This window comes from Halanaeroarchaeum sp. HSR-CO, assembly GCF_024972755.1.
Classification (GTDB): domain Archaea; phylum Halobacteriota; class Halobacteria; order Halobacteriales; family Halobacteriaceae; genus Halanaeroarchaeum.
This window is the reverse complement of the sequence record NZ_CP087724.1, coordinates 2,678,074-2,732,604: the sequence shown is the minus strand read 5'-3', so window position 1 is coordinate 2,732,604 and position 54,531 is coordinate 2,678,074. Positions and strand designations below refer to the sequence as shown.

The following is a 54,531-nucleotide window of genomic DNA, read 5'->3' as shown; positions in this document are numbered from 1 at the left end:
GAGGTCACCGAGGCGGTCTTCGAAGCCGCCGAGAACCTGATCATCGTCGGTCGGGCCGGTATCGGCGTGGACAACATCGACATCGACGCTGCCACCGACCACGGCGTCATCGTGGCCAACGCCCCCGAGGGCAACGTCCGCGCGGCCGCAGAACACACCGTCGCGATGGCCTTCGCGACGGCCCGCTCCATCCCGCAGGCACACGCCCGCCTCCGGGCCGGCGAGTGGGCGAAGGGCGACTACCTCGGCACCGAGGTCAACGGCAAGACGCTGGGCGTGGTCGGTCTCGGTCGGGTCGGCCAGCAGGTCGCCAAACGACTCGGGCCGCTCGGGATGGACATCGTGGCCTTCGACCCGTACATCGGCGAGGACCGGGCCGAGCAACTCGGCGCGGAACTCGTCGACCTGGACACCTGTCTCGACCGCGCGGACTTCCTGACCGTCCACGTCCCCCTCACCGACGAGACGGAGGGACTCATCGGCGAGGCGGAACTCGCCCAGCTAGAGGGCGGCTACGTCGTCAACACCTCCCGTGGGGGCGTCGTCGACGAGGCGGCGCTGGCCGAAGCCGTCAAGGACGGTGTCCTCGCTGGCGCGGCACTCGACGTCTTCACCCAGGAACCCGTCTCACCGGACAACCCGGTCCTCGACGTCGACGACATCATCGTGACCCCCCACCTCGGGGCGGCCACGGAGGCGGCCCAGGAGAACGTCGCCACCTCGACGGCCGACCAGGTCGTCGCCGCGTTCAACGACGAACCGGTTATCAACGCGCTCAATGCGCCGTCGGTCGACGAGAGCGCCTTTCCCCGTATCCGGCCGTACATCGGCCTGGCGGAGACCGCTGGCAAGGTCGCCGCGAACCTCTTCGAGGGTCGCATCGGCACCATCGAGGTCACATACGGGGGCGACATCGCCGAAGAGGACGTCGAACTGATTACCGCCTCGGCCCAGAAGGGCGTCTTCGAACCGCTCGAGTGGCAGGTCAACGCGGTCAACGCGCCGCAGGTTGCCAAAGAGCGCGGTATCGAGGTCTCCGAGACCAAGTCTCGCCAGGCACAGGACTTCCAGAGTTTCGTCTCGGTCACCGTGACCGACGGCGAGGAGTCGCTTACGGTCAGCGGCACCCTCTTCGCCGGCGAGGACCCACGTCTCATCTCCATCGACGGCTACCGGGTCGACGCGGTCCCGCACGGCCACATGCTCGTGGCCCGGAACCGGGACGAACCGGGCGTCATCGGCTTCATCGGGTCGACGCTGGGCGAATACGACGTCAACATCGCGGGGATGTTCAACGGTCGCGAGACCATCGGCGGGGAGGCGCTGACGGTCTACAACCTCGACGACCCCGTTCCCGACGACCTGGTCGCCGACCTTCTGGCCGACGACCGTATCACCGACGTCTCCTACATCGAGCTCAACGGCACCGAGTGACGCGGTAGTTTTGTAACTCGCCGGACCGATCTCCGGGGTGATGTCGCCCCGCGCCGCTCGCTGGATCCGGTTTCTCGTGGTCTACGTCGCCATCTTCTTGCTCCTCGGCGGGGCGGCGACGTTCGTGGGGTTCGCCGATCACGATCACCACTACGTCTATCAGGAGAGTACCGACGAGCCACCGGACCGGTGCTGTGTCACGACCGACGACGACCTCACGCCCGCCCAGCAATCAATGGTCGACCGGGCCATCGCGGGCGAACAGACCCGGTTCGTCTTCGAGCGTGCCGACCCCGTCCCCGCCGAGATCGTGAGAAAAGATGGCACCTACCACGTCTTCGCCTACTACACGACCTTCGACTGGTCGGACCGCCGAACCCACGGCCCCGTCCTCGTCTCGTTCGTCGGGGTACTCGCCATCTACGGGGCGTTCCGCTGGGAACACCGCTACCATCCGTATCGGTGAGCGGTGCTACAGGACGTCCAGGACGCCCTCGACGTCGTTCGGCACCGGCGTCGGTTCGCCACCGGCGGCCGCGGCGGCGTCGGGGTCCTTCAGGAGGTGGCCGGTGGTGAGACAGACGACCCGCTCGTCGTCTTCGATGACGCCGTTCTCGCGGAGTTTCCGCAGGCCAGCCACGGAGGCGGCGCTCGCGGGTTCGACACCGATGCCGTCCTCGGCGAGGGCGCGCTGGGCGTCGGTGATCTCGTCGTCGGAGACCGCGACTGCTGTACCGCCGGTCTGCCGGATGGCCGGGAGCGCCTTCGGGGCGTTGACGGGCTTGCCGATGCGAATGGCGGTCGCGCGGGTTTCGACGTCGTCCCAGCCCCGCACCTCGTCGTAGTCGTTCTCGATGGCCTCGACCATGGGTGCGGCACCCTCGGCCTGGACGCCGGTGAGCATCGGGACCTCGTCTTCGTCCATCGCACCGGCCGCTACCAGTTCGCGGAATGCCTTGTGCAGGGCCGCCGTATTGCCGGCGTTGCCGACCGGGAGGACGATGCGGTCGGGCCACTCGCCCGTCGCCGCCGTCGATTGCTCCAGCATCTCCAGGCCGATGGTCTTCTGGCCCTCGAGGCGGAACGGGTTGAGGGAGTTGAGGAGGTACGCCTCGCCCATCTCGGCCAGTTCGGAGACGATGTCGAGACAGTCGTCGAAGTTACCGTCGACCTCCAGGATCGTCGCCCCGTGGAGGCCCGCCTGGGCGAGTTTGCCCGCGGCGACCTTGCCGGCCGGGAGGAGGACCAGCGTCTCCATATTCGCCCGGGCGCCGTAGGCGGCGAGGGCCGCGCTCGTGTTCCCCGTGCTCGCACAGACGAGCCGACCGACGCCGAGGCGCTCGGCGACCCGCACGCCGACGGTCATGCCGCGGTCCTTGAAACTCCCCGTCGGGTTCATCCCCTCGTGTTTCACGCGGAGGTCCGCGACGCCGACCTCCTCGGCGATACCGGGCACCTCGTACAGCGGCGTGTTGCCCTCGTCGATGCTCACGCTCCCCGAGACGGGGAGGGCGTCGGCGTAGCGCCAGACCCCCTCGCCCGCGAAGTCGTCGAAGGTGGCATAGTCGGCGTAGCGCGCCTCGAGAAGCCCGCCGCAGGCGTCGCACTCGTAGATGACGTCGTCGAAGGGAGCGTAGGTCTCGTTGCACTCGATACAGGAGAGCCAGACGCCGTCCTCGGCGACGTCGGGCACGTGGTCGGTGTCCAGGGTGAGGTCTACCATTGCGTTCACCTCGGAGCGGGTAATGCAAAAAGGGGTCGGACCTGGCCACCGGGAGGGCGAGGGAGGCGGCGGCGCTACTCGGCCAGCGCCGCGGTGGCGTGGGTCAACACCGCGACCGACCGGTCGAATTCGGCCAGTTCGAGGCGCTCGTCCGGCGCGTGATCGAGCGAGGAGTCGCCCGGTCCATAGGTGGCCATCGGGACGTCCCAGGCCTCGGCGAAGAGGTTCATGTCGCTCGTCCCGGTCTTGCGGAGGTGGGTCGGTTCGCCGTCTGCCGCCCGGATGCCCGCCCTGAGTGCCCGTGCGACCGCGTTCCTCGGGCTGCGCATGACCGGTGGGATGGGTTCGTCCCACGCGACGGCACCGGATTCCGTCACGGCGTCGACCGTCGATTCAACGTCCGTTCCGGTCGTTCCCGGGGGCAGCCGAAACTGGGCGTCCACCAGCGCTTCGGTCGCGAGACCGTCTTCGGTCACGCCGCCCTCGATGCCGACGGGTTTCGCGGTCGCGCGCTCGAACGCCGTTGCGTCCCGGGCCGTTTCGTCGCCGACGGCCGCCTCGACCCGGTCCCACCAGTCCATCGCGCGCTCGATGGCGTTCTGGTCGTCGACCGCGGTATGGGCGGATGGCACCTCCACGCGATAGCTGCCGGCGTGATACCCGCGATAGCCGAGGACGATGCCGGCCCACCCACTCGGCTCGCCGTTGACGACGGCGTCGGGGGCGTCCCGGGTCTCGACGAGGTGGCGCGCCCCCCGCGAGGTGGTCTCTTCCTCGACGACCCCGACGAAGCTCACCCCGGTTTCGACTGCGGCGACGGCCATGGCGGCCAGCGGCCCGGTCGCGTCGACCGACCCGCGTCCCCAGAGAAAGCCGTCCTCCTCGCGCACGGGCACTTCGCCGGGAACGGTGTCGATATGGGACGTTAGCAGGACGCTATCGTCGGCTGGCGCGCGGACGTTCCCGACCTCGTCAATCCAGACCTCCCGACCAGCGCGTTCGAAGGCCTCGACGAGGATTCTTGCTGCTTCGCTCTCTCCACCCGAAACAGAGGGGGTCGAGACGAGGTCCGTGAGGAGTGTCCGCGCGTCGTCCATCAGGCCAGCACCTCGGCCAGCGCATCGACCGTCTCGTCGGCGTGTGACTCGTCCACCACGAGTGGTGGGAGGAGGCGGACGACCGTCCGGCCGGCGGGCAGCGCCAGGATCTGGTGGTCCAGCGCGAGGTGTTTGAGGTGCCGGTTCGCCCCCCGCTTCACCTCGATACCGACGAGCAGCCCCTCGCCCCGGACGTCGCGGGGTTCGTCGAGGGCCGCCAGTCTCGACTGCAGGTAGCCACCGACCGAGGCGGCGTTTTCGACGAGCGATTCGGCCTCGATGACGTCGAGTGTCGCCCCAGCGGCGGCGGCGACGATTGGACTCCCGCTGAACGTCGACCCGTGATTGCCGGGGTCGTCGGCGATCCAGTCGGCGACGACGGTGGCGCTGACGGGCAGACCGCTTCCGAGCCCCTTGGCGACGGTGAGCGCATCGGGGACGACGCCGGCCGTCTCGTGGGCCCACATCGTCCCCGTGCGGCCGAGTCCCGTCTGGATCTCGTCGAAGACCAGCGCTGCGCCCGTCTCCGCGGTCACTTCGCGGGCGGTCTGCAGGTACTCGGTCGAGGCCGGGCGGATCCCGCCCTCGCCCTGGATGGGTTCGAGGATGACGGCCGCCGTCTCCTCGTCGACTGCCGCTGCCAGCGCCTCGGGGTCGTCGTAGGGGACGTGGACGAAATCGCCGGCGAGGGGTTCGAAGCCCTGTTTGTACTTCCCCTTCCACGTGGCGGCCAGCGATCCCATGGTCCGTCCGTGGAACGCCCGGTTGGCGGCGACGATCTTCGATCGGCCGGTCGCGTGGCGGGCGAACTTGAGGGCGGCTTCGTTCGCCTCGGTGCCCGAGTTCGCGAGCCAGACGTCCTCGAGGTCGCCCGGCGCGATGGCGGCCAGTTTCTCGCGGAGCGCCTGGCGCACCGCCACGGGGTACGACCCCTGGACGAACAGTAACTCCTCGGCCTGCTGCTGGACGGCCGCGACGACGTCGGGATGGCTGTGGCCGACGCTCGCGACCGCGTAGCTCGCGCCCATGTCGAGGTACTCGGTCCCGTCGGTGCTGGTCAGGTACGGGCCGGACCCCGATTCGATCTCGATGGGTTTCTGGGAGAAGACGAAGCCGTTCATGCTATCGCGTCCGGGGTGAATCGGGTGCCGTCACCGTCGAGCGCCGAGACGATCGGTGTCGCCGTCGTGGCGTCGGCGACAACCACTTCGCTCGCACCGCCCGAGAGCGCCTCGGTCGCCGCGAGGACCTTCTTCGTCATGAACCCCTCCGCGGCCGCCTTCGTGGCGTCGAGGGCGGCCGGGGAGTCGACCGCCTCGATGCGCGTCGACGGGTCCGCGGGGTCCTCGTAGACGCCGGCCACGTCGGTCAGGACCACGAGCGAGGCGTCCATCGCGGCGGCGACGGCGGCAGCGGCGCGGTCCGCGTCGGTGTTGACCGCGACCCCGTCCTCGGCGAGCATCGGGACGCTCACCACGGGGGTGTAGCCCGCATCGAGCAGCGTCTCGAGCAGGTGGTCGTTCACGTCGGTGATGGTCCCCGAGTGATCGCCCCGCTTGATCTTCGTCTTCCCGTTCTCGCGGACCTTGACGGCCGATTTGCGCGTGCCGGTGAGGAGGCCGCCGTCGACGCCGTTACACCCGACGGCCGCGACGTTGGCGTTCTGGAGGTCGGTGACGAGGTCGGTGTTGACCCTGCCCATCGCCATCGAGAAGACGTCCATCGTCTCCGCGTCGGTGAACCGTCCGACGACGCCCCCGGGCGTCTCGACGTACTCCGGATCGGTTCCCATGGCCTCCAGGGCGTCGTCGACGGCGGTCGACCCGCCGTGGACCACGATCACGTCCTCACCGGCCTCGGTCAGGGTGGCGACGTCGTCGATGGCGCCCTGGGGATCCACCGCCCGGGCACCCCCGATCTTCACGACGATCATGGCGCACCCACCGGGTGGAGGCCCTGAAAGTCGAGGCCGGCGGTCTCTTCGAAGCCGAGCGCGACGTTGGCCGCGTGGACCGCCTGGCCGGCAGAGCCCTTCATCATGTTGTCGATGGCACTGAAGACGACGAGCCGACCGTTGGTCTCGTCGACCTCGAAGCCGACCTCGGCGTAGTTCGTCCCCGCGACGGCCTTGGGTTCGGGGTAGCGATAGACGCCACCACCGCCCGCGACGAGACGGACGAACGGTTCGTCCTCGTAGGCTTCGCGGAACGCGCCCCAGAGCTCCGCTTTCGATGGAACCTCGTCGAGGAGGACGTGACTCGTCGCTGCGGCGCCCCGCACCATGTCCACGGCGTGGGCGGTGAAGGAGACCGACAGGTCGAGTTCCTGTTCGATCTCTGCCTCGTGGCGGTGGCCGGTCGGGGCGTACGGGCGGACGACCCCTGACCGCTCCGGGTGGGAGGCCGCTGCGCCGCCACCGGCCCCGCCCTCCGAGGAGCCGACCTTGACGTCGACGACCACGTCAGCGTCGGCGAGCAGGCCCGCGTCGGCCAGTGGACCGAGTCCGAGGATGGTCGCAGTGGCGTTACAGCCGCCACTCGCGATGAGTTCGGCGTCCGGCAACTCCTCGCGGTGGCGCTCGGGGAGCGCGTAAACCGCGTCCTCGAGGTGTTCTGGTGCCGCGTGGCCGTCGTACCAGTCGTCGTACTGCCCGGCCGTGTCGAGGCGGAAATCCGCGCTCAGATCGACGACGGTGTCGGCGAGGGCACGGAACTCGTCGATCTGTTCCATCGAGACGCCGTGGGGTGTCGCCGCGAACAGCACGTCGACGCGCTCCAGATCGTCGGGGTGGGAAAAGCGGACGTCGAGACCGCGGAGGTTCGGGTGGACGCTACCGACGGTGCGATTTGCGTACTCGCGACTGGTCGCCTGGGCCACCGCGAACTGCGGGTGCCCGGCCAGCAGACGGAGCAACTCGCCCCCGGTGAATCCACTCCCACCGACGACCGAGGCAGTGACCGTCTCGGCGGTGTCCGCGTTGGACGTGGTGGTCTCGCCCGTCGCCATCAGGCGGTCACCTCGCCGGCGTGTGGGTCGGCCGCCTGGGCGGCCTCCCCCTCGAGCCAGTCGACGACCGTTGCGGGAACGTCGACGGAGACGGCGTCGGTCAGCGCCTTGAACTCGACGGTGTGGTTGACCTCGTGGACGGTGTAGCCGTCGTCGGTCTCCATGATGTCGACGCCGAGCATGCCGCCGCCGACGGCCGCGCTCGCCTGCGAGACGAGGTCTGCAATCTCCGGGGTGATCTCGAGTTCGGCGGTCTCGGCCCCCTTGGCGGCGTTCGTGAGCCAGTGGTCCGAGGAGCGTACCATCCCCGCGATTGGCTGGCCGTCGAGGGCGAGTACGCGGAAATCCCGGCCCGGCTTGTCCACGAACTCCTGGACGTAGAACACCTTGTGCTCGTAGTGGCCGAGTGTCGCCTTGTGCTCGAGGATGGCCTCGGCGGCGTGTTCGTCCTCGATGCGGGCCATCAGGCGACCCCACGAGCCGACGACGGGCTTGAGCACGACGGGGTAGCCGAAGGACTCGATGGCTTCCATCGCACTGTCGACGGTGTAGGCGACCGTGGTCTCGGGGGTGGAAACGTCTGCGTTCGCGAGCGCGAGCGTGGTCTGGACCTTGTCGGCACAGACGCGGGCCGTCTCCGCGTCGTTCACCACGGGGACGTCGTAGGCGTCCAGGAAGCTCGTGGTGTACAGCGAGCGGCTGGTCGCGAGGGTGCGGTCCAGGACGACGTCCATCGCGTCGAAGTCGACGCTCGCCTCCTGCAGGCCGAACTGCTGTTTGCGGACGTCCACCTTGTGCACCTCGTGGCCGCGCTCGCGTAGCTCGTTGAGGAGGAGCTTTTCGTCCTGGCGGATCCGGGAGTAGAGGAGGCCGACGTCCACGGTCACTCCCCCCAGTCCTCGTCGAGCTCCGGGGCTCGCTCGAGGACCGGCGGGCTCACGTCGGTGACCTCCAGTTCGGTACCGCAGGTCGCACAGTCGACGATCTCTCCGACTTCCAGGTCGTCGTGCAGGGCCACGTCGGCCCCACACTCGGGACACGTTGTCATTGCAATCGTGTGTTCCGGACGTATCTACTTAAGGATATCGATACTACCAGAATAATTACAACTAGCAGACTACCGTCTAACGACGTTTCAACCTTCAAAGACCCAGTTTCGTAATCCGCCGGCCAATGGCGGTATTATGATATGTGCCCCGGGACGGGGCGGTTCTCGTCGCGGTCGTCGAGGGGCCACGGCGATTCGTCGCGGTCGTCGAGGTCGGTCCACGACGGGTCCGCGCGGTCGTCGCTCACTCATGGCTCGCCACGACCTCCTGGAGCCGTTTCGCCGCGTCGTCGAGGTTCGTCTGGCGCGTCTGGACCGCGTCGCGATGGGCCGCGACGGCCGACGTCAGGTCGTCGAGGGTCTCGTCGGCCGCACCCGGGGCGGGGCCACCCCGCGAATCGCGAGACGACACGCTCTCTGTCGGGTCGAGCGCCGATTCGACGGCCTCGGCAGCGGCGAACTCGGCGAGGGCCGAGCCGGTGACCTCGCGGGTGGCGGCCTCGACGTCGGCGAGGCCCGGTTCGTCGTCGCGTGCCGCGCCGGCCTCGGCGGCGTGCGCGACGATCTCGTGGGCCGTCCTGAACGGCAGGCCACCCATCGCCAGCAGGTCGGCGACGCCGGTCGCCGTCGAGAAGCCCTCGCCGGCGGCGGTTTCGAGCGGCTCTTCGGGCCACGTGGCCGTGCCGACCGCCCCACCCGCCACCTCGGTCGCCGCGGTCACGGCGTCGACGGCGTTCCAGGCGTAGCCGGTCGCGTTCTGCAGATCGCGGTTGTACGAGCGGGGGAGCCCCTTCAGCGTGGTCAGTAAGCCGTCGAGCGCCGCGCTCGCGTCGCCCGCGGTCGACCGAACGAGTTCGAGCGTATCCGGGTTCTTCTTCTGGGGCATGATCGAGGACGTCGAGGCGTAGTCGTCGTCCAGTTCGACGAGTCCCTTGTTCGCGAGGACGATCAGATCTTCTGCCAGGCCGGAGAGCGTGGTCGACAGGCCGGCCAGCGCGGCGACAGACTCCACGAGGAAATCGCGGGCCGAGACCGCGTCCATCGAGTTCTCCACGAGGCCCTCGAAGCCCAGCAGATCGGCCGTGCGCTCGCGGTCGACGTCGAACGGCGTCCCCGCGAAGGCCGCCGCCCCGAGTGGCGACTGGTTGGTCCGATCGTAGGCGTCCAGCAGGCGGGCAGTGTCGCGCTCGGCCGCCTGCGCGTACGACGAGAGCCAGTGGGCGACCGTCGTTGGCTGTGCGGGCTGGAGGTGCGTGTAGCCCGGCATCACGGTGTCGGTATGCGCGGTCGCTACCTCGGTCAGTTGCTCGCGGAATCCGACTGTGACTGCGATGGCCTCGAGCAGGTCGTCGCGGAGGCGATACCGGATGCACGTCGCGACCTCGTCGTTGCGCGAACGCGCGGTGTGCATCTTGCCGCCGACTCCACCGACCGCGTCGATGACGGCGGTCTCGATGGCTTCGTGGACGTCCTCGCCCTCGGGGAGCGCCTCGAAGCCCGCTTGCTCGACGTCGTCGAGGGCGCCGAAGATTGCCCCAGCCTCGTCGTCCGCGACGACGTCCTGTTCGGCGAGCATGGCGACGTGGGCGCGGTCGACCGCGAGGTCGGCGGTGAAGATGCGCTCGTCCGCGTCCATCGAGGAGAGGAACTCGCGCGCGGGGCCGCCGCTGAAGCGGTCGCGGCGCACCACCGAGTCGGGTCCGTCGTCGCCCTCGTGCATCCGTTATTCCTCGTCAGCGCCGCCGTCGGCGGTCAGTTCGTGGGTTGGCTTCGTGGTCTCGGTCTCCGATTTCGCGGCGTTGGCGAGGCGGCCCTGGAAGCCGTGGTATTTCGCGACGCCGGTTGCGTCGTCCTGCGTGATGTCGCCCAGGACGCCCGCGGTGTCGAAGGAAGCGGCCGATTCGGAGTAGACCGAGTAGTCGCTCTCGCGGGCGACGGGGCGAGCCTGGCCGCCCTCGAACTTCACGGTCACCGTGCCGGTTACGGCGGTCTGGGTCTCGGCGATGAAGCCGTCGAGGGCGCTCACGAGCGGGACGGAGAGCAGCCCCTCGTAGGCCTTCTCGGCCCACTCCTGGTCGACGGAGTTCTTGAACTGGCGCTCGTCTTTGGTCAATACCAGCCCTTCGAGGGCTTCGTGGGCGGCGAGGAGCGTGGTGGCCGCCGGGTGCTCGTAGTTCTCGCGCACCTTCAGCCCGAGCATGCGGTCTTCCATGAGGTCCGTGCGACCGACGCCGTACTGGCCGGCGAGGTCGTTGAGGTACTCGATGAGGGATACTGGGGCCATCTCGTCGCCGTCGACGGCGACCGGCACGCCGGCCTCGAAGGTTATCTCGACTGTCTCCGTCTCGGCCGTGGGCGCGACGGTCCAGTCGTAGATGTCTTCGGTCGGGACGTGTGCCGGATCCTCGAGGTCGCCGCCCTCGACGGAGCGACTCCAGAGGTTCGAGTCGATGGACCACTCGCCGTCGTTGCCGGCGTCGACTGGCAGGCCCTTCTCCTCGGCGTACTCTATCTCCCACTCGCGCGTGAGGCCGAGTTCGCGGATGGGGGCGATGACGTCGAGGTCGGACTGGCGCCAGACCGCCTCGAAGCGGAGCTGGTCGTTGCCCTTCCCGGTGGCGCCGTGGGCGACGGCGGTCGCGCCGTGTTCCTCGGCGACGTCCAGGATCTTCTGGGCGATGACCGGGCGTGCGAGGGCGGTACCGAGTGGGTAGCCCTGGTAGGTGGCGTTCGCCTGGACCGCGTCGAAGCAGACGTCGGCGAACTCCTCGGTGGCGTCGACGACGTAGTGTTCGAGGTCGAGTGCCTCGGCGGTCTCGGTCGCCTCGTCGAACTCGGCCTGGGGTTGGCCGACGTCGACGGTGACGCCGATAACGTCGTCGTAGCCGTATTCTTCTTTGAGCAGCGGTACGCTGACCGTGGTGTCGAGCCCGCCCGAGAAGGCGAGTGCGACGGTTTCCTGTGACATTGTGGTGTGGTTGGTGGGGGTGTAATCGAGAGACGGTGCCGCGACGAGTTGCAACGAGCGACGAGTCCGGTCGATGGAGGAATGGTAGGGGGTCTAGAAGGACCCCGGTCGTCGTCGGACCGCGAGAATGGAGACGGACTCCTGGCTAGCGGCGGGCGAACCCACGGCGCTGGCCGGAGCGTGCATCGGTATTGGGTCGTTACTGGGGGCAGTATATTAACGCTTCGTTCGCGCGCAACGCTCGCCGTTCCACAGGCTTATTGTCACGGTAGGCCTACGCATGCCCGATGAACCGCCCATCCCTCGACGGATCGACCCTCTTGCGGGTCGCCCTCCTCCTGCTCGTCGTCATTCTCGTACTGTGGGCCGTGCAACTCGTCCTCCAGTTGACGTTCTGGTTCGTCTTCGAGGTTCTCCCCATCCTCCTCGCGGTCGCCGTCGTGGGGCTGGTCGTCCTCTGGCTGTTGGACCGGTTCTGAGTCGCCCGTCGCCGACCGATTCGAGCGTCAACCACAAATCGCCCCACGCCGAACACCGACCGTGTACAGTCTGAACGTCCCGTTGCCGTCCGCGGTCCACGAGGCCGTCGATGCGCTGCGACCGGCGCTCGTGGGCTTCGACCGGATTCGGGACGGTCGCACGCGGACGCTGGTCGTCAAACGACTCGACGCCGACGACCGCCGGGAGTACCTGGGTGCCGAACGACGGGCCAGAGCGGCGCTCAGCGGCGCTCCCGCCTTCGAAGCCCGCATCGGTTCGGTCGGCGTCTTCGAGGACCCGCCGCACGGTCGCGGTCCGGTCGCCTATCTCGGTGTGGAGAGCCCGGGTCTCCGCTCGCTCCACGAGCGACTGGCCGACGCGCTCGGGGCGCTCCCCGACCTCGAGGGTGACGAGTATACCCCCCACGTCACCCTCGCACGCGGTGGCGACGACAGGGCATTCGAGCGACTCCGGAACGCGCCGCTGGAGACGGTCTCCTGGACGGTCGACGAACTCGAATTCTACGACGCCCGCCACGGCGAACGCATCGAATCGGTCTCGCTACCGGCGTGAGACGCCGGTTCAGGGGGAACGCTCATCAGCGAGCAGTGCCCATCTCGAACTGTGCCCACCGACGAGCGGTCTCCTGGATCGGCGTCCGACGAACCGGTCGTCCGACCGGTCGGCTACGTCGAGGACCGCCCGGTCATCCGCCGGATCGGCGATCGACCGCTGTTCATCGGTAACTGGCGGTCGGCGGATTCGGCCCAGCACGACCGGCGGTTCGAGTACGTGGTCTCGGCGACCCAGACGTCCTATCCACTGACCACACACCATCACCCACTGATCGATGGCCCGGAGAACGAGTGGCCGGATTTCGAGGCAGCGGTCGACACGACCCGCCGTCTCTATCGGGCGGACGGGTCGCTGCTCGTCCACTGCAAGGCGGGGGTCTCGCGGAGCACGACCCTCCTGGCGACGACCATCGCCATGGAGGAGGACCGATCGCTTGACGACGCGATAGCGGAGATACGAGCCGTCCGGCCCGTGGCGACCCCGAACCCGGCCCTGGTCGAGCAGGCGGTCACCTATCTGGCCGCCCACGGATAGCTCAGGGCGTCGGGGGGTCGCCATCGTACGCGTCCAGACCCTGGAAGAAATTGAGCATCGCGAACTTGAGTTTCTGGGGCTGGACGTCGACGAGTTCGGCGCGCTCCTCTGGAGGGAACGTCTCGTTGACGCTGTACTCGCCCATCTCGGTCCGACTGCGGGCGGTGTAGCGCCGGTCGAGCAGTGCGCGGACTCCGAAGTCGTCGGGCGAGCGCAACACCCGTCCGAGTGCCTGGCGGGTCTTCCTGACGGTCGGAATCTCGACCGCGTAGCGCCAGCCAGCGTCGTCGGCGCGGTCGCCGAAGGCCTCCGCGTAGGCGGTCTGGACGGCATCGGCCCGTTCGTCCAGATGCGGGTACGGGACGCCGACGACGGCGACAGTGCGAGCGTCGTCCCCGTCGAAACTGACGCCCTCCGCCAGGGTCCCCCACAGCGAGGTGAACATGACGGCGTCGTCCTCCGCGACGAACTCCGACCGTCGCTCCTCCACGGAGACCCCTGGCCGGTCGAGATACCGTCTCGAATCGGTCCGGTCGGCCAGCAGGTCGTGGTAGCGCTCGGCCTCGCTGTAACTCGGGAAGAAGAGCAGGGTGTTCCCGGGGGTGAACCGGATGGCGTCGGCCAGCGCGTCGGTGATGGTCCGCTGGACGGACTGGTCCTCTCGCTTGCTCGCGAACAGTGGGGGGACGTCGACGGCGAAGGTCCGTCGGCGGGACTCCGGGAAGCTCAACCCGTAGGCCATGGTCTCGGGGTCCTCGAGGCCGAGGACGTCCGCGAGCACGTCGAAGGGGCGCAACGTCGCGCTCATCAGGACCGACGCGTGCACCTGGTCGAACAGGGGCTCGGTGACGCGCCGCGGGATGCAGGTGTAGAGCTCCGCTCGACCGTAGACCTCGTCGCGCCCCTCGTCGCGGCGGACCGCGAGGGTGGGATACTGGCCGAGTTCGTCGCCCTCGGTCAGGTAGGCCTCGATGAAGACGCTCGCGGCGAGCGTCTGGCTCTCCGCGCGGGTGTTCGCCTCGCCGCGCTTGTACGCCTCCTCGTACTGTTTGTCGAGGTCGACGCCGATCTGCTGGGCGAGACGCAGGTCGTCCTCGATGTCCGGCCCCTCGTACCGCTGGAGGAAGGCGAGGGTGAGGTCGTCCCGCCCCTCGTCGTTCGCCACGGGGACGTCCTCCCAGTTCGGCCCGATGGCTTCGCGACCACCGAAGCCGAACGACTCGTCGTAGGTCTCGACGAGGCCGGCCCGAAATGGGCGGAACACGCGAAGGGCCGCCTCGGCCCGGGGGTCGTCCCGGTCGACCATCTCGTCGAGGGCGCCGTCGAGCGTTCGTTCGCTGAGCGTCCGCGTCGCGTGGTCGCGGGCCGCGTCCTCGACGTTGTGCGCCTCGTCGAAGACGGCCACTACCTCGGCGGGGTCCCGGCCGAGCCACCGGAAGAACTGCGTTCTAATCGACGGGTCGAGGAGGTGGTGGTAGTTCGCGACGGCGAGGTCGACGCCGTCCATCCCCTCCTTGAGCAACTCGTAGCCGCAGTAGCCCCGGTCGTCGGCGTAGTCGTAGATGTCCTCGGGGGTGCGGACGTCGTCGTAGAGCCACCCGAAGAAGGCGTCGCCCTCCCGGGTGACGTTGTTGTAGTAGTGCTCGCAGGTGTTCGCGGACTGGAGTTCTTCGATCTGGGCCTCGAGTTGATCGATCTCCTCGAGGACCGTCTGTCGGCTCTCTGCCGCCTCGCCGCTGCCCGCCTGGGAGCGTTCGAGCAACTCGCGCTCGCGCTCCCGGAGCTCTTCGAGTTCGGCCTGGGCGTCGACGAGGTCGTGAGTGTTGTCCCGGAGGACCTGACACTCCTCGTAGTCGACGTCGATGTGGCACATCGAGGACTTTCCCTTGAAGACGACCGCGTTGATGGGTCGCTGACCGTTGATCTCGCGGGCCTCGTGAATGAACTGGCGCATCTGCTGGTGGACGTTCGTCGTGATGACGACCGTCTTGTCGTTGGCCTGAGCATACGCCAGGGCTGGCGCGAGTGCCGCGAGCGTCTTCCCGGTCCCGCAGGCTCCCTCGAAGAGCACGTCGCGGCCCTCCTCGAGGGACTCGGCGATACGCTCCATCGCGGGCCCCTGGTTCTCGTAGGGCTCCGGCTTCGGGAAGAAACGGGGATAGTCGTCGGTTGCCACGTCGGTCCGTGATTGGACGGCTTGGGGTATAAACTGCGGGACTCGGGACCGCTCTCGGGACACGGCGTCGGAGCGCTCTCGATACTCGACTCCGGATCCCTCAGAATTCCGGTTCGATGTAGACCTTCGAGACGGCTTCGTCGTACTCGACGAGTGCGTCCTCGATGTCGGTGATGACGTCGTCCATCGATTCGGTGTCGAGATCCGATTCGAACTCGATGTCCGCGGTGACGAGGACGTCGTTGGGGCCGAAGTAGACGGTCCGGAAGTCGACGACGTCGGTGACTCCTTCCCACTCGGCGACGATCCGGCGGAGCGCGGTCTCGTCGGTCTTCGGGAGGCTCTCGCCCAGGAGGAGGCGCTTGTTCTCCCAGGCGAGCGCCACAGCGAAGCCCATCAACAGGAGACCGATGAGGAACGCGGCGGTCGCGTCGAACAGGGGATTGCCGGTCACTTGCGTACCGAGGATGCCGAAAAAGGCCAGACCCAGCCCCAGCAACGCGATGGTGTCCTCGGTGAACGCTGTCAGGGTCGTGACGTTGCTCGTCTTGCGGAACGCCTCGCGAAAGCCCGACCAGTCGTGGCGGCGGATGTCGACGACCATCGCCCGGTAGGCCTTCTTGAACGCGTACCCCTCGAAGACCATGGCTGCGAGGAGGACGGTGTAGTTGACCCAGACGGCGGGGAACGTACTCCCCAACACCGTGACGGTCCCGGTGAGCGCGGCGGACTGCCCCTCGAGGATGGCGTGGTAACCGTGTTTTGCGGACTCCCAGCCCGCGATGCCGAACAGCAACACGCTCACCAGGAAGCTGTAGAAGAACTGCGCCTTGCCGTAGCCGAAGGGGTGGGCTCGCGTCGCGTCCTGGGCGCCATACCGGATGCCCACGAGCAAGAACACCTGGTTGCCGGTGTCGGAGATGGAGTGGTAGGTCTCCGAGAGCATCGCCGGACTGCCGGTCAACAGGAAGCCGCCGAACTTCAGCACGGCGATGGCGGCGTTCGCGAACAGCGCGGCGATCACGACCGACGTGCTACTTGCCATCCATCCGGGCATTCGCGGGACCCCCACAAAACCGTTCGCCCGGGCGCAACGCATTCACGGCTCCGCCGCTGACCGTCTGCCATGATCGCGGTCGTCTCCGACACGCACGCGGATGGGGAGTACATCCTCGACGGGGCCGTCGCCCGGTCGGTTCGGCGGGCCGAGACCGTCGTCCACGCCGGCGACTTCACCAGCGAAGCTGCCCTGGAGGCCGTCCAGCGCGAATCCGACCGGCTGTACGCCGTCCACGGCAACGCCGACGATGCAACGGTCACCGAGCGCCTGCCGCCAGCCCGCGTCTTCGAGGAAGGCGGCGTTCGGTTCGCGGTGACGCATACCCAGCGGGGCGGGGAGATGGGACTCGTCTACTTCGGTCGGGAACGGGGGGCGGACGTCGTTATCTCGGGGCACACCCACCGACCGCTCGCGAAACGGGTGGAGGGCCTCCTCCTCGTCAATCCAGGGAGCCACGAGCAACCGCGGGGTGGGCATCGGACGTACGCCGAGCTGTCGGTCGAAAAGGGCAGTGTAGAAGGGGCGATCCGGACGACCGACGGGACTGCGGTGTCCCGGATCGCGGTGGAGGGCCGGTCGGCCAGTGGGGACGGCCAGTAGTGGGGCGTGGGACACGGGCGTCGCGGGTGTGGGCGGACCCGCGATGCCCTACCGAGACAATCGGGGCGCACTATCAAATACTCGACGTATGCTCAAACGCGCGTTGTAGTTACCCGGCGACCACCACTTCTCACCGCCGGGCGTACCACCAGAGGGCCGCCAGCCCGAGCACGAGCGCCCCGCCGACGAAGAACAGGAGTCCCGGTGGGAGGCTCGCGGCTCCCGACGCCGCCTCCGCCTGGTAGGTCGTGGTCTCTGCGACGGTCGTCGCGGCCTCCTCCTGGACTACCATCGCGCCGGCGTCCCCGCCCGAGGTGGTCTGTGGCGCGGTCGCACCGTCCCCGCCGCTCCCGGACGGGAGGAGTGCCCCGATACCGCCACCGAACAACTCCTGGACGGCGAGGCTGGCGACGGCGAGGATGCCGACGCCTCCGAGGAGACTCGAGAGCGCCGCGCGGACGTCGCTCCCCGCAGTATCCCCGCCGGCGAAGAGGACGACCGGGGCCCCGCTCGGGCCGAAGACGTTCATCTCCCGGCCCTTCGCGGAGTAGCGGGTGTCGACGACTTCGATCAGGTCGGCGTCGTCGAGTTTCTCGAGGTGGTACTGGGCGTTCTGCAGGGACGTCTCGGTACGGTCGGCGAGTTCGGAGGGCGTCGATGGCTGGTCGTGGATGGCCGCGAACAGCGAGCGGGCCGTCTCCGAGGAGAGCGCGGCGAGGACGTCCTCGGCGTCGTCCTCGTCCACGCCGATGACGCGGGGTTCGCCGTCGGGCGGCTCCGGCTCCGAACTGGAGGGCAAGAGGCCGGACATTACGTTCGAATCACGACGGCCCACTGTTTAATTGTTTTTCAAGCAAAACCGCGCGTGGCAGGCGTTCGACCCGAAACGGACGAAACGCCTTTGTCCCGCGACGGCCACCGATGGAGTATGGTACCCCTGGACCCGGCGTTTCTCTTCATCCTCGGCGCGCTGTTGCTGTTCGTCTTCTTTCTGTTTCTCATGATCCGGCGGACCCTCGTCGGCTTCCGCGAGGGGATGGACCGCGGGCGGGACTAGCGCGAGGCCAGCACGTCGTCGATGCGTTCGACGGCCGCGTCGATGTCGTCCGCGTCGACGTTCCAGTTCGTGGTGAACCGAAGGACGGTCCCGTCGCGGGGGACGCCGTAGACGTCGACCTCCTCGATCAGGTCGCGGAACTCGCTTGCATTCATCCCGGTGCCCTCGGTGTCCACCATCAGGATGTTCGTCTCCGGCTCCTGGACGGTGAGGCCGTCGATTTCGGCGAGTCCGTCGGCGAGGCGTTTCGCGTTCGTGTGATCCTCGGCGAGGTGGTCGCGGTTCTCGAGGGCGACGAGCCCGGGCCCCGCGATCATCCCGACCTGGCGCATCCCGCCTCCCATGAGCTTCCGGACCCGGCGAGCCTCCTCGATGAAGGCCTCGTCACCCGCGAGGAGCGACCCGACGGGGGCGCCCAGCCCCTTCGAGAGACAGAACATGACCGTATCGACCGAATCGGTGAACGCGGTCACGTCCACGTCGTGGGCCAGTGCCGCGTTGAAGAGGCGAGCGCCGTCGAGGTGGACCGGGATACCCAGCTCCCGACCAGCCTCGGCGGTCGCCGCGAGGTTCTCGGGCGAGATGGCGATGCCACCGCGGTAGTTGTGAGTGTTCTCGAGGGAGAGCAGCCCCGTGCCTGGCCGGTGGAGACTCTCCTCGACGTACCCCTCGCGGACCTGCTCGGGCGAGGGGATGCCCCGTGGACCGCCGTCGAGCGTGCGGACCTGCAGCCCGCTGTGATCGGCGAACCCGCCCAGCTCCCACCGGACGACGTGGCTCTCCGCCTCGACGAGGGCCTCCTGTCCGTGCTCGGTGTGTACACGGGCGGCGATCTGGTTGCCCATCGTCCCGGAGGGCACGAACAGCGCGGCCTCTTTGCCCACGATCTCGGCCGCTCGCGCTTCGAGTTCGTTCACGGTCGGGTCCATCCGGTAGACGTCGTCGCCGACCTCGGCGTCGGCAGCCGCCCGTCGCATCTCATCGCTCGGCAGGGTGACGGTGTCACTTCGCAGGTCGATCATGGTCTCATTCCGGCCGCTTCGCTATAAACGAATGGCGGTCGGGACTCCAGTTCGAAAATCGTATCCGCGCCGTCACCGCCCTAACACACATGGACCCACGCATCCGCCGCCACGCCGACGTCCTCGTCGATCACTCGACCGAGATCGAGGCCGGCGAGCGCGTCGTCGTCAGCGTCCCGCCCGCCGCCGAAGACCTCGCCGTCGCCATCTACGAACGCCTCGGCGAGATCGGTGCCCGCCCCGTCATGCTGTCGGGCGGCACCCCCATCGGGAGCGACCGCGCCACTCGCGGGTACCTCCGCGCCATCGAGGGCGACGCCATCCCCGACCCCGACCACGTCGAGGGCCTGTTCGCCGACACCGACGTCATCATCCGCGCCCGCGCGAACGAGAACGTGACCGAGAAGGGCGACGTCGAACCGGCCACCATGGCCGCCTTCAGCCGCGCCGCTGAGGCGGCCCGCTCGGAGATGCTCGACTCGCGCTGGGTACTCACCCAGTTCCCCACCCCCGCCAACGCCCAGCTCGCCGGGATGAGCACGGAGGGATACGAGAACTTCGTCTGGGACGCCATCGACAAGGACTGGGCGGCTCAGCGCGAGTTCCAGGCACAGCTCGTCGACCGATTGAACGAGGGCAGCGAGGTCCACATCGTCAGCGGCGAGACCACCGACGTCACCATGTCCATCGCGGGCAACGTCGCCATCAACGATTACGGTCGCCACAACATGCCCGCGGGCGAGGTGTTCACTGCTCCGGTCGTCGACTCCGTCCAGGGCGAGGTGCTCTTCGACAAGCCACTCTACCACCAGGGCCGCGAGGTCGAGAACGCCTATCTGGCGTTCGAGGAGGGCGAAGTCGTCGACTACGATGCCGACACGAACGAGGAGACCCTCGGCGAGGTCCTGGACACCGATGACGGATCGCGGTATCTCGGCGAACTCGGCATCGGCACGAACCGCGACATCGACCGGTTCACCTACAACATGCTCTTCGACGAGAAGATGGGCGACACCGTCCACATGGCCGTCGGCATGGCCTACGAGGAGTGCGTCGGCGAGGACAACGCGACCAACGAGAGCGCGACCCACGTCGACATGATCGTGGACATGGCCGAGGACTCCCGCATCGAGGTGGACGGCGAGGTCGTCCAGCGCAACGGGACCTTCTGGTTCGAGAACGGGTTCGAGGGGTAGCCACCGACTCGAGTCCTGGTTCTGGGCGAGGTCGTGCTGGCGGCCGACTGCCGCGACGAGGAGTCCGTCGTCGAACACGAGGTGGCGGTCACGGAGACCCGGGGACGTTCGGCTGGAGCCGGCAGTGCTTGGTGGCGGTCCTGCGAGCGAGCGGGGAGAGAACCATCTGGAGGCGAAACATTCGCCGATAGATGAGTGGTCTGGTGTCTTCCTTGCGGTGATGTCGACAACACCGGTCTCAGTCATTTCCGATATCCGCGGCGATCGTCTCGGCTCGGTGTCGATCCCAGTCTAACACCCGCCAGTCGAACCGCGGTTCGCGAAATCATATCATCGACTAATGTATATCTAGTATTCGATTTAATCACGGCCAATATTGGCAGGCGCTCCGACCGAACGGGGTGTGACCTGTCGATGTGGCGTACTGCCGGCTACCCGCGAACCGACCGAATCCAGCTGCGTCGATGGTCAGTCCTTCGCCGGTTCTCACCAGGTGGGCGGAGAACCGGAACAGGGCCCGATAGATTCCCATTTATCGGTCCTGAGCGAACGTATCCCGTCGTGAAATCAGGCAGTTCGTCGTCTATACGATCGAATTTTGCGCCGAATACCGTCATTTCGTGGCGGAGAGCCACCAGTCACCGATACGAACGTCCGAGCAACGAGACGACAAGGCCGTGCATTCGATAACCGGTCACGGAACGTCGTCTGTCGCTGTGGATCTCGACGGGTGGTGCCCCCGAGAGCGAACCGACTCGGAGATGACTCGGGCAGACAGTCTCCCGTCCCCGGGGAACCTGGTCCATCTATTTCCGGATTTCTACCCGCACGGAAATCGGCCGGTCTGGTATAACAGATATTCGATATGATCATGAACAACTCTGATTTTATATTATTATTTTCTGCGATCGTTGCGTTTCGGCAGAACGAACGAAACCGTGTAGTCGCTCCGGCCACCACCGTTCGTATGCTCGATCTGAGCGAGTCGCTCGGCGTCTCGCGATCCACGATGTGGGTCGGTCTCGGCATCTTTCACGCTCTGCTCGGAACGCGCTTTCTCGGTGGGGCGTCGACGATCACCGCGGCGGTCCTGTACGTGGTCGCGATCTGGATGACCCTCCGGGGGCTCCGTGGCTACCGTGCGGGCGCGTCTCAGAGCCAGAGATGAACGGTAGTGGTGAGTTGCCAGAGTCCCGCGGCCACGATCACGATACCGGCCAGCTGCTCGACCCGGTTGGCGTAGGCGGGGATCGATCCCGCGCCTATGTCGTGGCCGATCCCGACCAGGATCGTCGCGACGAATAGGGGGATCGCGAGCCCGAGCCCGAAGGCGGCCGTGGCGGTCACGGTCCCGACCGGCGACGTTGCTGCACCGAGGACCACGGCGAAAAAGAGCGGGGCGAAACAGCTTGTCGCCGAGACGGCGTAGCCGGTGCCGAATAGCGCGAATCCCGCGACGCTCGTGCGTCGCTCGGGGAGCTGAACGTGCAGCGTCGGAAACCGGTTCACGAGCAGGAGGACGCCGATTCCGACCAGGGCCAGTCCGACCAGTGGCTCGAGCGCGTAGACCGCCCGGACGATCGAACGGCCGAGGGCGAAGACCAGAGCCGCGATCCCGCCGAACGCGAACAACACCCCCACGCTTCCCGCCAGTCCCCGGAGCGCGGCCCCAGCGAGCGGCGTCTCCTCGTCGACGGTTCGTGTATAGTAGCCTACGTACCCAGGGAGCAGCGGGAACGCACAGGGGGCGAAGAAGGTCGCGAGGCCCGCGGAGAACGCCGAGAGGGTCGACGAGGCCCCCCCGATCATCGCGTCGCCTCCGCGAGCCCCTCCCGGATCGCGTCGGTCTCCGCAACCCCGGCGTGGGACCACTCCACACGCCCCACCCCATCGAGCAAGACGAGGGTTGGAAGGCGCTCCACCCCCAGCGCGTTCGCGAGGGCGCCGTCGTCGATGCCGACCGGCCACGGTCCGCCGTGACTCGCCCACCATTCGCGGAGATCCGCCCGAGTAAACTCCTCACCGATGGGCTGGGTGGTCACCGAGACGAACGAAGCTGCGGACGGCGCATCCGCGACGACCGGTTCCAGTGCATCGATCTGTCGCGTACAGCCCGAACAGTACGTCGAGAAGAAATCGACGAGGGTCAGGCCGTCAGCGGTGGGGATAGATTGCGAGGTCCACCCCGAATCCCCGAGCACCGGGATCGAATGGGCTTCGACGCGGGTCGTCCCCAGCGGTCCGCGCGTAAACGCGTATCCTCCCGCGAGGGCGGCGAGTGCGCCCGCTCCACCGAGGAGGTACTCCCGCCGATTCATACCCGACGGTTGGAACTCATTTGCCATTACGTTCACGGTCGGGTGGCGAGATGCGCACGTAGACGTCGCTCTCGCAGTGTGGACAGAACTCGTGCATCGCGTCGTCCCCCCCATCGAAAGTGGCCGAGATCGTCGCCGATGCCCCGGTCGATCGACGAACAGGAAATCGGCCGTCACAGTTGGGACAGGTCACGAGACCGACCGCCCCGCCTCGCCCCGTCTCGCGCTTCCAGCCCGCCGCACTCAGCCGGGACTGATCTCGCTCCCGTTTGGTCGCGATGTCTTCACGTGAGACGCCGAACATGGATTCGGCGTAGGGAGCGTGCGCGGCGGGTAGCGTCGGCGAGCGACGAGCGACGACCAGGAGGAGACGATCACGCGAGTCGATCGACGCGAGAACGTCGGCGTCGATGGCCCAGCGGACGAAGGCCGCACCGCGACGTTCGACGGCGGCCGCGTCCGGATCGAAGGACGCCGCGACGTCTGCGATGGCGTGCCCGAGTGCGGTCCAGAGGAGTTCGCCCTCGGCCTGCCGTCGTTTGAAGACGGCCAACTGGTAAGCGCGCTTTGCCTCGATTGCGGCGCTGTACTCCTGTGCTTCCATCGCCTCCTCGAACGCTTCTCGGTGTGCAGAGGCGGTATCCCGCCGATCGCGGATCGTCTCGAGGACGTCGGTCGGCGGCCCGTCGTCGAACCATGGCGGGTCGCGGTTCATGGTCGAACGACGACTTCCAGTCGCCTAACGGTTGTCCCATCGATCAACCGGTGTTTAAGTTCGCCGCGGACGAACCGTCGACCGATGAAGCTCGTCGCCGACGAGGTGTCGAAGCGGTTCGGCCCCTTCACCGCGGTCGACGGCGTCTCGCTGTCCGTCCGGACGGGCGAATCCGTGGCAATACTCGGCCCGAACGGCTCGGGGAAGACGACCCTGCTCCGGATGCTCGCCGGTCTCGCCACCCCCAGTTCGGGGACCGTCGCGGTCGATGGCGTCGACCAGTACAGTCGATCGGGGCGGGCCGACGGGTCGATCGGGTATCTCTCCCACGAATCGATGCTCTACGACGACCTGACCGCGCGGGAGAACCTCGCGTTTCACGCCCGGCTCCTCGGCGTCGACGCCGAACGGGTCGGGGCGGTCCTCGAGACCGTCGATCTCGCCGATCGGGCCGACGGCTTTCCCCGGGAGTTCTCCCACGGGATGCAAAAACGGCTGTCCTTCGCCCGGGCGTTGCTCGCGGATCCAGCGGTCCTGCTTCTGGACGAACCGTTCACGGGGCTCGACCAGCACTCGCGCGCCACACTGCGATCGATGATGGCCGACCGGACGGTCGTGCTGGTCAGCCACGAGCAGGACCTCAGTGCCCGACTCTGTGAGCGATATCTCGTCCTCGACGAGGGGCGGATCGTCGCTCGGATCGAGGGCCCGGTCGACGGCCCCGAGACGCTTCGGAATCGGTATCGGGAGGTCGTCGCGTGATCGCGGACGCCCGCCGGTACGCTCGCGTGGTCTGGGCCGTCGCCGCGAAGGACTTCCGATTGGAGGCGCGGGCGAAACGCGCGTTGCCCATGGCGGCGGCACTCTCGCTGCTCGTCGTGGTCGTCTTCGCGTTCGCCTTCGACGGCCGCCATCACGCCGGTGCCGTCTGGGTCGCGTTCGTGTTCGCCGGCACCCTGGGGGTGATGCAGAGCGTCGGCATCGAGGGTGAAAACGGCGCTCTCGACGGATTGCTGTTGGCTCCCGTCCCGTACTCGGCCATCTACGTGGGCAAAGTTTTGAGCGGGGCCGTGTACGTCTCGCTCGTCGGTCTGTTCACCGTACTGGCGACCCGCGTGTTCCTCGGGACGGCGCCGGCGGCCCCGATCCCCGTCCTCGTTCTCGTCGTCGTGCTGTTCGCCGTCGGGTTCGCCGCCGTCGCGGTGGTGATCGCCTCGATGACGATCTACACCTCGATCAGCGATCTGCTCGTTCCCGTGTTACTCGTTCCGCTCATTATCCCGGCGCTACTGGCGGGCATCGCGCTGTTCGGTGCCGAGGGCTGGAACTGGCTCACCGTCCTCGCCGGCTACGACGGAATCGTGTTCACGGGCGGCCTGCTGGTGTTCGAAGAACTGGTCGCCTGATCGAGCGCTCACCCGGCGCTCGCCGATGGATTCGCGGTCGTCGTGGCCGTCGCGGTGGTGGCGTCTGTATCGTTCGCGGTCGTCGCCTCGGCAGTCACTTCGGGGGCGGTCACGTCGACGGACGTCCCGTAATCCGCGATCGCGATGTCGTATTGTTCGGCGAGTTCGACCGTCTCGTTCCCGCTCTGGACCGTCCCGCGGACGATCCCGTCGGCCTCGAGCAGACGATGGGTGTCGGTCGCCACGTAATATCGGTATGTCACCTCGGTCACCTGGAGGGGCTGGTCTCCGAGTTGCCGGTCCTGTTCTGTCGCATATACCGATTCGTTCACGTCGGCGTAGAGGACGTACGCCTCGGTGCCGTCGATCGTGGTCGTGTTCGTCACCACGACCGTCGCGTTTTCGAGCATCCGTGTTTGCCGGGCGAGCGGGTCGAGGCTCCGCAAGGTGGAATCGCTGATGGACGACCGCTGCCAGTCGCCGTCGGAATCGTGGTGCTGGGCGTCGTAGGACTGATAGAGTGCTCCGTCGACCACGCGGAGTCGCGTCTCGACGGTCTGCATGTGTCCCGTCGTATTCTCGTGGAGCCGTAGCGACCGGGACTCCCGGTCGACGACCCCCTGGGAGGTAACCTTCGACTCGATCGAATCCCCCGGCATCCGGAGGGTTCGCTCTACGGTCCCGTTGAGCCGGTAGCTATCGACTGCGGCAAGCGATCGAACCGTCTCCCGCTTCACCGCCGCGTCGTCGACGCCGTCCATCGACGTGGGTTCCGACTCGAACAGCGTCCACTCATCGCCGTCATCGGCCGATTCGTCAGTCGTCGATCCCTGCTCTTCGGATACCGTCGTCGTCCCGGTCGACGGGTCGGCGGGGCCCCCGCCCGCACACCCGGCCAGGATCACCAGCGCGACGACGGCGATACTCGCGGCTCGCGCTCGATTCATCGCGTAGTCCAAGGGTCGCCGCTCAATAAGAACTTGTGGTCCCTATCGGGGCCTTTTTGCCGGCGTCGGCCGACCATCGAGTATGCAGCCATCGTCAGCACTGCAGTCGCGTCTCTCGGGGTACGGCGCGATGCTCGCACTCGCCGCGCTCGGTGTCATGGGACTTGCGGCAACGATCCTCGCCCAGCTGACCTTCGTCTCGGGCGTTCGCACGGGTCTGCTACGGCAGGCCCTCCTGAGTCAGCTGGCCGCCCCCGCGGTGATAGTCGTCGTGGGCGCTCTCGCTGGCGCCGCGGTGGCAGATCACACCGGCTTTCACTCCATCGTCCACGAGTGGGGGCGGTCGGGGGCATTCGAGGTACCCGACGGGCGCGCCTGGGTGCTCGGCGGCGGCGCGGGGCTCGTCGTCGGGTTCGTCGTGCTCGCCGAGAACCTGGCGTCCGGCGTGCCGCTGGGCACCGGGGCCCGTAGCCCGCTGGCGTACGCCCTCGCAGCGATCGGGCGGCTCGTGTACCTCGGTGTGGGCCAGGAACTGGTCCTCCGCTGGGGGCTGGTCTCCCTGGTGGCGTCCTTTGGGTTCGGGTGGTTCGACGTCGCGAATTCCGACTCCTCCGGGCGAACGGTTGCAATCGGGTCGATCGCCGTCGTCGCCATCGGGGCCGCACTGCTCATGGCCCCCGCTCCGGGTGCCGTCGGGGCGGCGACCGCCGCCCGGGTCTTCGTTGTGAACGCGGTTCCGGGACTGGTGTTCGGCTGGCTGTTCTGGGCGTACGCGCTAGAGGTCGCCATGGTCGGCCACGTGATGGCCCACCTGCCGATAGTCCTGGCCTCACTCCTGCGCTGAATCGCCGGTCTCGGCGAGGTCAGTCCACCCCGGCCGCTCGATCTCCACGTCAGCCTCGGTCGTCACGTCGTATCGGAAGGTCGTCTCCCGGTCGATTCCCTGCGACGTCCGCGTAAAGGAGACGTTCATCGACCGGATCGTCCCCCCGGTGTCCACGAGGACCGTGCCGTTCGCCGCCTCCGTCGTCGACCCGATGCGGGGACTGCTCACGTTCGTCACGCGGTAGACGACGAGTTCGGTCCCGTTCTCGACCCTGACCTCGGTGGCGTTGAGGGAGAGGTCGGCCAGCATCGTCACGAACGTCTCGCGGTCGGCGTACACCGGCCGGGAGAACGACTCGTTTCGTCGCTCGTATTCGGACTCTTGAGCGGACGAGGTCCGTACGTAAACGGCGCCGTCGACGTGATAGCGTTCGTAACCCTGGGTCTCGGTGGCTGCCCGTTGATCGACCTCGACGTGATAACGACGGTCGTCCGGCCGTACGGAGACGTTTCCGGTAGTCGTCACCGCGCCGCGCGCATCGATCTGTCTGAGCCGAAACGCGACCCGGTAGGGTTCCTCGAGCGACTGGCGGTGGGTCTCGGAGGCCGTCTCGGTGTCGGTGATCCCCTCCTGACCGAATCCGTCCGGGTAGTCGACGGACTCGGGGTCCGGCGCGTCCGTGGTCGGCTCGCCCGCACAGCCCGCGAGCAAACCCAGGACAAGGAGGGCGACCAGGGCCACGTCCCGCACCGGTCACTCACCCCCGTGACGGCTCCGTGGGGTCGCGGCGGCGAGCATCGCCCCGCCGAGGAGCAATAGCACGATGCCGAAGCGGACCACGCTCATCAGCGGCACTTCCTTGACGAGGATGTAGACTACCGGCATGCCCCCGGTGAACTGCACCTGCTTGGCCGCGACGTACGTGTCCGAGAACAGACCGCGGTCCACGTATGGGTTCGCGACGGCCCCGTAGGTGAGATACGTCTCGACGTCCGTGGAGCCGACAGCAAGGGTCTCGTTCCCTTGAGAGACGACGAACTCGACCTCGCGGTCGCTCGCACGGCTGTCCGGGACGATCGCCCCGGTCGGTTGCGTGCCGACGAACATGCCGTCGGTCCGCACGAAGGTCATCTCGTCCATCGACCGGTTGATGGTTCCCTGGGCGTAGATCGGCACGCCCTCGACGCTCGTGTTGTTACCGGCCGGCCCGACGTCGACCCACACGGAGGAGTTGTCGAGCTGCGCGATTCCGGTACCGTCCTCTATCCGCAGGTCCGTGATGGATCCGTAGACGATCTGATCGCCGCTGGCCGATTCGGGGAGCGAATCGGCCCGGTAGGCCCTGTCGTCGATTCGATCGAGGACCGCCTCGCGTTCGACCGCCGAGAGCGACAGGTCGCTTTCGATGTAGTCGCTGGAGTAGTTCTCGACCGCGACGGTGTACGGCGATTCGTCCAGGGTCACGCCGTCCTCGTGACCCATCGAGACTGCCGGAACCATGCCGGACCCGGAGACCGCGAACATGTAGGTGAACGGCGTCGCGAGCACGATCACCGCCAGCCCGATGTGGACGAGACCGACGCCCCCCAGGGTCAGCTGGCGGTCGCGATCGGGCAGCGACGGCAGTCGGACGGCGAGCCTGGAGAGCGTCGCGCCGATGGCATAGGCGGCCGGCGGAAACAGGGATAACGCGTTGAGGCTCCCGACGAGACCGTAGTACCCGCCCGTCTTCGCCGGGTTGAACTGCCACTCGGAGAGCGGAATCACGGCGGCCACGAGGGACAACACGACGACGGCCCCGAGCAGCCGACCGGCGTCCTCGCCTCTGACGTCGAAATCATTGTAAAAGCCGATCGCGAGCAACACGACGACCACGAGGGGAAAACTCCACATGTTGTAGAAGTCGACGCCCACGCTAACCTCCGGGCCTCCGAGGAGCGTCTGTAGCAGGGGGAAGGTGATCCCCCAGAACGAGACGAACGTGAGCAAGCCGATAGTGAGGATTCCAGCGTAAAGCAGCCGGTGGTGGGAGAGTATCCCCGTCGTTTCCGTTTGCGATTCCGGCCGTCGAATCCAGACGTAGAAGGGCAGTCCCACGCCGATGGCGAGGGACACCGCCAGCAAGACGACCAGCACTGTCGGGGAGCCGCTGGCGAAGGAGTGGAGATCCGACGTGCCCGACTGGGTAATCACCCGCGCGAAGATGGCACTCGGCAAGGTGAGGGTTGCCATCGCGGGAGCAAGGACGGGATTCGCCCCACGTAACCGGTAGTTGGAGACGGCGTGCATCGCGGCCGTCACGAACAACCAGGTCACGAGGATCGCGGTTTCGACGGGGTCCCAGGCCCAGAGACCGCCCCAGCCGAGGGTCGTGTACGACCAGAGGGCGCCGAGTGCCACGGCGGCGGTGAGAAACCACCAGGCGAGGCGGAGCCATCGGGTCGCCTCGGGAAGCCTCTGCTCGAAGATTCCGTCCCGGCCACGGCTCTTCCGAATGAAGTGGGCCGCCCCGATCGCGAACGGGACTGTCGTCAGCGCGTAGCCTGCGAAGGTCACTGGCGGGTGGATTATCATGTACGGGCTCTTCAACAGCGGATTCAGCCCCACAGGACCGAACGCCGTCCCACGCCCACTGATGTCCAGGGCGGTAAAGGGCGTACGGGTAATCGAGTACGCCAGGATGACCGTCGCCACGGTCGTCACGATGGCTGCGACGAGGCGTTCGTCGGCGGTTTCCACCCCGGAGCGGACGACCCAGTACGCGATGAGCGCCACCAGGGTCGCCCAGAGCAACAGCGACCCCTCGACGCCCGCGTAGACACCGGTGATCCGGTAGAGCGTCGAGAGATAGTCGGCGGTGTGGTTCCAGACGTATCCGTTCGTGTAGTCGGTGACGAGGAACTGATTGACGAGGTAGAACAGCGCAAGCACCGCCAGGAGACTCGCCGTGCCGAGCAAGTAGACGCCGTATCGGGCGTACTCGGCCTCCCGGTTCGCGTACCAGAGGGCGATCACCGCACCGAATCCCGCTACCGCCGCGCCGTACTGTAATGCTGTGCCGATCATAACTTAGGGGTCACTCGCGTTCTCGTGAGCCCGGTCGAGCCGCTCGTCGAGGTCGTCCACCGCGACCGGGTTGATGGTCGTTACCTTCGTCCCGTCTGGGGCGATCACGACGAGCGTCGGCGTGGCCGAGACGCCGTACTGCTCCGCAGTGGATTCGGAGCCAAGGTCGGTCTCCGCGAGCACGTACGCGTCAAGGGCCGCCGGTCGGTCCTCCGCGAGACGGGCGCCGAAGTCCTCACAGGCCCCGCAATCGTCCATCCAGACGTACAATAGGAGTGGCGTCTCCGTCTCGTTCGCCTCCGTCAGTGCCGCGTCGACGTCGCTTTCCCAGTCGATACCGCCGTGCCTGTCGGCTTCTCCCGAGAGCATCGTCATGGAGGTGCCGATGGCCAGGACGAGCAGCACTGCGACGAAACCGCCGGTCAACACTAGTTTTCGATTCATATCTCTACGTCGTCGGCGTGAAGACTCGCCACTGCCGACTCGTGTACGAAGAAAGGTAATACCGTTTCAAAAGTTTTCGGCCGAATCCCGGGTCCTGATACCGATCGCCGCCTTCGCGAGCAGGGTGAACACGAGCGCGCCGAGCGCCCACATCGCCCCGGCCATGACGACTTCGGGGACGGTAAAGGACGGTTCGTACACCTCGCCCAGTGGCGAGACGACGAACACCGAGATGAACAGGATGACCCCTTTCTCGAGGAAGACGCCGAGGAAGGCTGCTCCGGCCCCGATCGAGAGCGTCCGGATGTGCCGCCGGGCGCGGGGATGGAGCAAGAGGAGGAGGGCCCCGACCTCGAGCGCGATGGAGAGCCACATGACCGGCGTCAGCATGTTGTAGGTCGTGCCGGCGTGGTCCAGACCGAAGAGGAGATACTGCATCGTGAGGCCGTGTTCGGTCCCCGTCCACGTGAGCATGAATATCTCGGAGAGCACGGCGAAGACGTTCACCGCGAGAGCGATGACAACTACGTGGCCAAGCGTCGAGAGGGTCCGATCCTCGATGTCGATGTCGGTCAGGGCGAGCGCCCCCGACGCGGACCGGCGGATCGCCAGGAGCACGAGGATGGCGAGAGCGGACCCAGCGGCGGCCGCGCTCGTGATGAATCGCGGCACCATCAGCGCGGTGTACCACAGGCTCCGGATCGGATTGACGATGATGATCGCCGCGACGACCGCCTGCAGCGCCAGGGCACCGGCCACCGCGAGGTACGCCCCGTATCGCACCCAGGGATGGGGTCGTTCGCCGTGATAGCGTTTGAAGAGCACGTACCCGGGAACGACCAGTGCGACTAGCAGGAAGCCGTTGAGTACGACGACGTCCCAGGGTAGCATCGACATTGGGAAGTTCGGCGTCCCCACGATGGGGAAGATGTAGACGAGTCGCTCCAGACTTCCCAGCATCGAAAGAACGCTCGCGATGGAGACGATCGCTCCGCTGACGGCCAGCGCCCACCCGAAGACCGCGACCGACTCGAAGTCCGGCCGCGCGTAGACGTACGCGATGGCGACGACGACGATCGCACCGGCCGCGATCCCGTCGAAGAAGGGGAACTGGGCATACGCGAGCGTGGCCCACGGGTTCAGGTGGCGGGCGCTCGTGATGATGAGACCGTGCTGGACCTGCTGGGCGTAGGTGTACAGTCCGAGCACGATCCCGATCGCGAGGGCGGCGAGCCAGGCGTAATAGCGGGTCGAACCCGTCAGTGCGTGGGTCACGCCGGCTTTCAGGAACGATGCGAGGCGCCGGGTGGTACTCCGTGTCGAGGTCTGTGGCGTTGACATGGTACTACTCCGTGAAGTAGAAGAACTTCGGTTCGGTCCCGAGTTCCGGACGGAGTCGGAACACCGGCTTCTCGTCGAGGATCGTCCGGATCTCGCCGGATTCGTCGAGGAGGTTGCCGAATTTTCGGGCCCCGACCGGACACGCGTCGACGCAGGCCGGATACTCCCCCTCGCGGGTCCGCTGGACGCAGAACGTGCACTTCTCGACGACCTCCCCCGGTCGGGGACGGTTCCCCAGATAATGCATCTCGGGGTTGACCTCGTCGTCGGGGAGTTCGGGGTGGCTGAAGTTGAACCGTCGGGCGTCGTACGGGCAGTTGGTCACACAGTACTTGCAGCCGATACACCGATCGTAGTCGACGACGACGATCCCGTCCTTTTCCTTCCAGGTCGCCTGTACCGGACACACCTCGGTACAGGATGGGTCCTCGCATTGCTGGCACTGGACGGGGAGATACCAGGCGTCCTCTTCGGGCACCGCCTCCGGATCGTAGTAGTGATCGCTTTCCTCCCAGTCGACCCCGGCGGAGACGTCGCCGAACTCGCTGGAGACGTCCATCCCGATCGGCCCGTCTCCCTCGGGGTCGACCTCGATCTCGGAGTCTTCGAAGCGGAGGACCCGGATCCAGTGGAGTTGGTTCGACGCCGGGTTCTCCTCGGTCTCACGAGAGATATTGTTCTCATCCGCGCACGCGTACACGCACTGCCGGCACCCGATACAGGCCTCGACGTTCAACGCGTATCCGAACACGGTGTCGTCAGGTGGCTTCGTCGTCGAGACCTCGATCTCCGGTGTATCGTACTCCTCCTGGAGACGCGACTCCAGTCTATCGACGAGCTGTTCTCGCTCCGTCGCGTCCATTTTCTTGTAATGTTTCTGGAGGAGATCGGCTGCTTCGGGCTGCTGTGACGCTGCTACCCCGCCGATGGCGAAGGTAGCCGCGCCGGCCGTGGCTTTCAGTACGTGTCGGCGGTCCTCGTCGACGCCGTCGTCGTCCGCGTCCGGTACACCGGGATCGGTCGTGGAATCACTCATGGTCGCCTCCTGAGATCGAGTGCCGCGTACCCGAGGAGTCCCGCGATCAGCGTCCCGGCGAGCCCGACTGCCGCGTAGTAGCCACCCGGCAACACGGCCTGGGCGACCGCGGGGCCGGCGGGCGGTTCCTCGGGGGCTGGGTCTGGCTCGATCGCGTGGAACTCGGGATCGTGTGGGTCGTGACAGTCCGTACAGTACTTATCCGGGACCGGCTCCTCGTAGGAACCCGTCCACTTTCCATGCACCTGGTTGGTCCAGTCCTCGTAGACCGGGCCGTGACAGGACGCACACTGCTTGGTCTCGTTTTCGGTCGTCCACGCGACGGTGCTGCCGTTCGGCAGCCGAAGTTCGTTCATGTTGTCCGCCGCGTGGCAGTCCAGACACCACTGTCCATCGGCGTGTTCGAGGTCGAATTCGTGGTTGGGCTGGTATTTCACCTCGTTTTCGAGGTCGCGAGGCGTTCGGTTCGTCTCCATCGTCGCGTGACACCGCTCGCACGTCGCTTCCTCGTCGGCCGACGGCCAGTCCTCTTCGAACGCGGTAGCGTGTGCGTCCGGGGTGGCGACGTCCTCGCCGCCCGCCCCGGGCGGGCCAGTTCCACCGCCTGCGGTGGCGATGCCGGTAAACACGCCGACGACGGCGAGTACCAGCAAGAACGTCGTAACTACGGCTGGGTGATCCTGCTGACTGCCCATATTTCGTCCACGTACCGCCTTCAGTATAAAACTCCGGTTGCGAGGGGCAAACGTTATCCTTCGAGCCCCGCTCGTCTCGCGTATGGGCGCATCGAAGACCATTCGCGATACCGCCGTTCTCCCGGCCGGCGCGCTCCTCTTCGGGCTGGCCTCGTTCGTCGCGATGTTCGTGTTCACGACTCCGCGCATGTACGGCGTCGTGGCCCCCGTGAACTACATCGGGTACTGGCATATCGCCCTGGCCTGGGTGAGCGGTGTCGCACTCCTGATCACCTTCGGGGCGAGCGCGTGGTACCTCCACACCAGAACCCGCCGGTTCAACCTCCTGGCTCACAGCACCGGGGAGGTCGGCTTCGTGTTCCTGACCGGCACGCTCGCGATGGGAAGTATCTGGGGCAGCGAGATGTGGGGGACCTACTGGTCGTGGGGCGACGTCAGGCTCGTGACGCTGTTCATCACCTGGCTCGTCTATCTCGGGTACCTGCTGGTGTTCGCGGCGACACGCGATTCCGAGGACCGGTTCGCCGCCGCTTACGGCGTGCTCGGGTTCGTCACCATTCCGGTCTCCTACGTCTCGACCCGGCTGTGGAACCCGGCGTTTCACGATCCGACGGTCGGGGCCGAATCGAGTGGGACCGTCATCGAACCGACCGCGTTACTCCTGGCCATCGTCGCGGTGACCGTGCTGTTCGTCTCGCTCGCTGCGGTCAGGTATCGCGTGCATCGAGTCCGTGACACCGTCATTTGTGCAACCGGAGGTCGATAGCCATGTACCTCAAACTCCTCGTCGCGTACGGCATCGTCTTCACCCTGATCGTCGGCTACCAGTACTACCTGCAGCGCTCGCTGTCCCGCCTCGAAGAACGGCTGTAGGCCACTCGTTTTCGGTGTCGATCGCCACGCGAATCGGCGTTCGGTGCCGCCTGCTCCTTCAACGCGTCACCGGTGGTACGCCGGCAACCGAGTCTGGGTCCGCGGTGGCGTCGCGTTACTGCTCGTGGGACTTGACCATCACGGAGGAAGCCTCGAACCGACCGTCGTCGTAGGTACCTTCGAGGACGACGATTCGGCCGGATTCGAGGGTCGCCGGGATCGAATCGTCAGTGACTACCGCGGGGACACTCGCCTCGGTGGCGTTATCGTCGACCGTGCGCGTCTCTGAGCTATTGCCGACCACGGTCAGGGTAACGGTATTCCCGATTCGGACGTCGGTCGCCAGCCCCTCGAGGATGACGTACTCGCCGTCGTACTCTCCGGACTGGAGGTCGCCCGGGGAGACCTTTGCGGTGGTCGTCCCCATCGAGGTCGAGACGACCCCGACGAGGACGGCGATCACGATGGCGCCCAGGAGGATGCGATGGGTTCGTTTCATGAGTTCTCGATGGATGGTGAGGACGCGGCGTTCTCGGATCGATGCCCGGCGGACTCGCCGATCTGGAATACCGTCGAGACGGTCTCGAGGGTCTCGTAGTCGTCGTCGGCCGCGGCCTCCTTGATCGACTTCGTCGGCGTGGCGAGCAGGCGGTTGACGATCGAGGAGGCGAACTGCTCGAAGACCGCCTCGTCGACGTCGGCGTCGACGCAGTCGATGGCTCGCTCGGTCTCCTCGCGACGGATCCGCTCGGCCTCGCTGTAGATGCGGCCCAGCATCTCGTCCGCGCGGCGACGTTTGAGGAGGTCCGCCAGCTGGTCGAGTTCGGACTCGACGATCGCCTCTGCCCGATCGCGGACCGATTCCCGGCGTTCGATAGACTCGTCGACGGCGGCACCGATGTCGTCGATGTCGTACAGGTCGATCCCACTCGCCTCGGCGACGGAATCGTCGATGTCCCGTGGGTTCGCCAGGTCGATCGCGAGCAAGCGCTCCCCGTGGAGGTCGTCGTACTCAAAGATCCGGTGTGGAGCGTCCGTGGCACTGAACAGGACGTCGACGTCTGGGAACCGACTCGCCACTGAGTCGAAACAGGTCGCCGTGGCCCCGACCGCGTCAGCGAGTTCGCGTGCGGTCTCGTAGGTCCGATTCGTGACCAGGACCTCGGCCCCCCGATCCGCGAGGGGACCGGCGACGCTTCGCCCCATCTCCCCTGCGCCGACCACGAGTGCCGTCGCCCCCGAGAGCCCCTCCAATCGTCGATTTGCGAGATCGACGGCCGCCGTCCCCATCGAGGCGTGCCCCTCGTTTATCGCGGTCTCGGAGCGGACGCGTTTGCCCGTACGAATGGCCTTATCGAGGACCGTTTCCAGCGGGCCGCCGAGGTCCTCGCGGGCCTGCTCCGTGGCCGTCGAGAACTGGCCGAGGATCTCGTCCTCCCCCACGACCATGCTCTCGAGGCCGGCAGCCACCTGGAGGGCATGCCGTGCGACTGCTTCGCCCTGGGCCCGGTCGACGACCTCCTCGGGCACCTCGATCCGGTCGAGTTCCCGAGCGATGGTCGTCGGCGGGCCGCGCACGTACAGCTCCACCCGGTTGCAGGTCTGGAGGACGAAGGCCTCGCTGGCACCATGGGCCAGCAATCGCTCGCGCGTCGCTTCCACGTCGACCGACCGTGCGGCTTCGATCGTCGAGAGTGAGGCTCGCCTGTGCGTGACGAATGCCCCATGCAGAGCTTCCATGCTGCTCACCAATATGCGTAATTAGATAGTCCGGGGTTAAATAACCTGCCCACGGCGGGCCGATGATGCTCAGCGCAGACGGCGTGAAAACCGTGAACGGGCCGATCAGTAGCCGCGGCGCCAGTAGAGGCCCACGGCCCCGACACCGAGGACGCCGACCCCTGCCATCGCTCCGGCACCGATGCCGGGGATTCCGGTGGGCAGGCGCGGCGCGACCGTTGCCGGTCGTTGTTCCTCGACCGACTCGTCGTCCACGCTCTCCTGCTCTTCTCCTTTTTCCTCTTTCGGCTCGGTGCCCGCGTCGGTACTCTCGATGACGTCCTTCATGTGGGCGAGTTGCAGGACGTCTTTCTCTACCTCGTAGGAGCCGTGCCAGTGTTCGTAGTCAGGGCCACCCATCATCGCACCCATCCGCCACTGGCGACCTTCGTGATGCCACATCTCCCAGTGGATCTTGTCGACCCAGCTCTCGCCGTAGGGGGAGGCGACGGGAGCCTGGTCTTTGATCGGCTCGTAATATTTCACGGTCGCGGCCGTGAACACGGCGTTGTACTGGTCGATGACCTCGTCACGTTTCATGAACTCCTGATTGACCCAGGTCTCGGAGTGACACTCCGTACAGACGGATTTCATGCGTTCGCGTTTGACCTCCGCCGGAGCCTGGGATTCACCGTCGTAGGAGTCCCAGCGCGTGGGCTCGTAGTCCTCGTCGATCTGTGGGTACTGTTCGTCGTTCTCTACGACGTACTCCTCGTAGAGATCAGGACGGTGGGTCTCGAGGGCGGCGAACGGGTTCGGCGCGCCGGCGGGGACGGAATCCAGCGTCCCCTCCTCGAGATCGTACTGCTCCTCGTAGTGAGCTGCCACCTCGTCATCGAGCTCGTAGTCCGACTCGCCGGTCATGTACTTCTCGGAGGTCGGGTAGGAGTAGACCGTCTCCGTGGTCCACTTCAGGCGGGAGCTCACGTCGTGGGTAGCCTCGTTGTCGTTGAGGCCGGACACGTGACAGACCGCGCAGGTCGGCGCCTTCACGTCGTCGGTGGTCAGCTGCTCGGCCCCGAGGTCCATCTCGTCCTCGTAGTGGTGGTACATCTTTCCGTGCTTGGACTCCTTCCAGATCTCCTTCTGGGGGTGGTCCGGGCCGAGGTGACACTTGGTACAGGAGCCGGACGACCGAGCCTGCTCCAGACTGAAGCTATGCTGGGGATGACAGGCCGCACAGGAACCGATCGATCCGTCGGGGTTGAACCGCCCCATTCCCTGGTTCGGATAGCCCTGAATCGTCACGTCGTCCTCGGGCTCGTTCGGGTTCTCGTCGTCGAGGACCTTCAGCTCGGCGCCGTGGCACGACTGGCAGCCCATTTCGGCGGTCGCTCGGGCGTTGTTCGACAGCACGTTGTCGTTCCACCCGGTCGGCATCGCTGCGTCGCCGGCGTCGGCGTTCGAAAGTGCGCTCGCCGAGTAGAACGCCGACTCGTCGTGCATGCTATCGTGGAACTCCTCGGTCTCCTCGGCGTGACAGTCCGAACAGTCCTTCGGCGTCACCAGCGGCGAGATGACATTGCCGAAGTGCTTCTGTGCTGACGGCTCGTCGTCAGCAGCCTCGTGACAGTCGAGACAGGAGATGCCCGAATCGTAGTGGGCACTCGTCTTGAAGTCCTCGACCATCCCGGGATGGTTGTCTTCGTGACAGGCGATACAGCGTTGCGTTTCGTTGTCCACCGGGGCCCCTTCCTCTAGCGTCTCGTCGGCCACGTCGACGGTTGTCGACGTGTCGTCGGCGGGCTGCGCGGAAGCCAGGGTCGGCGCAGCCGCGCCGGCGCCCACCAGGACGGTGACCACCACCGCCAACCCGATCACCCATGCCACGGTACGGACTGGGTATTCAGTCATGGTCGATACCTCATATGCGGGAGTAGTGATGGCCTCTCCTTAAAGCCTGTCCTCGCTTCTCAGGCCGTGAAGAGCCCGCTGAGGCCTTTACGATTCGTCAGGTCAACGGGGTGGACTCGTCAGGGTTGCAACTTGTCCACCCCCGTCGAACCCGGCGACGACCGACCCGCTCGGCCAAAACCGTCCCGACCAGGCCGGACACTAATAATAACTAAACAAACATTTAAACACACCCTTTGTCTATGCCAAATCATCGACTATCTGATTAGAACGGTGAGTGAACGATGCCGCCCTTGACAGTGCGAAGGTATTTACCGGACAACCCGGTACCAGCGAATAATGGGCGACGGATGTAAAATCGACGCACTGGCGGATCGGTTCGCGCTGACCGCACCCACGAGTGCGACCGAGGACATCGACGAGTACCTTCTCGTCCGCTGGCGCGGCGACGATGGTCGGCCCGCCGACGGCTACGGGACGCTGACGGAGTGGTTCAACAAGCAGTTGTTGGGACACTTCTACGAGAACGCGGGGCGGGAGACCCTCGGCGTGCGCCTGGACAGCGAATACGAAGCCCTCGTGGGCGAGGACGAATTGCTCCGGGCGGAGGTCGAGGACGACCTCGCCAGCGACGGGATCGACCCGGCCCGTGTGCGGGAGGCGTTCGTCTCGCGGAGTACGATGCGACGCCACCTGAATGACTGTCTGAACGGCAACAAGGACTCTTCGACAGGCGAATCGGACTGGGAACGTCGTAGCATCGACCTAACGCTGGACATGGCCGAGGGTCGGATTCGTGATGCTCTCTCGTCGCTGTCCGCGAAAGGAGCGTTTCCGGACCCCGATTCGGTAGAGATCGACGTGGAGGTCCAGGTCCGTTGCGTGGACGATCCCTACCAGATCCCACTGTCGGAGGCGCTGGCCGGGTCGTTCGAGTGCTCGGAGTCCAGGGGGTCGAACGTCGCATGACGTGGTCGATCGATATCGAGAACATCGCGGGTATCGAGCGGGGATCTGCGACGCTGGACGAGGGAGTGAACGCGGTGCGAGCCTCGAATTGGCAGGGGAAATCGAGTTTTCTCAAAGCGATCAAAGCCGCCTTCGGGATCGGGCGTCCGCTGACCGAGGGGGCCGACCGTGGTCGAGTCAGTATCGAGTCGGACGACTGGACCTCGACGATAGCCCTCGAGCGGGACGGCACGAGCGTTCACAGCGAAGGGGCGCCCGTGCTGGAATCGGAGTACGACCGGGTTCGGGTCGATCTGTTCGCGGCCCTCGACGAGACGAACCCGATCCGGCGGGCGGTTCGCGAGGGGGGCGACCTGAACGAGGTCCTGACCCGGCCGCTCGACGTCGAGGCGATCGACGAATCCATCGCGGAGATAAAACGCCAGCGAAGCGGAGTCGAGACGGAGCTCGAACGCGCCCGGGAGGCCGTCGACCGAATCCCCGCGGTTCGCGAGCGGATTGGTTCCCTCGAAGCGGAGATCGAGAGCCTGGAGGACCAGCAGGCCTCGATCCCGGCTGACGAGGGGGGAAGTGACACGCGCGACGAGTTGAGCGAAACCAGAGCGGAACGCGACCGGATCGCCGACCGGATCGAGCGTCTCGAGAGCACGACCGAACGGATCGAGGAGCGACTCGACGCCCATCGAGCGGAACTGGAGGGCCTCGAGGTCGAAGATCCGGCGGCCCTCGAGGAGGAGATCGACGCCGTTCGCGAGGAGTACGAATCCGTCGAACGACGGGCGGACCTCTTCCAGGACCTCTACACCGCGAACAAGCGGTTTTTCGAGTCGGACGCCCACGACGAGCTGGCGACGGTTCAACACGATTTGCTGGCCGACACCGTCGAGTGCTGGATCTGCGGCCAATCCGCCGATCGATCGTCGATCGAGGCGTCCCTCGAAACCCTCGGCGAGCGTGTGACCGACCTGCGGGAGGAGGTGCAAAGCTACGACGAGCAGCTCGAAAGCCTCGAAAGCCGTCGCGAATCGATCGCCAAGCGTCGGAACCGGCGGGATGAGCTGGAACGGAAGATCGCGACGTTACGGGAACGTCTGGCGGACCGTTCGGCGAGCCTCGAATCGGCTCGCGACCGCCTCGCCGAGCTCGAGGCGAAGGTCGAGGACCTTTCCGCGGCCGTCGAGACGGAGACGGACGCTCTCACCGACGTCGAGAGCGAGCTGAAGTACACCCGATCGAAGCTGACGGACCGACGCGAGGAGCTGTCCGACCTCGAGGCCGAAGCCGACCGTCTGGAGACCTTAGAAGAGGAGTACGACGAGATGACGGCGGAGATCGAACGCCTGCGAACCCGAAAAGAGCGCGTTCGGCGCGAAACGCGGGAAGCGTTCAAACGTCAGATGAACGCGCTTCTCGAGGTCTTCGAGACGGGATTCGAGGCCGCGCGGCTCACGGACAGCTTCGAGCTGGTGGTGGCCCGCCACGGTCGCGAGACGAACCTCGACGCCCTCAGTCAGGGCGAACGTGAGCTCCTGGGGATCGTCGTGGGCATCGCCGGGTACGAGGCCTTCGACGTCGCATCGGTCTTGCCCGTATTATTACTCGACAACCTCGGCGTCCTCACCGATCGGAACGTGGAGGCGCTCATTGAACAGCTCCGGCCACGGGCGGAGTACATCGTTTTCACTTCCTACCCCGAGCATACGGCGTTCGCTGGTCACGAGATCGACGTCGGTGACTGGGAAGTGGTCTCGGGCGACCAGTCGGTCGACACCGGCGTCTAGTCGAGCGAGAGCTGGTCGAGAATGGTCCGTTCGGCCCGTGCGAGCAACCGGGAGACGGCCTGTTTCGAGACGTCGAACCGCTTCGCGAGGGCCGCCTGCGAGGTCTCACGAGGGCGCTCGAAATAGCCCTCCCGATACGCCGTTTCGAGGACGCGCCGTTGCTTCTCCGTCAGTTCCGCGAGGTCCACGGTGTCTATGGTCGGCGACTGCCCGAGTTCGTCCTGATGGATGACGTGACGGACGGTCACCGAATCGAACAGGGCACGAAGCTCGTCGATCAGCGGCCAGACCCGCTCCTCATCGGAGACGAAGCCGTCGACGACGAAGCCTTCGGCCGTGACGCTGTGGACGGCCGGCGAGACGTCGTAATCCCGCATGACGACCAACGGACACGCCGCGATGTCGCTCGTCGAGCCGTGATACAACTGGCGGTCGGTCCCGTCCGCCCGGCGGATAACCACGTCGCACTCGTCCTCGTCGAAGTTGTGCTGGATGACATCGACGCGCTCGTCGGCTTCTGCGAGCAAACACCCATCGTTCGGAACGATCTCGATGCGGAACCGAACAGCACACTCATCTGCGCAGACCATCGGGTCGAGGCCGAGTTCGTCGGGCACGTCGTCGAATTTCGATGTGCTGGACGAGGGTTCCTGCATGAGTTGATTTTCATCGACTCGGGCGATCGTATACCCGCACGCGGGCCACCTCGGGCCGTATGTACTATACGTATACCTACGGGGAATCATCCTAAATAAGTAACCCCATCTTCATCGTTGTTTGATGCGTGATCGATCTTTATAGAGCGGACCATTCCCCACGCCAGTCTCGAAGGTGCGCCTCTCCTGGCGGACCCTGGCGGCTCACCCTCTCTCATTAACTTCCCACCATCAGCTCTCATACCCACGACGGGAAGCGACATCATTCAAGTAGGTCGGGCGTCGAGTTCCAACTGTCTATGTCGGGATCACGTGAGGAGCACCGAATCGCCGTTATCGGGGCGGGAATGTCCGGGCTGGCGACGGTCCACTATCTTCCCGACGAGTTCGACGTCGTGGTCTACGAGGCCGACGACGAGGTGGGCGGGGTCGTCTCGTCGCTCCACCGGGACGGCCACGTGCTCGAGACCGGGCCACAGCGCCTGCGGTCGACGGGACCCGTCGAGGCCTTCATCGACGCCTACGACCTCCACGACGAGGTCGTCGTCGGCGACGACGATCAACCCCTCTTCGCGTACTTCGACGGTGCCCTGCGACCAATGCCCCTCTCGGTCCGTCGAGCGATCACTACCGACCTGCTCTCCTGGCGGGGCAAGGCACGTGTCCTCCTGGAACCGCTGACCGGTCCCCCCCAGGACGACGAGACGGTCGCGGAATACCTCGCTCGTGCCTTCGGCCGCGAGGCGGCGACGCGCTTTATGGGGCCGCTGTACAGCGGCCTCTACGGCTCCGATCCGGATGAGATGTACGTCCGGTACTCCCTGGGCAAGGCCCTCGAGCACGCCGGCATCGAAGGCAGCGTCCTGCGGTCTGTCCTCGGTAAGCTCCGCGAGGGCGTCGACATCCCCGAGATCATCACCTTTACCGACGGTCTCCAGACGCTCCCGGCGGCGATTTACGACCGCCATGCCGAGAGCATCCACCTGGGGACGGCCGTCACTGACCTGGAGACGGCGGGGGAGGGCTATCGACTATACACAGAAGACGGTACCGACCCTGTGGATACCGTCGTCCTCGCCACGCCGGCGCCCACGGCCGGCAGTCTCCTCCAGTCGGTAGCGCCAGCGGCTGGGGACGCAATTGCCGGTCTCACGTACAACGCACTCGGCGTGGTTCATCTCCACTCGGCGTACGACGGCCACGGCCACGGGTTCCACGTCGTCGACGACGGCTACATCACCGGCGGCTCAACCTGGAACCACAGCATGCTCGGCCGCGAGGGGATCTACACCTCCTACGTCGCCAGCGGCGATCCGTCGACGCTGTCCACCGAACCGTCGGTCCTCGGGCGCCGTGCGGCGACCGAGTTCGAGGAGATCACGGGCGCGCCGGCGACGCCGATCGAGGTCACCGTGCTCCGGCCGGGAATGCCCGCCTACGACCGGTCGTGGACCAATTTGGACGCCCTCGAACTCCCCGAGGACATCCACCTCTGTACAGCGTTCACCGAACGCGCCGGGATCGTTGGCCGGCTCGTCGACGGAAAGCGGACCGCGACCGCCATCGCGGAACAGTAACGTGGCCGGGCGACACATAGCCGATAAGGAGACTCCCGAATATCTTCGCCCGGTGTCTCAGGTCTGGAAAACGCCGGACGGAATTTATGTCGTCTCGCCGGACACGTTCACTCGATGTCCCGTCGCTTGTGTGACTGCCTTTCGACGGCGTGGGTCCGAACCCGAATGCAACTGGTCGTTACGGTCCTGTTGGCCGTCGGCGGTCTCCAGTTCGTCGCCTGGGTCGCTCATTTCCGGTACGGAACGCCGTACGTACCGCTGCCGTCGAGCGTCGAAGCCTTTCTGCCACTCAGTGCCCTCGTCGGCGTGAAAGCCTGGGTGTCGACGGGATACGTGCCCGCAGTCCACCCGGCGGCGTTCGTGCTCTTCGTCGGCGTTCTCGCGACTGCCGTGGTCGTCCAGCGGGGGGTCTGCAGCTGGGCGTGTCCGGTCGGGTTCCTCCAGGAGCGTCTCCGGCTGGTCGCCGAGTCGATAGGAATCTCCCGACGCCGCCCACCAGAGCTCCTGGACTGGGGACTGCGGTCGATCAAGTATCTCGTTCTCGCGTTCTTCCTGCAGGTCATCGCCTTCGATTTCTCGGGGGCCGACGCGATCGCATTCCTCCAGTCGCCATATAACGCCGTCTCGGCCGTGAAGATGCTCGACTTCTGGCTCGCGCCCTCCCCCGCCGTCGTGGTGACCGTCGGCCTCCTCGTACTCGGAACGGTCTTCGTCGAAGACGTCTGGTGTCGGTATCTCTGTCCGTACGGGGCGCTCCTCGCGATCGTCGGGCGCGTGAGTCCCGTCTCGATCGACGTGGAACGGGATCGGTCCGCGTGTACCGACTGTGGCGCCTGTACGCGCGCCTGCCCGAACCGGATCGCGATCGACGAACTCGAAACCGTCTCGAACCTCGAGTGCACGCGGTGTAGCACGTGTATCGAGACCTGTCCGGAGGACGCGCTCACCTATTCGACGCTCGGCCGACGGGTTTCGCCGCTGGCCGTCGGCCTCGCCATCGTGGTGCTCGTCGGGACGGCTGTTCTCGTGGGCATGGCGACGGGCCACTGGAACTCCGCCGTGAGCTATCACGAGTGGGGTCGGCTGATACAGCAACTGGATACGGTCGGCCACCCACCGTATTGAGTGCGTTTGCGGCGGTTCTCGACCCCCGAGGTTCGGTGAGGGCGATCGTGGCTACTGGGCAGCATTCGGGTCGGTCCAAGACGGGTTCTCGGGTGGCTACTGATCGGGTGATTCGAGTGATAATCTCTCCCGTGCCTCTTCGAGCTGATTACGTGCCGATCGAATTCGAGTATATCGCTCGTGAGCGACCCCTCGACGACGGTGAACCTCACACTCTCATATTTCGACAACATATCTAATTTATAGGTACTATATATAACCGATATATTAGGAAACACTCGTTCCAGATCGGCCGCCTGCAATGGGGTGCAGGCGGCAAATCGCACCGTTCGTCGCACCCGAGCGTTTCACCGCCAATACCCCGTTTCTACGCCTCTCATCCTCTTCAATTGCAGGCTCCCGTTGGCCTTGGACGGGCGGTAATGAAGCCCGTTTTTGTCGGCAACAGTACGGGCTACCGAACTTGTCCGGGAAACGAAGAGGACACTCTACCGCTCAGAACCGTCGAATCGCAAGTCGACAGCCGGCACAGTCTGTTTGTCGGGCTGATCGAACTCGGTATGCGCTTCCGTTCCGTGATCCACGGCGGATGTCGCCATGCAAATATATACTTTTATCGATAGTTCAACGTAACTACCAACTATATAATATATTTCCCTCGCCCCCGAACGGTCGATCGCTTGGCACCCATCTCGGGCTGTCGCCCGAAACTCGAAGATTTCTGGGATGACGAGAGAGCGCTGCTCTGTCGAATCACGCCCTCCCTGAATCAACCCGCTTGTTACCGGCTCAGTTGTCGTTACGCCAGCATCCGCCGAGCGGAGCGAGGCGGTTCACTCGGTGCGAACGAAGTGAGCACCGAGGACGTTTTTGGTCCAGATTTTTGCGAGGAGGGTGCGCTTTGCGCACCCGACGAGTAAAAAGGTGGACGGGCACGATGGGATTTGAACCACGGTCGGACGTGCTCACTCCGTTGCGCACGCCCTCCCTGATTCAAATCCCGGTGCCGTTTGCTGCTCGCGAACGGTGCTCGCAGCAAAGCGGGCACGATGGGAGTCCCGTGAGCGGACGCGAACGGGACTAAATCGTGGCCGCGAGAAATCCCCGATTTCGAGCGGGCACGATGGGATTTGAACCCACGACCGTCGGATGTCTTCCCCCGACAGCGACGCTGCCGCGGATAGAAGTCCGACGCTCTATCCAGACTGAGCTACGTGCCCTGCGCTCGGCTATGCCCGTGCCAACTTTATATATATCGGCCTGTCCCGTCGCCCGACGGCCCTTTTAAGGTCCTGGCGGTCCAGTCTCCGGGTATCCACACTCCTCCCCCCGCTCCGTAGCCATGCAGGTACGCTCCCGCTCCACCCAGTCGTTCACCACCTCGAACGGGCCGAACAGCCACGCCGCTCCGCCACGCAACCGACCGCCGATCCCCACCGATCACCGATGAGCACCGACGCCGACACCCTCGACCTCGTGGTCACGACCGATCCCCAACCCGCTCGCGCCGACGAAGCCGGCATCGAACGAGCGGTCATGCGCCGCCTGGGGGTCGCCCCGGGCGAGTACGTCGCCGTCGAGGGCCGCGACCGGACCGTAGCCTCGGTCTCTCGAGCCAGCGTCGACACCGATGGCGTCGCACTTGGTCCGGCGGTCAGGGAGAACGCCGCCGTCGACCCCGGTGACCGCGTCACGGTGGCAAAGACCACTCTCGAACCTGCCTCGCAGGTCACCGTCGCCCCGACGCGGGCGGTGGACGTCCAGGAGGGCGAGGTGCCACTCGGCCGCGCACTGGCGGGGCGGCCGGTCTCGTCGGGCGACGCGGTCGACGCTACACTCCTCGACGGGACCCTCTCGCTCCCGTTCGTGGTCACCGACACGATACCCGACGAGCCCGTGTTGCTCACCGAGCAGACGACGGTCCTGGTCCGGGACGAACCGGTCCGCGAGGGTGGGTCGGCGTCGATCACCGTCGACGACGTCGGCGGTCTCGACGACGCGATCGGCACGCTCCGCGAGTCCATTACCAGCCCACTGACCGAGCCCGGGCGATTCGAGCGACTGGGCGAGCGCCGCGTCGGCGGCGTCCTCCTCACCGGGCCGGCGGGGAGTGGGAAGACCCTCCTCGCGCAGGCCGTCGCCACGGAGATGGACGTCCACGTCGTCTGGCTCGACAGTGCAGACGTCGCCGGCATGCGGTCGCCAGCGGTCGGCGAGGCGTGCTCGAAGGTGGTTCGCGAAGCCCGGGCCAACGCACCGACACTGGTGGTCGTTGACGAACTCGACGAGATCGCCCCGGCCGACGACCGGTCGACGGATCGGAGCCAGCGGATCGCGGCCCACCTCCGGTCGCTCGTCGACGCGCTCGCGGCCGAATCCGGCGTCGCCCTGCTCGGTATCGCGCGCAAGCCCGGCGACGTGGATCCGTCACTCCGCCGGGGCGGTCGCCTCGAACGCGACGTCTCGCTCGGGGTGCCGTCCAGCGAGGAACGCCGGGAGATTCTCGACGTTCGGACCAGGGACGTCACCCTGGGCGATGACGTCGATCTCGACGAGATCGCGGCGCGGACACACGGGTTCGTCGGGGCGGACCTCTCGGCGCTGGTCTCGGAGGCGGTGCTGGCCGCAGCGCGGCGCGAGGACGCCGACGCCGTCTCCATCCGGGATTTCGAACGGGCGCTCGCGGTCGCCGAACCCAGCGCGATGCGGGACCACCACGTGGACGTCCCGACCGTCACGTACGAGGACGTCGGCGGACTCGAGGAGGCCAAGCGGGCGCTCGTCCGGAGCGTGGAGTGGCCGATGCGGTTCCCCGACCTCTTCGAGTACATGGACGCGACGCCACCCCGTGGAATACTGCTCTACGGCCCCCCGGGGACGGGAAAGACCATGCTCGCGAAGGCGGTCGCCCACGCGACCGAGGCGAACTTCATCTCGGTGAAGGGGCCAGAGGTGCTCGACAAGTGGGTCGGCGAGAGCGAACGCGCGATCAGGGACATCTTCGAGACCGCCCGCCAGCACGCCCCGAGCGTGGTGTTCTTCGACGAGGTCGACGCCATCTCCCCGCGGCGGGGCGAGGACGTCGGCACCCAGGTGGTCGAACGGGTGGTCTCCCAGCTCCTCACCGAGATGGACGGCCTGGAGCCACTCGACGACGTGGTGGTCATCGGCGCGACCAACCGACCGGACGTCATCGACCCCGCCCTGGTCCGGACCGGGCGCTTCGAACAGTTGGTCGAGGTCGGGCTGCCCGACCGGGCCGCTCGCCGGGACATCTTCACCGTCCACACCGCCTCGGTGCCGATGGAAGGGGTGAACCTGGACGCACTCGCCGCGGAGACCGCCGGCTACACCGGGAGCGACATCGAGGCGGTGGTCCGAGAAGCGAGTCTGCTCGCCATCGAGGCCGCCGTCGAGGGCCGCCGGGGCGGTGATCCCCGGGTCACGGCCGAGGACTTCGCCCGGGGGCTGGCCGCGGTCACTCCCTCCGCCCCGCACGGTGGCGAGGGCGGCGACTGAGAGCGGAATCCAAAAGGCCCGGGCCCACCTACGTCGGCCCGATGCAGGTCATCGGTATCGTCGGACTACCGGGGAGCGGGAAGAGCGAAGCCGCGGCCGTGGCCCGCGAGATGGACATCCCGGTCGTCACGATGGGTGACGTAGTTCGAGCGGAGACGGCGGACCGGGGGCTCGACCCCGCCTCGGATCACGGACGGGTCGCGCAGGCGATGCGGGAGGAGAACGGGCTCGCCGCCATCGCCGACCGTTCGCTCCCGATCATCGAGTCGGCACTCGAGGACAGCGAGGTCGTTCTCGTCGACGGCATCCGCTCGGGCCACGAGGTCGCGGTCTTCGAGGCGGCGTTCGGCGACGAGTTCACCCTGATCGAGGTGTTCGCGCCCTTCGACCTCCGGGCGGAGCGGATCGCCGACCGGGGACGTGATGCCGCCGAGGACGACGGCGGTGAGTCCCTGGCCGAGCGCGACGAGCGCGAACGGGGCTTCGGTATGGACGACGCCATCGAGGCGGCCGACGTCACCATCGAGAACACGGACAGCCTCGAGGTCTTTCGCGACCGCGTCCGCACGCTCCTCGAGGAGGAACGAGACCGATGACGACCTACAAGATAGCCGTCCGACTCGAAGCCCCGGTCAACCCCACGGAGGTCGAAGAGCGGGTAGTCGAGACCATCACGACGCTCTTCCCCGAGAGCGAGGTCGCGACCCACGGCGACCGGGTGACCGCAACGACCCACGACGTCTCGCATTTCCGCAAACGGCTCTTCCAGCAGCGGATCCTGGACACCGCGCGGTCGGAGTTCTTCGCGAACCGGGGGCCAAACGGGTTCTCCTTCGAACTCACGAAACAGGCCGCCCGGAACGACGTGGTCAACTTCGCGGTCGGCAACCCCGACGAACTCGGCGACGTCCAGGTGGCTATCACCGTCCACGAACCGGACGTCGAAGCGTTCATCGACTACCTGGCGCCCGCGACGGAGGACGGCGAGCCACCCGAGTATCCGGGCGAGTGAGCCGGAGGGCTGCCGACAGTCAGGCGAACAACGTCACCATCACGTAGAGGGCGACGACCCCCAGCACGTCGCAGGTAACCGTGACCACGGGGATGACCACGTCGTCGGGGTCGAGGCCCAGGACGTAGGCACCGTAGGTCGTCGCGAGTGTAACGGCGACGGTCAACACCGAGAGCGCCGCGCCGCTCCCGGTGGCGATGGTGAGGACGGTTGTGAGCCCGAGCTCGGACCCGACTGTTCCGGCGACGATGGCCCACGCGCCGACGCCCACGATGGGGAACACGCTGAGGGCGAGCAGGACCGTCGCGAGGGTGTGCCCGACCAGGTCCTCGTTATCCAGGGAGAACGAGAGGGTCCCCAGGTGGAACGCCGTCGAGAGTCGACTGGCGAGCAAGCTCCCCAGACTCCCTGCCGTGCCGATGGTGACCGGGACGAGGATGAGCAACGAGGGGTGTTCGTAGAGCGCGTCTTCGAACCCACCGAGGACGAGTCCCGACCCGACCGCGACGATCGTGAGCACGAGCAGGACGGGCATGGTCGCCCGGAGGATGCCACGGAGGGTCCACTGCTGGGTGCCCTGCCCACCGAGCATCTACGCGACCCCCAGCGCGAGGACGATCTCGACGGCGATCAACAGAAAGCCGATACCGATGACGTCCCCGGTCGTCGTCACCAGTGGGCCCACGAGGGTGTCCGGGTCGATGCCGCGCCGGAACCCGAGCAGCATGACGACGATCACGACGACTGTCAACACGAGTCCCGCGAGGAAGGCCGCGAGTACGGCGATACCGAACAGCTCGGCCATCCCGGCGACCGGATAGTCGATCCAGCGGAGAATCACGACCGTGAGCATCGCGGCGAAGCCACTCGCGAGGATGTTGTTCGACATCGCGGCGATAACGGCGGCCTGGAGCCGGTCGTCCGGTCGGATGTGAGAATCGATCAGCCCCTGGTGGAGGCCGGAGGCGATGCGGGAGGCGAACGCACCGTAGACGTTTCCCCGGGTCGCCAGCAGCGCGGGGACGAGGACGAGCAAGCCGGGGAGCGCGGCGAGTTGCTCTTGCATCCCCCCGAGGATGACGCCGGCGGTCAACCCGCCGACCGCGCTCGCGGCGATGGGGGCGGCTCCCTCCCGGAAGCTCTCCACGACCACCTCGCGGACGCTCATGGGCGCACAACGCAGCGATACGATAAAAAGGCCCACGGCCTGGGTGGACTCTCAGAACGGACCGTTGCCGCCCAGGTCGCCCATGTCGCCGCCGCCTTCCATCTGTTTCATCATCCGCTGCATATCGCTGTCGCCCATCCCCTGGAACTGCTTGATGGCGCGGGACATCATCCGGTACTGCTCGAGCAACTCCCTGACGTCGTCCTCGGTGGTCCCGCTGCCGCGGGCGATACGCTCCGTGCGGCTCTGGCCGATGGAGCGCGGGTTCTCGAGTTCCCCCTCGGTCATCGAGTCCATGATGACGTCGAACGAGCGCATCCGTTCCTGGGTGACGTCCATCGCGTCGTCGGGCAACTGGTCCATGACGTTGCCGCCCATCCCCGGGATCATGTCCATGACCTGCCCCAGCGGGCCCATGCGGTCGATGGCCTTCATCTGGTGGCGCATGTCCTTGAGGGTGAACTCGCCCTGGAGCATGTCCTCCGGGTCCCAGTCCTCCTCTTCGGCTTCGGTCTCCTGCATCGCGCGCTCGACGCGCTCGGTGAGCTGTTTCAGGTCCCCCATGCCGAGGAGCCGGGAGATGAACCCCGAGGGCTCGAAGCGTTCGATGTCCTGGACGGTCTCGCCCGACCCGAGGAACGCGATGGTCGAGCCCGTCTCGTTGACGGCGGTCAGCGCCCCGCCACCCTTGGCCGTCCCGTCGAGTTTGGTGATGACGACGCCGTCGATGCCGATGGCGTCGTCGAACCGCTGGGCCTGCTCTTTGGCACCCTGGCCGATGGCCGCGTCGAGGACGAGCAGCCGGTTGTCCGGGTCGACCGTCGCCTCGATCTCCTCGATCTCGTCGATGAGATCTTCTTCGAGGGCGTGGCGACCGGCGGTGTCGACGATGTGGACCTCGGCCTCGCTCGTCGCCTCGAGTCCCTCGCGAGCGATGGTGACGGGGTCGTCCTCGTCCGGATCGCCGTAGAAGGAGACCTCGGCGGATTCGGCCATCTGCTTGGCCTGGTCGTACGCGCCGGGGCGGAAGGTGTCGGTCTGGATGACCGCGGGGCGCAGTCCCTTCTTCGAGAACCACCAGGCCATCTTGGCGGCGGTCGTGGTCTTCCCCGACCCCTGGAGGCCGGCGAGCAGGATGGTCTGCTCTTCGAGCGGTAGCTCGGTGGAGTCGCCGACGAGGGCGACGAGTTCTTCGTAGACGATCCGGAGGACGTGGTCCCTGGCGGTGGTCCCGCCGGGCGGTTCCTCGTCGAGGGCCCGGGATTTGATGTCCTCGGAGAGCGCCATGACGAGGCCCGTGTCGACGTCGGCCTGGAGCAGCGACCGCTGGATCTCCTTGACGACCTCGTCGACGTCCTCCTCGCTGATGCGGGACTTCCCACGGAGTTTGTCGAGTGTCCCCCGCAGGGAACTCCCGAGGTCGTCGAGTACCATCGTAGTACCCTTCCGTAGGCCGTCGGGCCATTAAAGGCCTTGTCTCCCTGCCCCGTCCCGAGGACGGCTGCCGGCCGTGCCAGGCCACGACTATTAGGGTGGAGCCCCGACGTCTGGTCGTGTCGAATCCCGTCTACGTGACCGCCCCACTCCTCGATGCCCTGCTCGAACTCGCCCGGGACCGCGACCCAGACCCGGTGAGCGTCCCGCTCGCCACCCGTGACTCGGACGATCTCGAGCCGAACGACGGGGCTGGCATCCCGCTGGGGGAGGTCCCGCCGTCGACGCCCATCTTCGCGGAGTTCTCCTTTCCAGGGGCCGGCGAGGCTGTCAACCGCGTCTTCGGGGTGGATCTCGGACAGCCCGCACACACCGCACAGGGCCGGTTCGTCTCGCATCCCGACGCCGACCCGGACCTCTCCAGCAGCGACGACCTCGGGCCGCGGGTCCTCGTCGCGATACCGCCCTGGGGGTCCGATGACGTCCGGGTGTACGACCGCCGTGGTCGTCGCCTGCCGCTGCGTCGGGTGGCCGCCAGCGCGCCCGCCGTCACCCTGGAGGACGACCCGTCCGAGGGTTGATACCGGAAGACGGCACAAGCGCTGGGCGTGCGGTGAATGCTACCGCCGGGCGGGTCGCGGGTGTGCGAGACGTCGCCCGGCGCGTCGGTCGTCTCGCCTGTTCGCCCCGCTTCGCAGAGCTCCGCCCTCGTCGCTAAAACGGGAGTCGGTCTCGTCGCCGAGAAACCGTCACTCCTCGCCGAGCAGGTCGTCGACGAGCCCTTCGGGGTCGAATTTCTCGATGTCGTCGTACCCCTGGCCGGTGCCAAGAAAGAGGATGGGCTTCCCGGTCACATAGGCGATGGAGATGGCCGCACCGCCCTGCGCGTCGGCGTCGGCCATCGTGAGGATGGTGCCGTCGATCGACGCCGCGGAATCGAACTCCTTCGCCCGGTTCACCGCGTCCTGGCCGGCGACGGCCTCGTCCACGAAGATCGTCAGGTCGGGCTCGACGATCCGATCCAGTTTCTCGAGCTGAGCCATCAGGTCGTTGCTCGTGTGGAGTCGACCGGCCGTGTCCCCGAGGACGACGTCGACGTCGTTGGCCTCGGCGTACTCGACCGCGTCGTAGATGACCGCGGTCGGGTCGCCGCCCTGCTCGTGGTGGATGAGCTTCTTCTCGAGCCTGTCGGCGTGTTCCTGGATCTGCTCGTTGGCCCCGGCCCGGTAGGTGTCGCCGTTGGCGAGCACGCTCGAGTAGCCGCGCTCCTCGAGGTACTTCGCCAGTTTGGCGATGGTCGTCGTCTTTCCGACGCCGTTGACCCCGGTGAAGACGATGACGACCGGTTTCTCGCTCGCCGCGACGTACTCGTCGAAGTCGAACTGGCCGACCGCGATGACCTCGAGCAGCGCGTCCCGGAGGGCGGCCTCGACGAGGTTCTCTGTCCGTTCGGTGAACCCACGACGCTCGCCGGTGAGGTCGGCCTCGATGGTGTCGAGGATGGCCTCCGCGACGCTCATCTCCACGTCGCTCTCGAGGAGCGCCATCTCGAGGTCCCAGAGCGGCCCCTCGAGGTCGTCCTCGTCGAGGATGACCTTCCCGGTCGCCAGGGACTTGGCCTTCTCTCCGAGTGAGGGACCGTCGTCCTCGGCGTCCGATTCGGCCGCCTCCTCACTCCCGCCGCCAGCCGCGTCCTCGTCGGCAACCGGCAGTTCGTCGTCGACGTCGGCGTCCGACGACGTCTGGGCCGCCGCGGTCTCCGGCGCTGCGGCTGACTGGTCTGTGTCATCTTCGGCCGCTTCCTCGGCGACCTCCTCGGCGTCCTCCCGGAACGACCCGAGTTTCTCCTTCAACCCCTCGAACATCGACGGATCCCTATTCCTGGTCCTGTTGACCCTGCTGCTGGGCCATCTGTTGTTGCATCATCTGCTGTTGGGCTTGCTGGGCCTGCTGTTCGAGCTTCTGGCCCTCTTCGTCCAGGTCCGAGATCTGGGCCTGGACGTCCTCGATGTCCTGATCGAGGATGTCCTTTCTGTTCTCGAGGGTCTCCTTGGCGCCGTCGCGGTCCTGCTCGGCCGCGAACCCACCGCCGATGTCGACGACGACCTCGTCGACGTCTTCGATGGTTGCGCGGACGTACGCGCCACCGCCGAGCGGGACCTGGACGGTTCCGTCGGACTCGAGCACGTCGAGGGCCTCTTTGGCCTCGTCGATCTCGCCCTTCTCGGCCTGGAGGGTCTCGATCTGTTCGTTGAGTTGTTCTTTCTGCTCTTCGATCGCCTGGAGCTGCTGAGACAGCTCTTGGAGCTGACCGCCTCCGCCGCCAAGACTCATACGCTGACTGCGGGTCTTTAGCGGGAAGTATCTTCTCATCGTCGTTCTCTCGAACGCCCGAATCGGGCGGCCGCGAGTGGCTCTCGTGCGGGGAAACCGGTCTGAAGCAGCGCGACACGGTCGAGGGAAGCGCCGTACCGTGCGCAGAAAACAGTCGAGGGGGGTCGTCAGTCGATGAACCCGAGGGCGTCTTCGATCCGGCCGAGTTCGGGTCCGGTCGTGTCCTCGCCGACGACGAAGCCGGCGTCGTTGGCGACGAGTCCGGAGCCAAGCAGGGGGCCGCCGTAGTTGATCGTGCCGATGTCGGCGTGCACGTCGAGTGCCTCCTCGATCACGTCGAGTTCGTCGTCGGTGGCCTTCGGGTGACAGAGTGCCCCCCGGTTGTTCGCGACGGCGGCCGTCCCGACGGTCTGGACGCCGGCGATGTTGCCCCGCGTCACCGGGACGTCGAGGGTGTCTTTGACGACCTGGACGGCCTCCCGGGAGAGGTCGGGGTGGACGAATGCCCCGCTATCGTTCGCCAGGACGACGTTCCCCGCGGCGTTGATGCGGCCCGGAATCTTCGCGATGGGGAGGTCGGTCGCCGTCTCGAGTCGGTCCATCTCGCGGTCCGTGGCCCGACTGCTCACCAGAATGCCGTTCTCGTTGCCGGCCAGCAGTGCGCCCACCGTCGCGGAGCCACCGACGGTCGTGGGGACGGCGGTCGCCGCGAGTTCCTCCTCGAGCGCCTCGGCGATATCGTCGTCAAGATCGCGACGGACGACGACGTACTCGTCGGTGACCTCCGCGAAGACGCCCACGTACGGTGAGCCGAAGAAGGCAGTGCGGAGCACGCTCTACGCCGCTTCGTATTCCGCTTCGACGACGGATTCGCCCGCCTCGTCGAACCGGGCGGCGCGGACGCGGAGTTTGCTCGGCGGGTTGCCCCGGCCGCGTTCCCAGACGGCCTCGTTGATCGAGGGGTCCAGACGGACGGCATCCTGGTCGACGGCGAACTGCTTGGCCAGGTGCGCACGGATGAGTTTCATGGCCTTGCCCGTGCGGTCGCCCTTCGAGACCTTCTGGACGTCGCGGAGGGGCACGGTGACGATCCGTTCTTCGAAGTCGCTTGCACTCATGGGATCACTCGTCCGTGTCGCTGCGCCGCCATTGGCGCCGTTTGGGGTTTCGCTGCACGTCACGGTTGGTCTTCATGATGACCCAGGCCGGGACGCGGCTGTTCTGACGCTCCAGTTTGGCCAGCCGCTTCTTCTTGGCCTTGGACTTCTTGCTCATAGTGCTCACCTCTACTCCCCGGCGGCCATAAAACCTTGTTCGTTTCGGGCGCATCCGGTGCGGGTTCGGGGTCGACCAGGCCCGCCGACACCAGTCTCGGTACGTCCGCCACCTGCCGGCGCGGCCGAACTGCCGATGGCAGTCTCGGCACGTCCTTCGCCTGCCGGCGTGGCCGCGAACCGTCGACCCCATTGTACGAAACCTGTAATTGGCAGATACTATTAATCCCCCCTCTACGGAGGGGGAGTATGAACACCTCCGAGGCTGGACCGATTCACGTCCTGTACGTGTCCGCTGACGAGGACGGTGCTGCGACCGTCGCATCTCGACTCGACGACGCTCGGTCTCCCCTCTCGGTGACCCCGGTGGCCTCACCACGCCAGGCACTCGACCGACTGGCGGCC

General features: G+C 66.6%; 58 protein-coding genes and 1 tRNA gene (2 of these 59 cut by a window edge). 23 read left to right on the top strand and 36 right to left on the bottom strand.

Translation table 11 applies throughout. The features are described 5' to 3' along the window. Both serA and HSRCO_RS14250 read left to right on the top strand, forming a co-directional pair. Positions 1-1,434, top strand: the 3' portion of a protein-coding gene (serA, locus tag HSRCO_RS14255) for a phosphoglycerate dehydrogenase (RefSeq protein WP_259518309.1). It extends 153 nt beyond the left edge of the window; 1,434 of the gene's 1,587 nt are visible here — the last part of the coding sequence; the start codon falls outside the window, past its left edge; its stop codon occupies positions 1,432-1,434. Between the two features lie 40 nt (positions 1,435-1,474). Beyond that, positions 1,475-1,900: a hypothetical protein gene (locus HSRCO_RS14250; RefSeq protein WP_259518308.1), complete on the top strand. Its 426-nt coding sequence runs from the start codon at positions 1,475-1,477 to the stop codon at positions 1,898-1,900. Between the two features lie 6 nt (positions 1,901-1,906). On the opposite strand, the gene thrC is transcribed toward HSRCO_RS14250, so the two are convergent. From thrC to HSRCO_RS14205, 9 genes are all read right to left on the bottom strand, one after another. Further along, entirely contained in the window at positions 1,907-3,157 is a 1,251-nt protein-coding gene (gene thrC / locus HSRCO_RS14245) for a threonine synthase (RefSeq protein WP_259518307.1), read from the bottom strand. A 74-nt stretch (positions 3,158-3,231) separates the two neighbouring features. Then, positions 3,232-4,254 carry a [LysW]-lysine hydrolase gene (locus HSRCO_RS14240; protein WP_259518306.1) on the bottom strand — a complete coding sequence of 341 codons (1,023 nt, stop codon included), beginning with the start codon at positions 4,252-4,254 and terminating at the stop codon, positions 3,232-3,234. Then, a complete protein-coding gene (locus HSRCO_RS14235; RefSeq protein ID WP_259518305.1) occupies positions 4,254-5,375 on the bottom strand; it encodes an aspartate aminotransferase family protein in 1,122 nt (373 codons plus the stop codon). Before HSRCO_RS14235 ends, HSRCO_RS14240 begins: the two co-directional genes overlap by 1 nt. Next, a complete protein-coding gene (locus HSRCO_RS14230) occupies positions 5,372-6,187 on the bottom strand; it encodes an acetylglutamate/acetylaminoadipate kinase (protein WP_259518304.1) in 816 nt (271 codons plus the stop codon). The genes HSRCO_RS14235 and HSRCO_RS14230 overlap by 4 nt, the downstream gene beginning before the upstream one ends. Then, the gene (gene argC / locus HSRCO_RS14225; protein ID WP_259518303.1) at positions 6,184-7,260 is read right to left on the bottom strand and encodes an N-acetyl-gamma-glutamyl-phosphate reductase; all 1,077 of its coding nucleotides are present in this window, start codon (positions 7,258-7,260) and stop codon (positions 6,184-6,186) included. The genes HSRCO_RS14230 and argC overlap by 4 nt, the downstream gene beginning before the upstream one ends. Next, on the bottom strand, positions 7,260-8,141 hold the full coding sequence (gene lysX, locus HSRCO_RS14220; protein ID WP_259519810.1) for a lysine biosynthesis protein LysX: 882 nt from the start codon (positions 8,139-8,141) through the stop codon (positions 7,260-7,262). The genes argC and lysX overlap by 1 nt, the downstream gene beginning before the upstream one ends. A 2-nt stretch (positions 8,142-8,143) precedes the next feature. Next, positions 8,144-8,308 carry a lysine biosynthesis protein LysW gene (gene lysW / locus HSRCO_RS14215; RefSeq protein WP_259518302.1) on the bottom strand — a complete coding sequence of 55 codons (165 nt, stop codon included), beginning with the start codon at positions 8,306-8,308 and terminating at the stop codon, positions 8,144-8,146. A 244-nt stretch (positions 8,309-8,552) separates the two neighbouring features. Then, on the bottom strand, positions 8,553-10,028 hold the full coding sequence (argH, locus tag HSRCO_RS14210) for an argininosuccinate lyase (RefSeq protein ID WP_259518301.1): 1,476 nt from the start codon (positions 10,026-10,028) through the stop codon (positions 8,553-8,555). A gap of 3 nt (positions 10,029-10,031) precedes the next feature. Further along, positions 10,032-11,276 carry an argininosuccinate synthase gene (locus tag HSRCO_RS14205; protein ID WP_259518300.1) on the bottom strand — a complete coding sequence of 415 codons (1,245 nt, stop codon included), beginning with the start codon at positions 11,274-11,276 and terminating at the stop codon, positions 10,032-10,034. Between the two features lie 287 nt (positions 11,277-11,563). Between HSRCO_RS14205 and HSRCO_RS14200 the strand changes: the two genes are divergently transcribed. The 3 genes from HSRCO_RS14200 to HSRCO_RS14190 all read left to right on the top strand — a co-directional run bounded on the left by HSRCO_RS14200 (position 11,564) and on the right by HSRCO_RS14190 (position 12,866). After that, positions 11,564-11,755: a hypothetical protein gene (locus HSRCO_RS14200; RefSeq protein WP_259518299.1), complete on the top strand. Its 192-nt coding sequence runs from the start codon at positions 11,564-11,566 to the stop codon at positions 11,753-11,755. Between the two features lie 61 nt (positions 11,756-11,816). Next, entirely contained in the window at positions 11,817-12,329 is a 513-nt protein-coding gene (locus tag HSRCO_RS14195) for a 2'-5' RNA ligase family protein (protein ID WP_259518298.1), read from the top strand. Between the two features lie 51 nt (positions 12,330-12,380). Next, complete coding sequence (locus tag HSRCO_RS14190) at positions 12,381-12,866, top strand: dual specificity protein phosphatase family protein (RefSeq protein ID WP_259518297.1); 486 nt, start codon at positions 12,381-12,383, stop codon at positions 12,864-12,866. Between the two features lies 1 nt (position 12,867). On the opposite strand, the gene HSRCO_RS14185 is transcribed toward HSRCO_RS14190, so the two are convergent. Together HSRCO_RS14185 and HSRCO_RS14180 are read right to left on the bottom strand one after the other, a co-directional pair. Then, the gene (locus tag HSRCO_RS14185; RefSeq protein ID WP_259518296.1) at positions 12,868-15,042 is read right to left on the bottom strand and encodes an ATP-dependent DNA helicase; all 2,175 of its coding nucleotides are present in this window, start codon (positions 15,040-15,042) and stop codon (positions 12,868-12,870) included. 100 nt (positions 15,043-15,142) lie between these two features. Further along, complete coding sequence (locus HSRCO_RS14180; protein ID WP_259518295.1) at positions 15,143-16,087, bottom strand: cation diffusion facilitator family transporter; 945 nt, start codon at positions 16,085-16,087, stop codon at positions 15,143-15,145. 81 nt (positions 16,088-16,168) lie between these two features. On the opposite strand from HSRCO_RS14180, the gene HSRCO_RS14175 reads away from it, so the two are divergent. Continuing rightward, positions 16,169-16,702, top strand: a complete 534-nt coding sequence (locus HSRCO_RS14175) for a metallophosphoesterase (RefSeq protein ID WP_259518294.1) — start codon at positions 16,169-16,171, stop codon at positions 16,700-16,702. A gap of 130 nt (positions 16,703-16,832) precedes the next feature. Here the strand turns inward: HSRCO_RS14175 and HSRCO_RS14170 are convergent, their stop codons facing one another. Next, complete coding sequence (locus HSRCO_RS14170) at positions 16,833-17,513, bottom strand: helix-turn-helix domain-containing protein (RefSeq protein ID WP_259518293.1); 681 nt, start codon at positions 17,511-17,513, stop codon at positions 16,833-16,835. Positions 17,514-17,630: 117 nt separating this feature from the next. Here HSRCO_RS14170 and HSRCO_RS14165 point away from each other — a divergent pair, with 117 nt between their 5' ends. Further along, complete coding sequence (locus tag HSRCO_RS14165; protein WP_259518292.1) at positions 17,631-17,759, top strand: hypothetical protein; 129 nt, start codon at positions 17,631-17,633, stop codon at positions 17,757-17,759. Here HSRCO_RS14165 and HSRCO_RS14160 read toward each other — a convergent pair. Then, a complete protein-coding gene (locus HSRCO_RS14160) occupies positions 17,756-18,781 on the bottom strand; it encodes a low specificity L-threonine aldolase (protein ID WP_259518291.1) in 1,026 nt (341 codons plus the stop codon). The genes HSRCO_RS14165 and HSRCO_RS14160 overlap by 4 nt on opposite strands. Before the next feature lie 89 nt (positions 18,782-18,870). Between HSRCO_RS14160 and HSRCO_RS14155 the strand changes: the two genes are divergently transcribed. Further along, positions 18,871-19,977: an aminopeptidase gene (locus HSRCO_RS14155; RefSeq protein ID WP_259518290.1), complete on the top strand. Its 1,107-nt coding sequence runs from the start codon at positions 18,871-18,873 to the stop codon at positions 19,975-19,977. Between the two features lie 967 nt (positions 19,978-20,944). Next, complete coding sequence (locus tag HSRCO_RS14150) at positions 20,945-21,145, top strand: hypothetical protein (RefSeq protein WP_259518289.1); 201 nt, start codon at positions 20,945-20,947, stop codon at positions 21,143-21,145. On the opposite strand, the gene HSRCO_RS14145 is transcribed toward HSRCO_RS14150, so the two are convergent. From HSRCO_RS14145 to HSRCO_RS14135, 3 genes are read right to left on the bottom strand one after another with little or no spacing between them, the layout of a single operon-like run. Then, complete coding sequence (locus HSRCO_RS14145; RefSeq protein WP_259518288.1) at positions 21,130-21,786, bottom strand: cytochrome c biogenesis CcdA family protein; 657 nt, start codon at positions 21,784-21,786, stop codon at positions 21,130-21,132. The genes HSRCO_RS14150 and HSRCO_RS14145 overlap by 16 nt on opposite strands. Continuing rightward, entirely contained in the window at positions 21,783-22,295 is a 513-nt protein-coding gene (locus tag HSRCO_RS14140; protein ID WP_259518287.1) for a TlpA disulfide reductase family protein, read from the bottom strand. Before HSRCO_RS14140 ends, HSRCO_RS14145 begins: the two co-directional genes overlap by 4 nt. Positions 22,296-22,311: 16 nt before the next feature. Beyond that, complete coding sequence (locus HSRCO_RS14135) at positions 22,312-23,010, bottom strand: hypothetical protein (protein ID WP_259518286.1); 699 nt, start codon at positions 23,008-23,010, stop codon at positions 22,312-22,314. A gap of 84 nt (positions 23,011-23,094) precedes the next feature. Between HSRCO_RS14135 and ccmA the strand changes: the two genes are divergently transcribed. Together ccmA and HSRCO_RS14125 are read left to right on the top strand one after the other, a co-directional pair. Next, positions 23,095-23,772, top strand: coding sequence for a heme ABC exporter ATP-binding protein CcmA (gene ccmA, locus HSRCO_RS14130; RefSeq protein WP_259518285.1), 678 nt, complete (start codon positions 23,095-23,097; stop codon positions 23,770-23,772). Then, on the top strand, positions 23,769-24,416 hold the full coding sequence (locus HSRCO_RS14125; RefSeq protein ID WP_259518284.1) for a heme exporter protein CcmB: 648 nt from the start codon (positions 23,769-23,771) through the stop codon (positions 24,414-24,416). Before ccmA ends, HSRCO_RS14125 begins: the two co-directional genes overlap by 4 nt. A gap of 8 nt (positions 24,417-24,424) precedes the next feature. Here HSRCO_RS14125 and HSRCO_RS14120 read toward each other — a convergent pair whose 3' ends face one another. Further along, positions 24,425-25,363 carry a hypothetical protein gene (locus tag HSRCO_RS14120; protein WP_259518283.1) on the bottom strand — a complete coding sequence of 313 codons (939 nt, stop codon included), beginning with the start codon at positions 25,361-25,363 and terminating at the stop codon, positions 24,425-24,427. Positions 25,364-25,445: 82 nt separating this feature from the next. Between HSRCO_RS14120 and HSRCO_RS14115 the strand changes: the two genes are divergently transcribed. Then, positions 25,446-26,207: a hypothetical protein gene (locus HSRCO_RS14115; protein WP_259518282.1), complete on the top strand. Its 762-nt coding sequence runs from the start codon at positions 25,446-25,448 to the stop codon at positions 26,205-26,207. On the opposite strand, the gene HSRCO_RS14110 is transcribed toward HSRCO_RS14115, so the two are convergent. The 6 genes from HSRCO_RS14110 to HSRCO_RS14085 all read right to left on the bottom strand — a co-directional run bounded on the left by HSRCO_RS14110 (position 26,193) and on the right by HSRCO_RS14085 (position 32,771). Next, complete coding sequence (locus tag HSRCO_RS14110) at positions 26,193-26,939, bottom strand: hypothetical protein (protein WP_259518281.1); 747 nt, start codon at positions 26,937-26,939, stop codon at positions 26,193-26,195. The two genes, HSRCO_RS14115 and HSRCO_RS14110, sit on opposite strands and share 15 nt — an antisense overlap. 3 nt (positions 26,940-26,942) lie before the next feature. Further along, positions 26,943-29,255, bottom strand: a complete 2,313-nt coding sequence (gene ccsA, locus HSRCO_RS14105; RefSeq protein ID WP_259518280.1) for a cytochrome c biogenesis protein CcsA — start codon at positions 29,253-29,255, stop codon at positions 26,943-26,945. A gap of 3 nt (positions 29,256-29,258) precedes the next feature. Continuing rightward, on the bottom strand, positions 29,259-29,699 hold the full coding sequence (locus HSRCO_RS14100; RefSeq protein ID WP_259518279.1) for a thioredoxin family protein: 441 nt from the start codon (positions 29,697-29,699) through the stop codon (positions 29,259-29,261). A gap of 66 nt (positions 29,700-29,765) precedes the next feature. After that, positions 29,766-31,040 (bottom strand): NrfD/PsrC family molybdoenzyme membrane anchor subunit, encoded by a 1,275-nt coding sequence (gene nrfD / locus HSRCO_RS14095; protein WP_259518278.1) that lies wholly within the window; start codon positions 31,038-31,040, stop codon positions 29,766-29,768. 4 nt (positions 31,041-31,044) lie between these two features. After that, on the bottom strand, positions 31,045-32,076 hold the full coding sequence (locus HSRCO_RS14090) for a 4Fe-4S dicluster domain-containing protein (RefSeq protein ID WP_259518277.1): 1,032 nt from the start codon (positions 32,074-32,076) through the stop codon (positions 31,045-31,047). Beyond that, positions 32,073-32,771, bottom strand: coding sequence for a cytochrome c3 family protein (locus HSRCO_RS14085; protein ID WP_259518276.1), 699 nt, complete (start codon positions 32,769-32,771; stop codon positions 32,073-32,075). Before HSRCO_RS14085 ends, HSRCO_RS14090 begins: the two co-directional genes overlap by 4 nt. Before the next feature lie 82 nt (positions 32,772-32,853). Here HSRCO_RS14085 and HSRCO_RS14080 point away from each other — a divergent pair, with 82 nt between their 5' ends. Both HSRCO_RS14080 and HSRCO_RS14075 read left to right on the top strand, forming a co-directional pair. Continuing rightward, positions 32,854-33,537 carry a cytochrome c biogenesis protein gene (locus HSRCO_RS14080; RefSeq protein ID WP_259518275.1) on the top strand — a complete coding sequence of 228 codons (684 nt, stop codon included), beginning with the start codon at positions 32,854-32,856 and terminating at the stop codon, positions 33,535-33,537. A 2-nt stretch (positions 33,538-33,539) separates the two neighbouring features. Then, the gene (locus HSRCO_RS14075; RefSeq protein ID WP_259518274.1) at positions 33,540-33,644 is read left to right on the top strand and encodes a CcmD family protein; all 105 of its coding nucleotides are present in this window, start codon (positions 33,540-33,542) and stop codon (positions 33,642-33,644) included. A gap of 115 nt (positions 33,645-33,759) precedes the next feature. Here the strand turns inward: HSRCO_RS14075 and HSRCO_RS14070 are convergent, their stop codons facing one another. The 3 genes from HSRCO_RS14070 to HSRCO_RS14060 form a co-directional block, all read right to left on the bottom strand. Next, a complete protein-coding gene (locus tag HSRCO_RS14070) occupies positions 33,760-34,143 on the bottom strand; it encodes a cytochrome c maturation protein CcmE (protein ID WP_259518273.1) in 384 nt (127 codons plus the stop codon). Continuing rightward, positions 34,140-35,384: a glutamyl-tRNA reductase gene (hemA, locus tag HSRCO_RS14065; RefSeq protein ID WP_259518272.1), complete on the bottom strand. Its 1,245-nt coding sequence runs from the start codon at positions 35,382-35,384 to the stop codon at positions 34,140-34,142. Before hemA ends, HSRCO_RS14070 begins: the two co-directional genes overlap by 4 nt. Positions 35,385-35,489: 105 nt before the next feature. Next, the gene (locus HSRCO_RS14060; protein ID WP_259518271.1) at positions 35,490-37,277 is read right to left on the bottom strand and encodes a multiheme c-type cytochrome; all 1,788 of its coding nucleotides are present in this window, start codon (positions 37,275-37,277) and stop codon (positions 35,490-35,492) included. A 339-nt stretch (positions 37,278-37,616) separates the two neighbouring features. Between HSRCO_RS14060 and rdfA the strand changes: the two genes are divergently transcribed. Both rdfA and HSRCO_RS14050 read left to right on the top strand, forming a co-directional pair. After that, positions 37,617-38,246 carry a rod-determining factor RdfA gene (gene rdfA / locus HSRCO_RS14055; RefSeq protein ID WP_259518270.1) on the top strand — a complete coding sequence of 210 codons (630 nt, stop codon included), beginning with the start codon at positions 37,617-37,619 and terminating at the stop codon, positions 38,244-38,246. Beyond that, positions 38,243-40,027 (top strand): archaea-specific SMC-related protein, encoded by a 1,785-nt coding sequence (locus HSRCO_RS14050; protein WP_259518269.1) that lies wholly within the window; start codon positions 38,243-38,245, stop codon positions 40,025-40,027. The genes rdfA and HSRCO_RS14050 overlap by 4 nt, the downstream gene beginning before the upstream one ends. Here the strand turns inward: HSRCO_RS14050 and HSRCO_RS14045 are convergent. Further along, complete coding sequence (locus tag HSRCO_RS14045; protein ID WP_259518268.1) at positions 40,024-40,683, bottom strand: helix-turn-helix domain-containing protein; 660 nt, start codon at positions 40,681-40,683, stop codon at positions 40,024-40,026. The two genes, HSRCO_RS14050 and HSRCO_RS14045, sit on opposite strands and share 4 nt — an antisense overlap. Before the next feature lie 299 nt (positions 40,684-40,982). Here HSRCO_RS14045 and hemG point away from each other — a divergent pair, with 299 nt between their 5' ends. After that, complete coding sequence (gene hemG, locus HSRCO_RS14040) at positions 40,983-42,260, top strand: protoporphyrinogen oxidase (protein WP_259518267.1); 1,278 nt, start codon at positions 40,983-40,985, stop codon at positions 42,258-42,260. A 165-nt stretch (positions 42,261-42,425) separates the two neighbouring features. Then, positions 42,426-43,385, top strand: coding sequence for a 4Fe-4S binding protein (locus HSRCO_RS14035; RefSeq protein WP_259518266.1), 960 nt, complete (start codon positions 42,426-42,428; stop codon positions 43,383-43,385). Positions 43,386-44,500: 1,115 nt separating this feature from the next. Here the strand turns inward: HSRCO_RS14035 and HSRCO_RS14030 are convergent. Beyond that, positions 44,501-44,605: transfer RNA gene (locus HSRCO_RS14030), tRNA-Arg, on the bottom strand. A gap of 226 nt (positions 44,606-44,831) precedes the next feature. Here HSRCO_RS14030 and HSRCO_RS14025 point away from each other — a divergent pair. The 3 genes from HSRCO_RS14025 to HSRCO_RS14015 are packed head-to-tail and all read left to right on the top strand — an operon-like array spanning position 44,832 to position 47,916. Beyond that, positions 44,832-46,904, top strand: coding sequence for an AAA family ATPase (locus HSRCO_RS14025; protein ID WP_259518265.1), 2,073 nt, complete (start codon positions 44,832-44,834; stop codon positions 46,902-46,904). 41 nt (positions 46,905-46,945) lie between these two features. After that, a complete protein-coding gene (locus HSRCO_RS14020; protein ID WP_259518264.1) occupies positions 46,946-47,500 on the top strand; it encodes an AAA family ATPase in 555 nt (184 codons plus the stop codon). Next, positions 47,497-47,916: an RNA-binding domain-containing protein gene (locus HSRCO_RS14015; protein ID WP_259518263.1), complete on the top strand. Its 420-nt coding sequence runs from the start codon at positions 47,497-47,499 to the stop codon at positions 47,914-47,916. The genes HSRCO_RS14020 and HSRCO_RS14015 overlap by 4 nt, the downstream gene beginning before the upstream one ends. Before the next feature lie 19 nt (positions 47,917-47,935). Here the strand turns inward: HSRCO_RS14015 and HSRCO_RS14010 are convergent, their stop codons facing one another. Genes HSRCO_RS14010 through HSRCO_RS14000 form a run of 3 tightly spaced genes read right to left on the bottom strand, consistent with a single transcriptional unit; the run spans position 47,936 to position 50,518 of the window. Further along, positions 47,936-48,508 carry a magnesium transporter gene (locus tag HSRCO_RS14010; RefSeq protein WP_259518262.1) on the bottom strand — a complete coding sequence of 191 codons (573 nt, stop codon included), beginning with the start codon at positions 48,506-48,508 and terminating at the stop codon, positions 47,936-47,938. Beyond that, positions 48,509-49,084: a magnesium transporter gene (locus tag HSRCO_RS14005; RefSeq protein WP_259518261.1), complete on the bottom strand. Its 576-nt coding sequence runs from the start codon at positions 49,082-49,084 to the stop codon at positions 48,509-48,511. A gap of 51 nt (positions 49,085-49,135) precedes the next feature. Further along, the gene (locus HSRCO_RS14000; RefSeq protein ID WP_259518260.1) at positions 49,136-50,518 is read right to left on the bottom strand and encodes a signal recognition particle protein Srp54; all 1,383 of its coding nucleotides are present in this window, start codon (positions 50,516-50,518) and stop codon (positions 49,136-49,138) included. Positions 50,519-50,637: 119 nt separating this feature from the next. On the opposite strand from HSRCO_RS14000, the gene HSRCO_RS13995 reads away from it, so the two are divergent. Further along, on the top strand, positions 50,638-51,099 hold the full coding sequence (locus tag HSRCO_RS13995; protein ID WP_259518259.1) for a hypothetical protein: 462 nt from the start codon (positions 50,638-50,640) through the stop codon (positions 51,097-51,099). Between the two features lie 168 nt (positions 51,100-51,267). On the opposite strand, the gene ftsY is transcribed toward HSRCO_RS13995, so the two are convergent. From ftsY to HSRCO_RS13970, 5 genes are all read right to left on the bottom strand, one after another. Further along, positions 51,268-52,383, bottom strand: coding sequence for a signal recognition particle-docking protein FtsY (ftsY, locus tag HSRCO_RS13990; RefSeq protein ID WP_259518258.1), 1,116 nt, complete (start codon positions 52,381-52,383; stop codon positions 51,268-51,270). 10 nt (positions 52,384-52,393) lie between these two features. Then, positions 52,394-52,852, bottom strand: coding sequence for a prefoldin subunit alpha (pfdA, locus tag HSRCO_RS13985; RefSeq protein WP_259518257.1), 459 nt, complete (start codon positions 52,850-52,852; stop codon positions 52,394-52,396). Positions 52,853-53,019: 167 nt separating this feature from the next. Then, a complete protein-coding gene (locus HSRCO_RS13980; protein WP_259518256.1) occupies positions 53,020-53,685 on the bottom strand; it encodes a translation initiation factor IF-6 in 666 nt (221 codons plus the stop codon). A 3-nt stretch (positions 53,686-53,688) separates the two neighbouring features. Beyond that, positions 53,689-53,970 carry a 50S ribosomal protein L31e gene (locus HSRCO_RS13975; protein ID WP_259518255.1) on the bottom strand — a complete coding sequence of 94 codons (282 nt, stop codon included), beginning with the start codon at positions 53,968-53,970 and terminating at the stop codon, positions 53,689-53,691. A 4-nt stretch (positions 53,971-53,974) separates the two neighbouring features. After that, entirely contained in the window at positions 53,975-54,127 is a 153-nt protein-coding gene (locus HSRCO_RS13970; protein ID WP_259518254.1) for a 50S ribosomal protein L39e, read from the bottom strand. Between the two features lie 248 nt (positions 54,128-54,375). Between HSRCO_RS13970 and HSRCO_RS13965 the strand changes: the two genes are divergently transcribed. Next, positions 54,376-54,531, top strand: partial view of a PAS domain S-box protein gene (locus HSRCO_RS13965; protein WP_259518253.1) — the start only. The gene runs 2,628 nt beyond the window's last position; only the first 156 of its 2,784 coding nucleotides appear in the window; the start codon lies at positions 54,376-54,378; the stop codon falls past the right edge of the window.

Coding starts and splice junctions, on each gene's coding strand:
- hemA (WP_259518272.1), bottom strand. CDS start 35,384: ATGGAAGCTCTGCATGGGGCATTCGTCACGCACAGGCGAGCCTCACTC.
- HSRCO_RS14160 (WP_259518291.1), bottom strand. CDS start 18,781: ATGATCGACCTGCGAAGTGACACCGTCACCCTGCCGAGCGATGAGATG.
- HSRCO_RS14070 (WP_259518273.1), bottom strand. CDS start 34,143: ATGAAACGAACCCATCGCATCCTCCTGGGCGCCATCGTGATCGCCGTC.
- ccmA (WP_259518285.1), top strand. CDS start 23,095: ATGAAGCTCGTCGCCGACGAGGTGTCGAAGCGGTTCGGCCCCTTCACC.
- HSRCO_RS14235 (WP_259518305.1), bottom strand. CDS start 5,375: ATGAACGGCTTCGTCTTCTCCCAGAAACCCATCGAGATCGAATCGGGG.
- HSRCO_RS14015 (WP_259518263.1), top strand. CDS start 47,497: ATGACGACCTACAAGATAGCCGTCCGACTCGAAGCCCCGGTCAACCCC.
- HSRCO_RS13970 (WP_259518254.1), bottom strand. CDS start 54,127: ATGAGCAAGAAGTCCAAGGCCAAGAAGAAGCGGCTGGCCAAACTGGAG.
- argC (WP_259518303.1), bottom strand. CDS start 7,260: ATGGCGACGGGCGAGACCACCACGTCCAACGCGGACACCGCCGAGACG.
- HSRCO_RS14165 (WP_259518292.1), top strand. CDS start 17,631: ATGGTACCCCTGGACCCGGCGTTTCTCTTCATCCTCGGCGCGCTGTTG.
- pfdA (WP_259518257.1), bottom strand. CDS start 52,852: ATGAGTCTTGGCGGCGGAGGCGGTCAGCTCCAAGAGCTGTCTCAGCAG.
- HSRCO_RS14155 (WP_259518290.1), top strand. CDS start 18,871: ATGGACCCACGCATCCGCCGCCACGCCGACGTCCTCGTCGATCACTCG.
- HSRCO_RS14140 (WP_259518287.1), bottom strand. CDS start 22,295: ATGAATCGGCGGGAGTACCTCCTCGGTGGAGCGGGCGCACTCGCCGCC.
- HSRCO_RS14175 (WP_259518294.1), top strand. CDS start 16,169: ATGATCGCGGTCGTCTCCGACACGCACGCGGATGGGGAGTACATCCTC.
- HSRCO_RS14120 (WP_259518283.1), bottom strand. CDS start 25,363: ATGAATCGAGCGCGAGCCGCGAGTATCGCCGTCGTCGCGCTGGTGATC.
- ccsA (WP_259518280.1), bottom strand. CDS start 29,255: ATGATCGGCACAGCATTACAGTACGGCGCGGCGGTAGCGGGATTCGGT.
- HSRCO_RS14100 (WP_259518279.1), bottom strand. CDS start 29,699: ATGAATCGAAAACTAGTGTTGACCGGCGGTTTCGTCGCAGTGCTGCTC.
- HSRCO_RS14005 (WP_259518261.1), bottom strand. CDS start 49,084: ATGAGCGTCCGCGAGGTGGTCGTGGAGAGCTTCCGGGAGGGAGCCGCC.
- lysW (WP_259518302.1), bottom strand. CDS start 8,308: ATGACAACGTGTCCCGAGTGTGGGGCCGACGTGGCCCTGCACGACGAC.
- HSRCO_RS14150 (WP_259518289.1), top strand. CDS start 20,945: ATGCTCGATCTGAGCGAGTCGCTCGGCGTCTCGCGATCCACGATGTGG.
- HSRCO_RS14080 (WP_259518275.1), top strand. CDS start 32,854: ATGGGCGCATCGAAGACCATTCGCGATACCGCCGTTCTCCCGGCCGGC.
- HSRCO_RS14230 (WP_259518304.1), bottom strand. CDS start 6,187: ATGATCGTCGTGAAGATCGGGGGTGCCCGGGCGGTGGATCCCCAGGGC.
- HSRCO_RS14180 (WP_259518295.1), bottom strand. CDS start 16,087: ATGGCAAGTAGCACGTCGGTCGTGATCGCCGCGCTGTTCGCGAACGCC.
- HSRCO_RS14050 (WP_259518269.1), top strand. CDS start 38,243: ATGACGTGGTCGATCGATATCGAGAACATCGCGGGTATCGAGCGGGGA.
- hemG (WP_259518267.1), top strand. CDS start 40,983: ATGTCGGGATCACGTGAGGAGCACCGAATCGCCGTTATCGGGGCGGGA.
- HSRCO_RS14090 (WP_259518277.1), bottom strand. CDS start 32,076: ATGAGTGATTCCACGACCGATCCCGGTGTACCGGACGCGGACGACGAC.
- HSRCO_RS14115 (WP_259518282.1), top strand. CDS start 25,446: ATGCAGCCATCGTCAGCACTGCAGTCGCGTCTCTCGGGGTACGGCGCG.
- nrfD (WP_259518278.1), bottom strand. CDS start 31,040: ATGTCAACGCCACAGACCTCGACACGGAGTACCACCCGGCGCCTCGCA.
- thrC (WP_259518307.1), bottom strand. CDS start 3,157: ATGGTAGACCTCACCCTGGACACCGACCACGTGCCCGACGTCGCCGAG.
- HSRCO_RS14240 (WP_259518306.1), bottom strand. CDS start 4,254: ATGGACGACGCGCGGACACTCCTCACGGACCTCGTCTCGACCCCCTCT.
- HSRCO_RS14085 (WP_259518276.1), bottom strand. CDS start 32,771: ATGGGCAGTCAGCAGGATCACCCAGCCGTAGTTACGACGTTCTTGCTG.
- HSRCO_RS14025 (WP_259518265.1), top strand. CDS start 44,832: ATGAGCACCGACGCCGACACCCTCGACCTCGTGGTCACGACCGATCCC.
- HSRCO_RS14075 (WP_259518274.1), top strand. CDS start 33,540: ATGTACCTCAAACTCCTCGTCGCGTACGGCATCGTCTTCACCCTGATC.
- argH (WP_259518301.1), bottom strand. CDS start 10,028: ATGCACGAGGGCGACGACGGACCCGACTCGGTGGTGCGCCGCGACCGC.
- HSRCO_RS14170 (WP_259518293.1), bottom strand. CDS start 17,513: ATGTCCGGCCTCTTGCCCTCCAGTTCGGAGCCGGAGCCGCCCGACGGC.
- HSRCO_RS13975 (WP_259518255.1), bottom strand. CDS start 53,970: ATGAGTGCAAGCGACTTCGAAGAACGGATCGTCACCGTGCCCCTCCGC.
- HSRCO_RS14000 (WP_259518260.1), bottom strand. CDS start 50,518: ATGGTACTCGACGACCTCGGGAGTTCCCTGCGGGGGACACTCGACAAA.
- HSRCO_RS14135 (WP_259518286.1), bottom strand. CDS start 23,010: ATGAACCGCGACCCGCCATGGTTCGACGACGGGCCGCCGACCGACGTC.
- ftsY (WP_259518258.1), bottom strand. CDS start 52,383: ATGTTCGAGGGGTTGAAGGAGAAACTCGGGTCGTTCCGGGAGGACGCC.
- HSRCO_RS14205 (WP_259518300.1), bottom strand. CDS start 11,276: ATGTCACAGGAAACCGTCGCACTCGCCTTCTCGGGCGGGCTCGACACC.
- HSRCO_RS14010 (WP_259518262.1), bottom strand. CDS start 48,508: ATGCTCGGTGGGCAGGGCACCCAGCAGTGGACCCTCCGTGGCATCCTC.
- HSRCO_RS14200 (WP_259518299.1), top strand. CDS start 11,564: ATGAACCGCCCATCCCTCGACGGATCGACCCTCTTGCGGGTCGCCCTC.
- HSRCO_RS14060 (WP_259518271.1), bottom strand. CDS start 37,277: ATGACTGAATACCCAGTCCGTACCGTGGCATGGGTGATCGGGTTGGCG.
- HSRCO_RS14020 (WP_259518264.1), top strand. CDS start 46,946: ATGCAGGTCATCGGTATCGTCGGACTACCGGGGAGCGGGAAGAGCGAA.
- HSRCO_RS14145 (WP_259518288.1), bottom strand. CDS start 21,786: ATGATCGGGGGGGCCTCGTCGACCCTCTCGGCGTTCTCCGCGGGCCTC.
- HSRCO_RS14045 (WP_259518268.1), bottom strand. CDS start 40,683: ATGCAGGAACCCTCGTCCAGCACATCGAAATTCGACGACGTGCCCGAC.
- HSRCO_RS14035 (WP_259518266.1), top strand. CDS start 42,426: ATGCAACTGGTCGTTACGGTCCTGTTGGCCGTCGGCGGTCTCCAGTTC.
- rdfA (WP_259518270.1), top strand. CDS start 37,617: ATGGGCGACGGATGTAAAATCGACGCACTGGCGGATCGGTTCGCGCTG.
- HSRCO_RS14250 (WP_259518308.1), top strand. CDS start 1,475: ATGTCGCCCCGCGCCGCTCGCTGGATCCGGTTTCTCGTGGTCTACGTC.